This window comes from Haloferula sp. BvORR071 (assembly GCF_000739615.1).
Taxonomy (GTDB): domain Bacteria; phylum Verrucomicrobiota; class Verrucomicrobiia; order Verrucomicrobiales; family Akkermansiaceae; genus Haloferula.
Map to the genome: position 1 here is coordinate 1 of NZ_BATP01000029.1, position 57,671 is coordinate 57,671.

At 60.9% G+C, this 57,671-nt stretch carries 33 protein-coding genes and 1 pseudogene; 24 read left to right on the forward strand and 10 right to left on the reverse strand.

Annotation, left to right across the window (positions count from 1 at the left end; genetic code table 11):
• The 4 genes and pseudogenes from BV071_RS16005 to BV071_RS16020 all read right to left on the reverse strand — a co-directional run.
• Nucleotides 1-886, reverse strand: a pseudogene (locus tag BV071_RS16005) (hypothetical protein); the annotation flags it as partial.
• A gap of 229 nt (nucleotides 887-1,115) precedes the next feature.
• Nucleotides 1,116-5,501, reverse strand: coding sequence for a polysaccharide lyase family 8 super-sandwich domain-containing protein (locus BV071_RS16010; protein ID WP_265594503.1), 4,386 nt, complete (start codon nucleotides 5,499-5,501; stop codon nucleotides 1,116-1,118).
• Between the two features lie 10 nt (nucleotides 5,502-5,511).
• Nucleotides 5,512-7,803 carry an autotransporter-associated beta strand repeat-containing protein gene (locus tag BV071_RS16015; RefSeq protein WP_081886034.1) on the reverse strand — a complete coding sequence of 764 codons (2,292 nt, stop codon included), beginning with the start codon at nucleotides 7,801-7,803 and terminating at the stop codon, nucleotides 5,512-5,514.
• Nucleotides 7,804-7,880: 77 nt separating this feature from the next.
• Nucleotides 7,881-11,630 carry an autotransporter-associated beta strand repeat-containing protein gene (locus tag BV071_RS16020; RefSeq protein ID WP_035609202.1) on the reverse strand — a complete coding sequence of 1,250 codons (3,750 nt, stop codon included), beginning with the start codon at nucleotides 11,628-11,630 and terminating at the stop codon, nucleotides 7,881-7,883.
• A 338-nt stretch (nucleotides 11,631-11,968) separates the two neighbouring features.
• Here BV071_RS16020 and BV071_RS16025 point away from each other — a divergent pair, with 338 nt between their 5' ends.
• The 5 genes from BV071_RS16025 (at nucleotide 11,969) to BV071_RS16045 (ending at nucleotide 19,636) form a co-directional block, all read left to right on the forward strand.
• Nucleotides 11,969-14,980 (forward strand): sensor histidine kinase, encoded by a 3,012-nt coding sequence (locus BV071_RS16025; RefSeq protein WP_035609205.1) that lies wholly within the window; start codon nucleotides 11,969-11,971, stop codon nucleotides 14,978-14,980.
• A gap of 41 nt (nucleotides 14,981-15,021) precedes the next feature.
• Nucleotides 15,022-15,474, forward strand: a complete 453-nt coding sequence (locus tag BV071_RS16030) for a DUF3592 domain-containing protein (protein ID WP_035609207.1) — start codon at nucleotides 15,022-15,024, stop codon at nucleotides 15,472-15,474.
• 148 nt (nucleotides 15,475-15,622) lie between these two features.
• The gene (locus BV071_RS16035; RefSeq protein ID WP_052573443.1) at nucleotides 15,623-16,288 is read left to right on the forward strand and encodes a response regulator transcription factor; all 666 of its coding nucleotides are present in this window, start codon (nucleotides 15,623-15,625) and stop codon (nucleotides 16,286-16,288) included.
• Nucleotides 16,289-16,484: 196 nt separating this feature from the next.
• Complete coding sequence (locus BV071_RS16040; RefSeq protein ID WP_035609209.1) at nucleotides 16,485-17,399, forward strand: CheR family methyltransferase; 915 nt, start codon at nucleotides 16,485-16,487, stop codon at nucleotides 17,397-17,399.
• Nucleotides 17,396-19,636 carry an ATP-binding protein gene (locus BV071_RS16045; RefSeq protein WP_081886036.1) on the forward strand — a complete coding sequence of 747 codons (2,241 nt, stop codon included), beginning with the start codon at nucleotides 17,396-17,398 and terminating at the stop codon, nucleotides 19,634-19,636. Before BV071_RS16040 ends, BV071_RS16045 begins: the two co-directional genes overlap by 4 nt.
• A 21-nt stretch (nucleotides 19,637-19,657) precedes the next feature.
• Here the strand turns inward: BV071_RS16045 and BV071_RS35445 are convergent, their stop codons facing one another.
• Nucleotides 19,658-19,810, reverse strand: a complete 153-nt coding sequence (locus BV071_RS35445) for a hypothetical protein (protein WP_265594504.1) — start codon at nucleotides 19,808-19,810, stop codon at nucleotides 19,658-19,660.
• A 74-nt stretch (nucleotides 19,811-19,884) separates the two neighbouring features.
• On the opposite strand from BV071_RS35445, the gene BV071_RS16050 reads away from it, so the two are divergent.
• From BV071_RS16050 to BV071_RS16100, 11 genes are all read left to right on the forward strand, one after another.
• Nucleotides 19,885-20,367, forward strand: a complete 483-nt coding sequence (locus BV071_RS16050; RefSeq protein WP_035609213.1) for a DUF892 family protein — start codon at nucleotides 19,885-19,887, stop codon at nucleotides 20,365-20,367.
• Between the two features lie 188 nt (nucleotides 20,368-20,555).
• The gene (locus tag BV071_RS16055) at nucleotides 20,556-22,787 is read left to right on the forward strand and encodes a hypothetical protein (protein WP_052573426.1); all 2,232 of its coding nucleotides are present in this window, start codon (nucleotides 20,556-20,558) and stop codon (nucleotides 22,785-22,787) included.
• Nucleotides 22,784-22,972: a hypothetical protein gene (locus BV071_RS16060; protein ID WP_035609215.1), complete on the forward strand. Its 189-nt coding sequence runs from the start codon at nucleotides 22,784-22,786 to the stop codon at nucleotides 22,970-22,972. The genes BV071_RS16055 and BV071_RS16060 overlap by 4 nt, the downstream gene beginning before the upstream one ends.
• Nucleotides 22,969-24,255 (forward strand): glycosyltransferase, encoded by a 1,287-nt coding sequence (locus BV071_RS16065; RefSeq protein ID WP_035609217.1) that lies wholly within the window; start codon nucleotides 22,969-22,971, stop codon nucleotides 24,253-24,255. Before BV071_RS16060 ends, BV071_RS16065 begins: the two co-directional genes overlap by 4 nt.
• Nucleotides 24,248-26,686: an endonuclease/exonuclease/phosphatase family protein gene (locus BV071_RS16070; RefSeq protein ID WP_035609219.1), complete on the forward strand. Its 2,439-nt coding sequence runs from the start codon at nucleotides 24,248-24,250 to the stop codon at nucleotides 26,684-26,686. Before BV071_RS16065 ends, BV071_RS16070 begins: the two co-directional genes overlap by 8 nt.
• Nucleotides 26,683-27,342 carry a VTT domain-containing protein gene (locus BV071_RS16075; protein WP_035609222.1) on the forward strand — a complete coding sequence of 220 codons (660 nt, stop codon included), beginning with the start codon at nucleotides 26,683-26,685 and terminating at the stop codon, nucleotides 27,340-27,342. Before BV071_RS16070 ends, BV071_RS16075 begins: the two co-directional genes overlap by 4 nt.
• Nucleotides 27,343-27,616: 274 nt before the next feature.
• Entirely contained in the window at nucleotides 27,617-29,743 is a 2,127-nt protein-coding gene (locus tag BV071_RS33090; protein WP_052573429.1) for a S8 family serine peptidase, read from the forward strand.
• 454 nt (nucleotides 29,744-30,197) lie between these two features.
• Nucleotides 30,198-30,674 carry a hypothetical protein gene (locus BV071_RS16085; RefSeq protein ID WP_035609224.1) on the forward strand — a complete coding sequence of 159 codons (477 nt, stop codon included), beginning with the start codon at nucleotides 30,198-30,200 and terminating at the stop codon, nucleotides 30,672-30,674.
• Between the two features lie 267 nt (nucleotides 30,675-30,941).
• The gene (locus tag BV071_RS16090) at nucleotides 30,942-31,856 is read left to right on the forward strand and encodes a Ku protein (protein ID WP_035609228.1); all 915 of its coding nucleotides are present in this window, start codon (nucleotides 30,942-30,944) and stop codon (nucleotides 31,854-31,856) included.
• A complete protein-coding gene (gene ligD, locus BV071_RS16095; protein WP_035609231.1) occupies nucleotides 31,810-34,143 on the forward strand; it encodes a DNA ligase D in 2,334 nt (777 codons plus the stop codon). Before BV071_RS16090 ends, ligD begins: the two co-directional genes overlap by 47 nt.
• Nucleotides 34,140-35,240 (forward strand): DNA topoisomerase IB, encoded by a 1,101-nt coding sequence (locus tag BV071_RS16100; protein WP_052573430.1) that lies wholly within the window; start codon nucleotides 34,140-34,142, stop codon nucleotides 35,238-35,240. The genes ligD and BV071_RS16100 overlap by 4 nt, the downstream gene beginning before the upstream one ends.
• On the opposite strand, the gene BV071_RS16105 is transcribed toward BV071_RS16100, so the two are convergent.
• Nucleotides 35,237-35,872: a DUF2062 domain-containing protein gene (locus BV071_RS16105; RefSeq protein ID WP_035609234.1), complete on the reverse strand. Its 636-nt coding sequence runs from the start codon at nucleotides 35,870-35,872 to the stop codon at nucleotides 35,237-35,239. The genes BV071_RS16100 and BV071_RS16105 overlap by 4 nt on opposite strands.
• Before the next feature lie 65 nt (nucleotides 35,873-35,937).
• Here BV071_RS16105 and BV071_RS16110 point away from each other — a divergent pair, with 65 nt between their 5' ends.
• The 4 genes from BV071_RS16110 to BV071_RS16125 all read left to right on the forward strand — a co-directional run bounded on the left by BV071_RS16110 (nucleotide 35,938) and on the right by BV071_RS16125 (nucleotide 39,469).
• Nucleotides 35,938-36,939: an undecaprenyl-diphosphate phosphatase gene (locus tag BV071_RS16110; protein ID WP_052573431.1), complete on the forward strand. Its 1,002-nt coding sequence runs from the start codon at nucleotides 35,938-35,940 to the stop codon at nucleotides 36,937-36,939.
• Nucleotides 36,940-37,065: 126 nt separating this feature from the next.
• Nucleotides 37,066-37,683, forward strand: a complete 618-nt coding sequence (locus BV071_RS16115; protein WP_052573432.1) for a M23 family metallopeptidase — start codon at nucleotides 37,066-37,068, stop codon at nucleotides 37,681-37,683.
• 73 nt (nucleotides 37,684-37,756) lie between these two features.
• Nucleotides 37,757-38,479 carry a thermonuclease family protein gene (locus BV071_RS16120; protein ID WP_035609240.1) on the forward strand — a complete coding sequence of 241 codons (723 nt, stop codon included), beginning with the start codon at nucleotides 37,757-37,759 and terminating at the stop codon, nucleotides 38,477-38,479.
• A 246-nt stretch (nucleotides 38,480-38,725) separates the two neighbouring features.
• Nucleotides 38,726-39,469, forward strand: coding sequence for a PEP-CTERM sorting domain-containing protein (locus tag BV071_RS16125; RefSeq protein ID WP_035609242.1), 744 nt, complete (start codon nucleotides 38,726-38,728; stop codon nucleotides 39,467-39,469).
• A gap of 105 nt (nucleotides 39,470-39,574) precedes the next feature.
• On the opposite strand, the gene BV071_RS16130 is transcribed toward BV071_RS16125, so the two are convergent.
• Both BV071_RS16130 and BV071_RS16135 read right to left on the reverse strand, forming a co-directional pair.
• Nucleotides 39,575-41,842 carry a hypothetical protein gene (locus BV071_RS16130; RefSeq protein ID WP_052573433.1) on the reverse strand — a complete coding sequence of 756 codons (2,268 nt, stop codon included), beginning with the start codon at nucleotides 41,840-41,842 and terminating at the stop codon, nucleotides 39,575-39,577.
• Nucleotides 41,843-42,150: 308 nt separating this feature from the next.
• Nucleotides 42,151-43,179, reverse strand: a complete 1,029-nt coding sequence (locus tag BV071_RS16135; protein WP_035609245.1) for a L,D-transpeptidase — start codon at nucleotides 43,177-43,179, stop codon at nucleotides 42,151-42,153.
• A gap of 293 nt (nucleotides 43,180-43,472) precedes the next feature.
• Between BV071_RS16135 and BV071_RS16145 the strand changes: the two genes are divergently transcribed.
• The 4 genes from BV071_RS16145 (at nucleotide 43,473) to BV071_RS16165 (ending at nucleotide 49,127) form a co-directional block, all read left to right on the forward strand.
• Nucleotides 43,473-43,685, forward strand: coding sequence for a hypothetical protein (locus tag BV071_RS16145; RefSeq protein WP_265594505.1), 213 nt, complete (start codon nucleotides 43,473-43,475; stop codon nucleotides 43,683-43,685).
• Between the two features lie 64 nt (nucleotides 43,686-43,749).
• Nucleotides 43,750-44,157, forward strand: a complete 408-nt coding sequence (locus BV071_RS34325) for a helix-turn-helix transcriptional regulator (protein ID WP_265594516.1) — start codon at nucleotides 43,750-43,752, stop codon at nucleotides 44,155-44,157.
• On the forward strand, nucleotides 44,106-44,834 hold the full coding sequence (locus BV071_RS16155; protein WP_035609257.1) for a uracil-DNA glycosylase family protein: 729 nt from the start codon (nucleotides 44,106-44,108) through the stop codon (nucleotides 44,832-44,834). Before BV071_RS34325 ends, BV071_RS16155 begins: the two co-directional genes overlap by 52 nt.
• Before the next feature lie 165 nt (nucleotides 44,835-44,999).
• Nucleotides 45,000-49,127, forward strand: coding sequence for a HEAT repeat domain-containing protein (locus BV071_RS16165; RefSeq protein ID WP_052573434.1), 4,128 nt, complete (start codon nucleotides 45,000-45,002; stop codon nucleotides 49,125-49,127).
• Between the two features lie 197 nt (nucleotides 49,128-49,324).
• Here the strand turns inward: BV071_RS16165 and BV071_RS16170 are convergent, their stop codons facing one another.
• Both BV071_RS16170 and BV071_RS16180 read right to left on the reverse strand, forming a co-directional pair.
• Nucleotides 49,325-54,748: a DEAD/DEAH box helicase gene (locus BV071_RS16170; protein ID WP_081886038.1), complete on the reverse strand. Its 5,424-nt coding sequence runs from the start codon at nucleotides 54,746-54,748 to the stop codon at nucleotides 49,325-49,327.
• A 970-nt stretch (nucleotides 54,749-55,718) separates the two neighbouring features.
• A complete protein-coding gene (locus tag BV071_RS16180; RefSeq protein ID WP_265594506.1) occupies nucleotides 55,719-57,365 on the reverse strand; it encodes a hypothetical protein in 1,647 nt (548 codons plus the stop codon).
• Between the last annotated feature and the right edge of the window lie 306 nt (nucleotides 57,366-57,671).

The following is a 57,671-nucleotide window of genomic DNA, read 5'->3' on the forward strand; positions in this document are numbered from 1 at the left end:
CGCTGCGGGCCGCGAGATCGTGGAAGAGCGGGCGCGGGCTTTCGGGCTTGTCGGCAAGAAGGGCGGCCTGCTGCCAGTCGGTGACCTTGGGCATCTGCTCATTGTCCTTCTTGAGCTTGCCGAAGGGAGCGCCATCGGCTGTCGAGGCCCACTCGACGGCATTGCGCGAAGCGGATTGCAGCCCGGTGCGCGTGGCTGCCAAGTCCGTGGGCGCAGCGAGTTCGGGATGAGCCATCGCGGCCTTCACTCCCTGATCGCCCACCCACCAGGCATGGCGGCTGCGCAGGCCGCCGTTCAACTCCCCTTGCACCAAGGGTGCCTCCACCCGCTGCCCGGTCGCGCTGCCCAGGGAGCCCTTGCCGACCAGCTCGGTCATTGGCGTGCTGCCGCTGGGGCTTTTGGCAAAGTCGCGCGACTCGGTGTCGTTCTGCTCGCCGGAGACCAACCAGCGGCGGAATTGCGGCGCGGGGCGATTCGTGGTGCCGCTGTCCCATGCGGAGTAAACGCCGGTCCAGAAGCGCCGGCCCTCTGCCGCAGCAGTCTCTTCTCCCTTGCTGTTAGAAGCGAGTTGGTCAGCGGCTGCGGTGATCCGTTGGTCGGGGCCCGCTTGCTTTTGCAATTCACCGATCGCCAGCGACAGCGCCATCCGCGCATTCGCCCGCGCGATCGCCACCGCTTCACCATGACTGGTGCTTCGCAGGCTGATCGATGAAAGCGTTAGCAAGCCCACTGCCAGGATCAGCAGCATGACCATCAGCACCAAGCTGATCACCAGGGCAAAGCCGCGCGAGGAGCTGTCCCTCCCCGCGCGGCGGGTCTCTCGTCCGTTTGACCTCGATCGAGAGGCGGAAATAAGGAGGCGGATGAAGTGGAGGCGACTGTTCATATCCCGGCTTCAAGTGCTGAAAAGTGGCAAAGAACCACCTTCACGTGTCATCTTGCGGGAATTGGTGATTGCCCGGTAGTTGGCAATTCTGCCCATGCCCGGTGGGCAGCCGCTTCAACTGGTGGAATGGCTGCGCCACTTCAGCTTGGGGAGCATCCAATCCACCGCTCCACGGCGGTCCAAGGCGTGACTCACCCCGCCGGAACCGCGCTGCCGCCCCGCTACACCACTACTCCCGCACCGCTCTGAGCCGGAGGAACTTCTGCCCACCGCTGAGATCCATCTTCACCCGCACCACAGGCAAAGCACTCTCATCCATTTCAAGCCCGGCACCCGACCACTCTAACAAATCATCCGACCATTCGGGGATGACCAAGACTCCATTCCCCTCATCAAGTCGCTGGAATTGCATGAACACCTTGCCTCCTTCGATTCCCGTCGCAAGAGGCGGATTCATGAGCAGAGGATCGAGACCCAGGGCGCACTCGAGAAGGTTCGGCCAGCCATCCCGATCCGGATCGCCATCTTCGCTGCGATTGCCGAGGGTTGGATAGCCATCCAACCAGCGCTCGAAAGGATCACCGCTCACCAGCAGCTTGCCGCTGCCCGAAATTCGCGGCGACTCGTGCGCAGCTCCTGAACCCGGTGCACCCCAGACACCCGCAGCCTGCATCACTCCATCGAATGACAGGGCCCCGATGCTATCCACTGCAGCGTGGCTCAATGCCAGCACTGCCCCCGAAGCGATCTCCACCTCCGCTTGGTCGCCCAAACTCGCGGAACCAAGCTCCAGCACTCCGGCCGTCACCCGCGTGCTCCCACTCCGCGCAAGCGTGCCGGTCAAGACCACCTTGCCGCTTCCCGACTTCACGAGGCGACCCGTTCCCGAGATCGCATTCGGAACCGTGAGGTCCGCGCTTCGGTCGAGTTCCAAGGTGCCGTCCGCATTCACCAAAATCTCCTCGCTGCCAGGCGTACCGGTGATTCGCAGGGTGCCACCGTTGATCGTGGTCTTGGCGTTGTAAGTGTTCGCAGCAGCCAAGGTCCAACGGCCTGCGCCGTCCTTCACCACACCCATGCCACCCGTCCCCTCCAAGATCGGGCCGCTCACGATCCCCTCCCCCGTTCCGCCCAAGCCTAGCAGGCGGATGCTGCCAACTGTCTGGCGAATCGTCCCCGCCAACTCCAGCACACCGCCGTCACTGCGGACGTAAAGACCGTTGCCACCCATTCCGGATATCGTGAGGTCGGCCGTGAGCTTGGTGTCGCCGGAGAGATGCAGGATGGTAGGCACCGTCGCATCGCCCGCGAAGGTGGTGGAGTTGAAGCCACCGAAGGCATTGCCCAGAACCACCTGTCCGCTGAAGGCCAGCGCGAGTGTGCCGCTCGCAGTCCCGCTCTTCGGAATACTGATTGCCCCGCTACCGACCGCTTCCGGGCGTGTCAGCTTCAGGATGCCGCCGCCGGAAGCCACAGTGGTGCCGCCGCTGTAAGTATTGGCAGCAGTGAGAGTCAGGGTGCCCGAGCCGCTCTTGGTGAGCGAGCCAGTCTGGGCCGCGACGTTCGAGATCGCGGCATTCATTACCGCGTCGAAGCCATTCGTGTTCACCTTGCCGCCACCGGTTCCGAGTTGGAACAGGAAAGCGCTGCCGGCACTTGTCACCAGATCAGGCTGGTCCGCGCCTAGCTTCAGGGTCCCACCGCCATTGAGCACAACGCTGGCCGCGGCACTACTGGAGACCGTCCCGTTTGCGAAGCCGCGCGAGGTGGAGAAAGTCCCGCCCGCCACGGTCAGCACAGCGGGCCCGCTATTGTTCGGCGCGGGATTGATCCCGAAGCTACTAGCACCCTCGTAGGTGAAACTCGCGCCGCTGTTCACCGTCATCTCGCTGCGGTAGCCGCCGTGACCATTGATCGATGCAGGGCCCTGGTGGAGCCAGCCCCCGCCGGAATTCAGATTGAGCACGCCCGGCCTGCCCAGGTAGAGGCTGCCTTCGTTGCTCACCGCACCCGCCACATTCAAGACCTGCGTCGTAGTGCCGGAGGCGCTGTTGTTCGCGATGCGGAATTCCCGGCCCGCGCGTACTTTCACCGCGGAACCGCTGGCGAAATTCACCGTCGTGGCAAGCGTCGCCGCACTGCCAATGGTCCAACCACCATCCGCGCCGAGCTGTTTGTTAGAGACATTGGTGATTCCTCCGCTCACGACCGTTCCGCCATCATAGGAGTTCGCACCGGAGAGAGTCAGCGTGGCGCGGCCAGTCTTTTGAAGCGCATGCGCGCCGCTGATCGCCCCGCTGAAGCCAAGACTCATGCCATCCGCCGCCAAGCTCGTATCTCCCGGCAAGATCATCGGCCCGCCAAAGCTCGCGCTCAAGGAAGTGAAGCCGCCTGTGCCGGAGAAACTCACCGTCGGGTCTGCTCCACCGTCACTGGAAAGCCGCAGTCCCGCCGTCGAACCCGCCAGATCCCCGCCCGGCAGCCCGACCGAAACACTTGCATTGCTACCAAAGGCATCCATCCATCCGCCGCCAAGGCTGACGCCCGTAAACTGCACTCCGGCCGTCATCGTCTTCGCTTCCGGACTGGAGGCCGATACGCGGAGACCTTCAGCCTCCGGCCTCAACAACACCATGCAAGCCGAGTCCGCACTCACGCTGCCACTGCCACCCAAGTCCACCTCACCCGCCGCATGGAAGGCCGCTTGCGTCACATTCACGGATGCATCGCGCGCCGCCTGCGCCGTTGCATCATTCCGCAGCACCGTGATCGGATTGCTGAAGCCTGCCATCTCGCCAGCTGTCAGCCCCGGCACCACCGTGTAGGCATAGCTGCCATCGGAGAAGGCCGTGCCGTGGCGGATCGAGAGCGCGAAGACATTCTTGCTCATGCTCGTCGCGTCGTAACCCGTGTTGATTGATTGCCAGGTCCCCGTCTGTGCCGCTGCCTGGATCGAGGCCGAGGTCGGCGTCTGGTTGAAGAAATAGCCGGTGCCATCGTGATGGACCCACTGCAAGCCGCCCAAGGTCGTGCTACCACTCGCCAAGGTCTGCGCCGAACCACCGGTGGAATAGCTCACCGCGCCATTGAGCAGCGATTGATTGAGCGTCGTCTCCACCTGCGCGGTGGCCGCCGGCGCATCGATGTCCGATCCCAGCGCCACAAATCCCCGATCGAAGAAGAACCACGCCTTCTTCGCCGCAACATTGCGCCGGTTGTAGCGGAAGGCGGTGCCGGCATAGGTCCCATCGGAGATTCCGCCTGCATAGGTGCTCGTCCCCGCCACGCCCCAATCCGCCGTCGGCGTCAGCGAATAGGTCCCTTGCTCCACCGTCGTGCCCGGCAGCTTGCGCCAGTTCCACACCGGCATGATGTCGTCGTACTCGTTGCCCGTGCGCAGGATGAGGTTCACCCCGTCGCCGAGGTGATAGTTCTTCAGGCCCTCGCCATTGCCGCTCTCCGGTTGCAGCGTGCGGGTCGAGGAGATCTTCACGCCCGCGTAGCCCTGTGAACGGTGCCACGCGGTGTAATCCCCGCGCCAGAAGTGCTTGCCGCCGCTGAAGGCCAAGGCTGGATCCGCGGAGCCACTCGAATTCGCTGCATTGATCGCACTGCGCAGCGACTCCAACTCTACCACGCGATACCCCGGCAGCACTGCCAGAGAAGTCGTCGCCAAGCCACCCAGCCCCGCGCCATTCGCCGACTGGCTCTTGCGGCTCAAGCCGCGGCCCGATGCGGTGTAGTCGATCGCCTGGCCGCGATTCATCCAGCGCGTGCCATCGAGCAGGTAGTCGGTGAGAATCCGCCGCTGGGTCTCGCTGAAGGCAAAGCCGGTGTCCGCCGCCTTGGCCGCCCACTTCAGCGTATTCGAAATGAAGAGCGAGCCGTAGCCCTGATTGTAGAGCTGCGCGCCGTGCTGGTGGAAGGAGCCGTCCTTCTGGATTCCCTCTGCCGTGGTCACTAGGATCGTATCCGAAATCGCGAGGAAGGCATCCTGCGTGATCGAAACGCTGCCCGCTACGATCCCCCGCTGAATGCCGGCGATCGCGCGGTCCACGCGGTTCTGGCCGGTATTCGTGCCGGAGTTGGTACTACGTGCCACGTAGGCACGCTGCAGCACGCTGAGTCCCGAGGTCAGCCGCGCGCTCGAAAGCTGCTCCTTGATCAGCACCATCGCCTCGCCCAGATCCTGCGGCACCGCGATCTGATTGTACCACCAGTTCGAGCTCTGCGGATTCTTCGCGATCCAGCAATCGTAGGCCTTGAGGATGTCCGCCAGCAGCGTGACATTCTGATAGAGACTGCCGGAAGGATGCGAGTAGGCCCTACACATCAGACCGAGGCGGTCGAGATGGGTCATCGGCGCCCAGTTCGTTTGCGCAGTGTTGGTGTACGGCACGTCCGCCCAGCTCCCATCCGCCAACAGTGTCGATTGATAGGATTGCACCGTCGCCGTCGATGGCACCGAAGCGAGGAACTCGGCCTCAAGCCGCTGCTCGACCACGGCCAAATCCGCAGAGGTCTGTGCCCGCGCCGGGCTGGCCACCAGGAACGCCGAAACTCCGGCGCCCCAAAGGGAGCAGCCGAGCCAGGCAGGCAAAAGCGTCTTGCGCATTCCACTCATTCTACGATTTGCGGCGTCGTAACAGCGCGAGCATGCCGAGACCACCTAACAATGCCGACGCCGGCTCTGGCACCGCCACCAGCGAGAGCACACTGTTCTCACCCGTTCCATAGTTCACCTGATAGCCATCCGGCACATTCAACTCCGTGAAAGTTCCCGTCAGCGATCCGTAGCTGGCGAACACGTAAGGATTCACACCGTCCAATTCTCCGCCGACTTGGCTGAAATCCACGAGCGCTCCGGTGATGTCCAGCAAGCCGGACACGTTCAGCAGGTCGATCGAAGAGCTGCCATATTCCACCAGCAAGGTCCCACCCGATAGGTCCGCAGCACCCAAGCCGAGAATCCCGATCGAATTCCCCGCGCTGATGGTTCCGGCGCCGGTGAAGGACAGCGTCCCGGTGGTGATGCTGCCCGTGCCCTCAAGCCGTCCTCCAACTCCAATGCTCACGCCGGAAGTGGCGGATAGCGTGGTATTTACCCGCAAGGTCCCACCGTTCACGGTGGTGGTGCCCGTGTAGCTCGCTGTCCCGGACAGGGTCCAGGTTCCCGCACCGTTCTTCACCACACTGAAGGCATTGGTCCCGGTATTCGCCACCGAGCCGGTGATCTCACCGTTGCCCGCACCACCCAAGCCGAGTTGGCGGGTACTGTCTGCCACCGTGCTCGTAATGTTGCCGCTCAGAGTCAGCAGGCCGGCATCGGATTGGATATTGATGCCGTTGCCGCCGGTGCTGTTGAGCGTAAGATTGCCGCTCAGCGTATTGTTGCCGGAAACATTGCGGATGTGCGCCGATCCACCGCCCCCGAAGCCCGTGGCGGAGGAGAAGGTGAAGTTGTTCGCCACCGTGATGTCATTGGTCAGCCGCAGCATCCCGCCGCTGGTGCCGGTCTTGGTCAGCGACACCGAACCAGTGCCCAGCGCCGATCCATTCGAGATCTCGATCGCGCCCGCATTGTTGCCGATCGTCGTGGACCCGGAGTGCGAGCTCGCATTCGTCAGCGTCAGCGTGCCGGCGCCCGTCTTCGTTAGAGCAAGGGTGCCGCTGCCATTTTGAAACGAACCACCGAAACTGCTGGTCGCATTGTTGCCGCCCACCGTGATCGTGCTGGTGCCACTGGCCCCGCGCGTGATGGTCCCGGTGCCGCTCAAGCCATTCACAGTCTCTGTGCCGCGCATGTCCAAGCTGCCATTCACCACCAGATTCCCCGCGGTCGCCCCATCCGGGATCACATTGTTGATCGCCAGCCGCAGGCGACCGCCGGATTCCACCGTGGTATCGCCGGTGTAGGCATTGCTCGTGTTGTTCAGTACGATAACTCCGGTAGTCGAGCTCTGCCGTGCTGTCACGGTGGTGACGTTCGAGCCAATCGCTGAGTTGAGGTTCAGCGTCCCGTTCGCGTTCTGGTTCGAGAGGATCAGGCTGCCGGTGTTGTTGATTGCCGCCGTTCCCACGGTCAGGGTTCCGGTCGAGCTGGAGGCCAGCGTCAGGCTATTGGTCCCGGTGACACCGCCATTGAAGGTCGCCGTCGAGGCCCCTAGCGAATCGATCATCAGGGTGCCACTTGTCCCCGTGGCCAAAACCACGGCCCTGGCCAAGGTGGCAGTTCCTACCCGCAGATTGGCGGAGGCGCTGCCGGTCGTCGCACCCAGCGTCAAGGTTCCCGTCGTTCCCAGGCTCGCCGCGTTGCGCACGAAGACCTGCCCGCTCAGGAGGACACTGTCCCCCATCACGTTCGCCTGGCTGCCCAACTCATAAAAGTTGCCATCCATCGTCAGCTTTCCGGTCCCGAGATTGACCGAGACCCCCGCGGCCTGCCGCATGGTCAAGCCACCGCTGACGCTCAAATCCGTGTTCGTCCCCGTAATGGAGTTGTTCGAGGTGATGCCGGTGGCAGTGGCATTGATCCACGACTGCGACGCAGCCAGATTGATCGCCACCGCCTGCCCCGCTGTCGCCGAGCCGATCGTCACCGCACCCGTGCCACTCGCGACCGAGATCCCGCTTGCACCAAGATTGAGCGTGCGATTGGTCCCGCCGCCGGCGAGGGCCTTGGTTCCCGCGCCGCTCAGGCTTAAGCCCGCCGCAAATTGATCCGCATCCAGGGTAATGCTGGCCGCGCTGGCCGTGCCAATCGCCACCGCATCACCGGAGCCCGGCACCGCATTGCTATCCCAGTTGGCGGGGGTATTCCACGAGCCATTGCCAGCAGGTACCCAGCTTGCGGCATGGCTGTTAGAAGATACGCCGAGCAAGCCGCCGGCACATACAAGCAGGAAAGATCGATTCATAGGGCAGGAGAAAAAGAGAAGGGGGAGGAACGCAGGGAGCGCGGACCACGGCCCGCGCTCCCGTGAATCAAGCCAGCTCAGGGCGCATCGCTGGCATCCGCGCGCAGGAAGCCCTTCCGCGCGGCGCTGACTGCCGCCGTCAGACGGAAGGTCCGGTAAGTCCAGCCGCTGCTCAGCGCGGGCAGGCCCGCCGTCAGCGCCGTGGTCTCCTCCACGCCAGCGGTGAAGCCACTCAGATTCGCGCTGCCATCGATCCGATAGATCACGTCCCCGATCGCCGCCGAAGTCAGCGGACCAGTGCCGGTGAAGACCGCACCCGTGCGCACTGGCAGGGTCAGCGTCAGATGATCGGCATCGACTTTCGTTACAATCTTGCCGCTCGCCGCGCCGCTCGACGGATTTCCGTCGAAGGCGAACTCCTGCAGGTTGCTCAGGCCGTCGCCATCCGGATCGCCGGTCTTCGACTTGTCCGCACCCACCGCGAAGGTGAAGCTATCGATCCATGGCGTGAAGGGATCGCTGCCGACCACGGTGATGGTCCCGGTCCCGGTGAGCCGGCCGCCGGAATTGCCCGCGCCATAGGTGCCCGGCCCCTGCGTCACGCCGTCCAGGATCAGTGTGCCGACCGTGTCCGAGCCCGCGAAATCAAGCTGCAGCACTCCGTCCGTCGCCACATTCACCGATGCGGTATCGGCCAAGCCGCCGTTCTTCGTCAGCACCAGCACGCCCGCGTTCACGTTTGTGCCACCGCTGTACGTGTTCGTGCCGGAAAGCGTCCATGTCCCCGTGCCACTCTTGATCACGGTGAACTTGTTCACGCCGGTATCGATGATGTTACCGCTGACCAAGCCCGCCGCCGTGCCGCTCAGGCCGAGCTGGCGTGTGCTATCGGCGACGGTGCTGGTGATCGTGTTGGTGACCGTCAGCAGGCCGCCGTTCGATTCGAGGTTGATGCCATTGCCGCCGGTGGCGGTCAGCGTCAGCGTTCCGGTCAGTGTGTTGTTGCCGGAGACATTCCGCACCTGGGCACTGCTGCCAGCCGCACTGAAGCCGGTCGCGGAGGCGAAGGTGAAGACGTTCGCGACCGTGATGTCGTTGCTCAACTCCAGCGTGCCAGTGCTGGTGCCACCGCGGGTGATCGCCACCGTGCCAGTGCCCAGCGCCGCAGCATTGGTAATCGCCACCGTGCCGGTATTATTCGCGATGGTGGTGGTTCCGGTGTAGAGGTTGGCGTTGGTGATCGTCAGCTTGCCCACGCCGGTCTTGGCCAGGTTCTTGGCACCCGCCGTCTGGCTGATCAGACCGCTCAAGGTCAGGTCGCCGGCACCGCCCGCGTTCGAGTTCGCGTTGATGTTGATATCGCCGCTGAGACTCGCCGCGGCACCGGGGTTATTGTTCACCAGATTGCCCGCGGTGCTCACGCCCAACGTGATCGGCTCCGCACCGACTGCCAGGCCGTTCAGATCCAGCGTCGTGCCGCCGCCAACCGTCGTGCCACCTGCGGTGCTGCCAAGGCCTCCGGCATTGCCGAGCTGGATGCTGCCCCCTTGCAGCGAGACCGCACCGGAGAAGCTGTTCGCACCATAGAGACCCAGCACACCAGCGCCGGTCTTGGTGATCCCGCCCGTTCCGCCGACCACACCATCGATGAAGGTGTCTCCGCCGCCGGTCACCGTCAGGGTGCCGCCGCCGAGATCGACATCGTTGCTCGCCACCAGATCGCCGCCGGTCGATTGGTTGTTCCAGGTCTGGCTTCCGGAAAGCAGCAGATCCACTTCCTGGCCCGCAGTCGCTGAGCCAATGGTGACACCGGTCGAAACCGCATCCATCGAGATCCCGCCTGTGGTGACCGTAAGCACATGGTTGGCATTGCCGCCGGTGAAGGAGAAGGCCACCGGGCTGGTGAAGCTCATCCCCGTCGTAGCCTGGTCACCATTGAGCGCGATCACCTGATCCGCTGTCAGACCATTCGACCCGAAGAATGTGGGATTGTTGATCCCCGGTTCCGCGCCCGGATTGGAAGCCGCATTGGTCGGCGAGATCGACCACGATGCAGCCGAGGCCCAGGACGTGCCACTGCCATCCCAGTAACTGTCCACGAAGGTGTTCGTCACATCGAGCAAGCCATCACCCGTGATCTGGGCGGATTCGAAGTTCGCTCCCAGCGCAGCGATCGATCCGATCCGACCCCACTTGCCGCGTGCCTGCGGCTCGGTGCCGAAACGCAAGCTGTTCACCGTCTCCACATCGCCGTGGGTGAGGTTCAGCGTGGTACCCGCCTCCAGCACGATGTTCCCGGCGTCTGCGATCAAATCCGGAAAGTCGAGTTGCAGCGTGCCGCCCGAGAGCGTCGTCAGACCGGTGTAGGTATTCATGCCGCTGAGCACCAGGGTGCCTGTGCCGATCTTGGTCAGCGCCACCTTGCCCGAGCCATCGGTGATGTTGCCGGCGAAGGTGCCGCCGCCATCATTGCCACCCACCACCAGCGTGCTCGTCCCGGATGCGCCCGTGCGGGTGATGCTGCCCGTGCTGCTGCCGCTCAGGCCGTTGATCGTTTCGGTACTATCGCCGGTGGCCGTGCGCAGGATCAGGTTGCCATTCACCACCACGTTGCCCTTGCCGGCACCATGGGGAATGACTTCGGAAGCCCCCAGTTCCACCCGGGTATTCGCGCTCACCGTCGTCGTGCCGCTCCAGGCATTCGCAGCGTTGCCGAGAACGATCTTCTGAATGCCTTTCGTGCCCGTCGTCACATCGGTCATGGTGACGTTGGTCACCTTGTCGGTGATCGCCGAGTTCATCGTCACCGTGCCGGCCGCGGTCGCCACGCTACCGGTCCCTTGATTGCGCAGGGTCAGTGCGCCGGTGAAGTCGATTGCTCCGGTGCTCACCGTGACCGAGCCCGATCCCGAGCCGATGGTGCTCTGGATCATGAAATTGTTGGTGCCGGTGATCCCGCCGGTGAAGGTCGGAGTGGCCGTGGCTCCCAGGTTGTCGATGAACATCGTGCCGGTCGTCCCGCTGGCCAGCACCACCGGGCGTGCCCAGGTCGCGGTGGCCAAACGCAGGGCCACGGGAGTCGTATTGGCAGCACTGTCACCAAGCGTGATCGGGCCCGTCGTTCCGAAGTTGCCCGCGTTGCGCGCGAAGACGTTACCGCCTTTCAGTATGAAGCCACCCATGGTGTTCACGCCGGTGCCGATCTCGAAGCCGCCGCTCGTCAGCGTGATGATCCCGGTGCCGATATTGATCAAAGGAGTGCCGCCCGCGTGGCTCCGCATGTCGTAATTGCCCGACAGTGTGAGATTCATGCCGCTGCCGGTGATGCTACCGCGGATCAGGTGGGAGCCGCCGATCGCACTGGTCCAGGTCTGCGAGGCGCCCAGCACCACGTTCACATTGTTCGCGGCCGTGGTGGAGCCGATCGTCACCAAGCCCGAGCCTGTGGCCACGGTGAAACCGCCAGCTCCGAGGGTTAGACCCAGCGGCCCTCCACTCGCCGCGGTGATCGCGGTCGTGCCCGTGTTCGTTACGCTCAGCGAGGGAGCCGCTTTCGCCGTATCTAGGGTGATGGTCGTGGCCGCCGTGCCGCCCACCGCGATGGGGTCCGTGCCACTCGGCGTGCCAACCGGAGCCCAGTTCGCACTGGTCGCCCATGAGCCGCTCCCAGTGATGCCCCAAGTGTAGTCAACTCCCTGCGCCGCCGAGATCGCGGCCGCACTCAGAATGCCGGCACGGACCGCCGGAGACGCCAAAAGCTGGCGGAGCGAAGAAGAAGCCCAGCCGGGGGAGCTGGTGGAAAAATGGGCCTGAGAGGTCTTTTTCATGGAATATCGTGAGGATTGTTGCAGACCCTCCCAAGCTGCGTAGTGGGCAAAACTGCCAATGCCTGCCCACCCGGCTCCCCCCTCTCCCCATCTCAAATTTCAGATCCCCGTGGGCAACGGGGTGCCGTGCGGCGGGTAAGAACCCGAATGAAAATCCCGCCACACGGCACTCGCGACCTCCTGGAAAACCGCCAAAGGATGCCCGTCACCCGCCGGACGGAACAGTGGGCAAAACTGCCAGTTTTGTTAGATTCCGAAACCGGCATGCGTCCCAGACCTCGCTTCACCCCGCGATTCCCCTGCTTGCCGCCCGCCGCCAAATGAGCCATGCAAGGTCCATGGTCCGCCCTCGCCAGATGCGTGTCGCGCTCGCTTGCGCGTGCACCTTCGCGACCGCAGCCGCCCAGCAACTCCCCGACGAGTTTGCCCGCGACGGTTCGATCATCCCGAACCCGGGCAGCATCGGAACCCTGCCGATGCTGCACCGCAACTGGACTACCCGCGATGGCCTGCCGCAGGACCACGTCCGCTCCATCGTCCGCACCCACGACGGCTTTCTATGGGTCGCCACCGATGCCGGCCTCGCGCGCTTCGATGGCTTCGAGTTCAAAACCTATGGCCTCCGCGAAGGTCTCGGCGCCGTCGCAGTGCTTACTCTGTTAGAAGCGCGCGATGGCACGCTCTGGGTTGGCACCGTCGGCGGCGGACTCAGTGCAATCCGCGATGGCAAGGTGGTCAAAACCTACAACACCGCCGATGGACTGCCTTCTGAAACCATCGATACAATCGGCGAGGACGACCAAGGCTACATCTGGATCATTGAGGGCAAGGGCGCGCGGCTGAAGGACGGCCGCTTCGAACTCTTACCGCCCTTACCCTTTGCGGGCGATCAAACTCCCGGCACCCTCTTTACCGCCAACGATGGGACCCTCTGGGTCGGCTTCGGCGGCGACAAGGGCGCCTGGTCCTGGAGCCAAGGCAAGTGGAGCCAGAGTCCCCCGAAGGGCCCGCCCCAAGCCAGGAAGTTCTGCCAGGATCCCAAGGGCCGCATCTGGACAGTCGATGCCGGCAACAACCTGTGGTGCTGCGAGGACGAAAAGTGGTTGAGCTTCCCGCGGGCCAAAGGCCTCACCGGCGACATCAGTTCGCTCGCCGCCGGCACGGATGGGACCATTTGGGTAAGCTTCTATCGCTCCGGTTTTCGAGCCTTCCGCGATGGCGAATACTTCACGCCGATCACCCGCGGCACGCCCTTCGGCGATCTCGCCGAGGTGGTGCGCGTCACGCCCGATGGCCAGTTGTGGCTTGGCTCTTCGACGCGCGGACTCTTCGCCCTCACGCCCGCCCACTTGAAGGTGCAACTGGTCGAAAATGTCCAGGGCAGCCAGAGCGCCAACTTCATTGGTGCACTCGGCAACCTCGCGCCGGGGACATTGCTGGTGGGCACGCAAGGCCGCGGCTTTTACCTGATGGCGTACAGCGGCAGCGCCCCGGTTGAGTCCCAGACCGATCCCGACCACAATTCCTTCGTCAATTCCATCATCCACCGGCGCAATGGCGAAATCTGGGCGGGCGGGGGTGGGGCCTCGCTTGCCTACCGTGACGGCCGAATGGTCTCGCTTCCCGCCACCTTCAAGGCTCCGGCCGGCGTGTGGGATCTCTACGAAGCCGGCGATGGCACCGTCTGGGCCGGCACTAGCGGTGGAGCCCTCCATGCGATCAACAAGATTGCCCGCCGCGAGACTGAACTCGGCAACAAAGGGTACCCCATCAAAGGCATCACCAGCCAAGCCGACGGGACGATCTGGGTCGGCACTCGCGGCTACGGTCTTTTCTCGAAGTCCGGCGGCAAGTGGCCGCGGTACGGCAAGGCCGAGGGCCTGCAAAGCGAGGTGATCCGCTTTCTCTACACCGGACCGGACGATACCCTGTGGGTAGGCACCGCAGGCGGCGGTCTCTCGGTGAAGCGGGGCGAGCGCTTCAGCACGGTCACCACCGCGGAGGGGCTGCCGGACGACACCATCTCCCAGATCATGGAAGATGGCGAAGGACGACTCTGGCTCGGCACAAACCGCGGTCTGGCCATCCTCTCGAAGAAGGAAGTGTCTCAGCTGAAGCAAGGTGACACCAGCCCTGTCTATCCGCGCGTGATCGACCGCTTCGACGGATTGCTTTCCGAGGAGTTCACCATCGTCCCGCCAACTTCCATGGGCAATGGCCAGATGGCCTTCGCTACCACCCAGGGCGTGGCCATGCTAAAACCAGAAGACTTCCATGCCGACGAAAGCACGCCGCCCGTCCTGGTGGAGGATGTCCTGTTAGATGGTCGGCAAGTCCTGCTCAAGGAGGGTGCGACCGAGGTGCCGCCAGGGGTGATGAGGATCGAGTTTCGCTACACCGGCTTGTATTTCGCGGCACCGGATCGCCTGCGCTTCCGCACCCGCCTGTTAGGCTTGGAGGAGAACTGGGGCAGCGCCAGCCCCGATCGCGACGCCACCTATCGAAACCTCGCGCCCGGCGAGTACACCTTTGAAGTTTCCGCCTCCACCGGCAACGGCCTCTGGAGCCCCGTGCCAGCGGTCGTCCGCCTGATTGTTCAGCCCAACTTCTGGCAGACCGCGTGGTTCCGCGTCCTCGCCACGGTCCTGGTGTTAGGTGCGGTCATCGTCGCGGTCCGCCAGCGCGAACGCCGCAAGGCCTCACGCCGCATCCAACAGCTCGAACGCCAGCAGGCGGTCGAGAACGAGCGCGCCCGCATCGCCCGCGACCTGCACGACGACGTCGGTGCCAGCCTCACCCAAGTCGCACTGCTCAGCCAACTCGCCCGTAGCAGCCTCGCCAAGCGTCCCGAACGCGCGGGCAAACACGTGCAGGAGATCTTCAACACCGCCAAGGAGGTCACCCGCTCGCTCGATGAGATCGTCTGGGCGGTCAACCCGGCCAACGACACTTTCGAGAGTTTCGCCCTCTTCCTCGGTGCCTTCGTCCAGAATTACAGCCACACCGCCGGCCTGCGCAGCCGCTTCGATGTCCCGGAGAACCTCCCTGCCCTACAGCTCGAGTCATCGGTCCGCCACCACATCTACCTCGCCACCAAGGAGGTGATGCACAACATCGCCAAGCACGCCAAGGCCAGCGAAGTTCGCATGACCCTCACCCTCGAACCCGGCAAGTTTCACCTCGTCATCGAGGACGACGGCCAAGGCTACGACGCCGCCGCACCCGGCGTGCCCGATGCCGACGGCCTGATCAACCTCCAGAACCGCCTCAAGCAAATCGGCGGCACCTGCACCCGCCGCAGCTCCCCCGGCCACGGCACCTCGGTGGAGATGACCGTGCCCCTCGGCTGAGCAGTTCCCCAAGAGTCCGAATACAACCCACGATTGGATCCATGCTTTTTCTAGCAGCTCGCGGCGGCAAGGCCCCGGCTCCCGAGTGGGTGGTTATGCTTGTTCTCGGGCTCTCGGTGCTCCTTGCTGCCATAGCCGTTTATCTCGGGCTTCGTGTAAAGAAGCACTTGGCCAATGCCACCTACGCCGAAGGAGAGGTCGTCGGCTTTATCGAGCAATCCGAAGGAAGAGGAGGCCCATCCGTGGCGCCAGTCATCCGGTTTAGCGAAAGCGATGGCACATCCCATGAGGTGAATTCGTCAGCTTACAGCTATCCCGCTGCGTTTGAACTCGGCGACAAGATCCGGGTCGCTTACCCGCCGGGCAAGCCTCACGAAGCGGAGTACCTGGGGCTTTTCGCCCAGTGGGGTCACGTCATCATCCTGGGGAGCCTTGCAGGCGCGGTGGCTGTGATGTGCCTTGTCCGGCTCTGGTTCTTCCGCGGCGCTGCCTGAGAACCCGGAAGTCCGGCTAGGGACAGCGCCCAACTGGGCAGAATTGCCCACTATCTCAAACACGTCCCACCAACCGATCCTCTGGGCCAACCACCCACTGAACGATTCCGCTGTGCCCGCGACCTTCGATGATGCTAGCTTTCCTGAGATGCCGGAGAAGAACGCAGGGCAATCCCGCAGCAGCGACAGCCCGCTCACCGTGGGCGTGGTGGAGGACGATGCGCGCATTCGCTGGAGCCTCTCCGCGATCCTTGAGGAAGAGGACGATCTCGAGTGCGTCGGCACCTTCGCCAGCGCGGAGGAGGCCCTTACCCACTTGCCCAAGCTCAAGCCGCAGGTGGTCTTGATGGACGTGAACCTCCCCGGCATGAATGGCATCGAGTGCGTCCGCCGCCTCGCCACAAAATGCCCGGGCATCCAGGTGATCATGCTCACCGTCCGCGAGGACTCCGACATCATCTTCGACTCCCTCGCCGCCGGGGCCTGCGGCTACCTGCTCAAGCCCCCCAGCGCGGAAGAACTCGTCGCCGCAGTCCGCGATGTCTTCGCCGGTGGCGCGCCGATGACCACCTCGATCGCCCGCAAGGTGGTCCAGTCCTTCAACCGCACCGCGCCCTCGCCGAAGGAGTCGGAGAACCTCTCGCCGCGCGAGATCTCGGTCCTCGATCTGCTGGTAAAGGGCTTGGCCTACAAGGAAGTGGCTGCCGAACTCGGCATCAGCTACTCCACGGTCCACCGCCATATCGAAAGCATCTACCGCAAGCTCCACGTCCATTCCCGAAGCCACGCTGTGGCCAAGTATCTGGGCGCTTGAGCCATGCATCCTGCAATTTGTTCGTGCAAATTGCACAGAGAGGATTGCTCCAAAATCGGCAGAAATCCGGAATGCTGCGGGGATTCGCTCGCATGGAACGGTGGCTGCGATAGGAAACGCTCCCATCCACACGGTTGGGCCCTGTTCTCACGCCTCCGCGGCGCGAGCGGCGGGCTTATTACATGGTCGCCGACACATGAGCAATTCCACTCCCTGCGATCCCCGTTTCGCGGGCATCTCCTTCTCTGGCAAACCCTCGCCTCGGTATCCCGCGATCCGCGAATCCTTTCTCCCCGGCTTTCGTCCCCCGGTCCCGCTTCCCCCGGAGCGAGTTGAGGAAGACCGCACCTCCCCGGAGGCGGTTTTCCTCTGTACCACCATCCGCAGCGCCGGGCTCGATCCTTCCCGCTACCGCATGGCTCCAATGCTGCGCCGGCTCCCGGCCTGCCTCCGGGCACTGCGCGTCACCACGCCGCGGGAAGCCTCCGCCCTGCTGCGCGAGGATCCCCGCCACCTTCAGGCCGCCCTCGATGCCCTGCTGATCGGTGCCACTTCCTTCTTCCGGGATGAAGCGGTGTTCGAGCACCTCGACTCGGTCGTCATTCCCACCCTGCTCGCCCGCTCCCCGCATCCGCGGGTCTGGAGTGCCGCCTGCTCGGATGGCTCGGAGCTGTATTCGGTGGCCATGCTCTTCTCCCGCCACCACCGGCTGGCGGAGGATCAGTTCTTGGGCAGCGACTACCGGGCCCGGGCCGTCGCCACCGCCAGCCATGGCGTCTATGCAGCGGAGGCGATGGCAGGAGTCCCTGCGGATCTCGCCGAACGCTTCACCGTCCAAGACCGCGGCACGCTCAAGATGAAGGATGAGCTTCGAATCGCTACCCGCTGGCAATGCCGCGATCTCCTCACCGGCAGCTTCCCCGGCTCCTGCGACCTGATCCTTTGCCGGAATCTGGCGATCTACCTCGCCATACCGACAGCCGAGATCCTCTGGCAACGGCTGGTCTGTGCCTTGGCTCCCGGCGGCTTTCTGGTGGTCGGCCGGGCGGAGAAGCCGCAGCTTCCCGGCCTGAAGTGCGTCGCCCCTTGCATCTATCGGAAAACCTCATGAGCCCGGCCCCGGTTCAACTTCTACGCGCCCGTCGCCAACCGCCGCCCGCTGCGGTTTCATTGGCCCTCACGGTGGTGCTTATCGCCCTGATGGCTTGGCTGCGGCTGGTGGCCTACCCCTCGCAGACCCAGCCCTTCCCTCTTTCTCCCGGCGTGCCGCTCCTGCTCTGCCTGTGGACCCGCGACAAGCGCTCGCTCTACGGGATGTCGATCGCCTTCACCCTCATCTCCTTGGCGCGGATCTTCTTCGTGACCAAGGGCGACACCACCCAGAGCTACGAGTGGATGCTGATCGCCTCGCAGTTCACCAACATCTGGCTGGTGGCTGGCGTGATCCACGGGATTCTGGCCATTCGCGACCGGCTGGAGCGCAAGAACGACGAACTCGCCCAGCTCAGCGTCGAGCTGGAATCCAGCAACGAGGAACTCTCCTCCAGCAACGAACAGCTCGCCACCCGCGAGGGCGAGATCATGCGGCAAAATGAGGAGCTGCAGAGCCAGGCGGAAGAACTTGAGCAGCAGTCCGAGGAACTCCGCCAGCAAGCGGAGGAGCTAGGCCAGCAAAGCGCCGAGCTCAACGAGGCCAACCACGAGCTGATGCGCCGCGAGCGTGGTCTCCAGACCCTGCTCGACTCCGGCCGCTGGCTTCGCGGCGATCTCAGCGAGGCGCTGGTCATGAACGGCATCTGTCAGGCCGGCGTGCAGGTCCTCGGCGAGGAAGTCCACGCGGCCGCCGTGCTTCAGGAGGACAATGGCAAGCTCAGCCTCAACGGCAGTTCCGGGTTCGGCCTCCACGGCGCGGTCACGCCGGACTTTCCCTTTTCCCAGTCCTTCACCGCGCTGCTGCTGGAGAGCGGAAAGACCGCCTGCATCGAGGATGTGGACATCCGCCCGGACATCCGCCTCGCGCGTCCCGGTGCTGGCCGCCCCTTCCGCTCGGTCCTCGGCTCGCCGATCTGGCACGAGGGCAAGCCGGTCGCGACCCTTGAGATCTACAGCGCCTCCGCCCGCCAATGGTCGGATCACGATTTCCGCATCGCCGAGTGGCTCGCCGGCCAAGCCGCGCTGGCAATCCAAGCCATTCGCTTCCAACAAGAAATCGAGCAAAAGCGCCGCGCCGCGGAAGAAGCGTCGATCCAGAAGACCCGTTTCCTAGCGGCGATTTCCCACGACGTTCGCACCCCAGCCAACGCGATCTCGCTGCTGGCCGAGTTGATCGGCCGCTGCGCCAAGGATCCCGAGCGAGCCCACCAAGTCCCCGCCTTGGCCAACAGCCTCTGGCAGAACTCGCGGGCGATGATCGACCTCGTCAGCGACGTCCTCGACCTGACGCGCTTCGACTCCGGTCGCTTGGATTTGGACATCTCGGAGTTCTCGCTCCAAGAGGCGATCCGCTCGGAGGTCCGCCAAGTTCAACCTCTCGCGGAAGGCCGCAACCTCACCCTCCACGAGGTCCTTCCCGAGCAGGAGATCCGCCTTTGCTCCGATCGCACCAAGCTCGCCCGTGTGCTCTCGAACTTCCTCTCGAATGCGGTCAAGTTCACCGAAGCCGGGGAAATCCGCGTCGAACTCCATCCGGATGGGAAAGGCGGCTGCACCATCGAGGTGATCGACTCCGGAATCGGCATCCCCACCGAGCATGTCGGTTCGATCTTTGACGAGTTCTTCCAGCTCCGCAATCCGGAGCGCAACCGCGAGAAGGGCGCTGGCCTTGGCTTGGCGATCTGCCGCCGCCTCCTCGACGCCTTGGGCTTCCAAGTCTCGGTGAAGAGCTTGGTCGGCATTGGCACCACCTTCTCGATCCAGATCCCCGCAGCCTGCGTCATGGATGGCGCACCCGCCTCGCCGAGTGCGGTCAATGGCAAGGAGTATCCGCTCCAAGGGACCAGCATCCTGCTGGTGGAAGACCATCAGGTCGCCCGTGAAACCACCGCGCAACTGCTTGAAGCCGAGGGTGCCCGCGTCGCCACTGCGGAGACCGGCCGCGAAGGCGTCCGCATGCTCGCCGAGGACAACTACGAAATTCTCCTCCTGGACCTCAATCTGCCCGACTTCGAAGGCACCGAGATCCTCCGCAGCCTGCAGGTGTCCAAGCCGCCCGCCCTGCGCTGCATCCTCGTCGTCACCGGCGACGTCCGCCCCGAGCGGATCGAGGAAGTGAAAGCCCTCGGTGCCCACGACCTGCTCGCAAAACCGGTCAGCATCGAACGGATCCGCAAAGCTTTGGCCGCGTGCTGAAGTGGAGGGGCTCTCCAGATTTTACTTCTCCTTCTTGTCCTTCCGCCCCTTCGACTGATCGGTCCCTGGCGGCGGCGTGGAAACATCCTTCTCCGCTGGAAATCCATCGTTCGGAGCGTCCTTGATCCGGCGCAGCGGAGACTTGGGTTTCGTTGCTGATGGTTTGTCGGCCATCTTCCACCATGCACCTCCCGGGAGATATATCAAGTTGCGCGAAGATGGCATTCTTCCTGCGAAGATAAAATGCTATGGCGAACGATCTGCGCGGCCTGTATTTCCGCAAATTGCGGATGCTCTACTGCAGCGAACTCCAATTGATCAGTTTCTATTCGGAGGTAGCGGCGCATGCCGCTGACGGCGGCGTCGAGGCACTCACCGACGATTGCCGCGAACGGCGTAACCTGCTCGAGAACCTGGCCTCAGAGCATGGCATCTCGATCGCGGGTGACGATTGCCAGTCGATGCGTCGGCTGATTGCAGCCTCCCGAATGGACTTCGCGGTCGACCACGCGATCACCGGCGATCTCGCCAGCGGCGTCTGCGAATCGGTCCACCGGCTGCAAATCCTCAACTACAGCGTCGCTCGCAGTCTCGCCGCGAAAGCGGGACTCAAGGACGACACCAAGACTTTGGACCACTTGCTCGACACCATGCTTGAGCGCTTCCCCCAAGCCTGCGAATCCGTGGTCCCACTCGGCATGGTCCGCGAACAGGATCTCGTCGCCCGCTGATGGCGCGGTCGAAATGCACGGACTGAGGCATGAGCCGATGCAGTCTGCATCGGCTTTTGCGTGCCCGGTTTCCGGCTTCCCCGGATCTAACGCGGGTTTCGCCACCTTGGCGCGAGCTGGAACAAATCGTGCAAACTTCCCAGTGGACCACGGCGCTTGCCGCGACGACGGGTCCACTTGATTGAGCCATGTTCCGCCTCTTGCCATGGAAGTTCATCGTGAAGCACGCCGCCCGCCGCTACGGCGTGCTGGACCCGGCGACCTTCGTCGCGCGGATGCGCCGCTTCGCGCAGCCTTCTGAAGTCGGCGAGCCGCTGGAACTCCTCCGCGCCGGTATCGTCTTCCATGCCCGCGGGCTGGTGAATGCCAAGGCCATCCAGCATAACCTCGACTGGGTCTGGCCCTTCTGGGTGGAGAAGCAATTCAACCCGCGCGATCCCTCTTTCGTCCCTCGCGCCTTCTCCTTCAGCCACATCAACCTGACCCATCGCAACTGGACCGCGGTCGGCCAGCCCGGCGTGGTCGCCTACCCTCTAGTCGATCCCCGCGGCTTGGTCACTCCACTCCACGACGGTTGGTCGATCGACTTCTGGATCGTCACCGAAAGCCGCCGCCGCCTGCTGCCAAGCAAGCTCGAAGACGCCGCGGTCTCGCAGCGCCTGATCCTCGATCCCACTCTCACGATCGAAACCAAGCTGACCAAGGATGAGATCACCCTCGATCTCAGCACCAAAATGGTCATCCGCGATGGCAAGGCGCTGGTCTGCACCGATGTCCGCGCTACCGCCAGGGAAGACGGCTGGGTCGTCGTCGCGGTACGTCCCTACAATCCGGAGGGGGTCCAGTTCATCAACCGCATCGAGCTCGAAGCCTCCGGCCATGCCTTCCGCGTCAATGGCGAGTCGACCGTCGATTTCGGCGAGAAGCCCGACTCCCTGCGGATGGCCCACTACGCCGAGGGCGACGTCTACCTTGACCTGCCCGGCAGCAGCGAGGAACGCGAAGTCAGCTGCGACACCGGCATGGCCACCGCCGCCGCGCTCTTCCGCATCCACGCCGGCCAGACCCGTTACCTCGGCGTCTCCGCCACCCTTGATCGCGACACCAAGGAAGCGAAGCACTTCGATGTGAACCTCTCTTGGCCTGATGCGCTCAAAGGCACCGCTGCGCTGAAGGTCGCCGATCCGCACACGCAATTCCTCTACGACGCCGCAGTCCGCACCATCCTCCTGCTCTCCGCGGAGGACCTCGTCCCTGGACCCTACACCTACCGCCGCTTCTGGTTCCGCGACGCCTGCCTGATGCTCCATCCCATGCTCGCGATCGGCATGGTGGATCGCGCCCAGCGCGTGCTCGCCGGATTCCCCGGCAAGCAGCAGCACAACGGCTATTTCCTCTCACAGGAAGGCGAGTGGGACTCGAACGGCCAAGTCCTCTGGATCGCCGCCCGCTATGCCGCGATGACCGGCAAGCCACTCGGCCCAGAACTGGATGAATCCCTCCGCAAAGGTGTCCGCTGGCTCGCCAAAAAGCGCCTTGAGAAGGACGAAGCACCCGGCACCAAGGGCCTGCTGCCCGCCGGCTTCAGCGCCGAGCACCTCGGACCCAACGACTACTACTACTGGGACGACTTCTGGGCATGGGGCGGCCTCAAGGCCATCGCCGCCCACTGGCGCAAGCAGGGCAGCACCGCCGCCCGCGAGGCCGAGGATCTCGCCACGGAATACATGCAAGCCATCGAGGCCAGTCTCGCCGCCAATCCGCCGAAGCGCTCGCTCGGCGCGATGCCCGCCGCCCCCGGCCGCCGCATGGACGCCGGCGCGATCGGCTCGATGGTCGCGGACTATCCCCTCCAGCTCTATCCGCCCGGCGAGTCGCGCCTGATGAAGTCCACGGAGTTCCTGATGGATCGCTGCTTCCAGCAAGGCGGCTTCTTCCAGGAAATGATCCACTCCGGGGTCAATGCCTACCTCACCCTCGATCTCGCCCAAACCCTCCTCCGCGCCGGCGACCCGCGCTTCGCCGGGCTCATCCGCCGTGTGGCCGAACTCGCCTCACCCACCGGCCAGTGGCCCGAGGCGATCCATCCGCTCACCCTCGGCGGTTGCATGGGCGATGGCCAACACGGCTGGGCCGCCGCCGAGTGGGTCATGATGATCCGCAACTGCTTCGTGCGCGAAGAAGCGGACGAACTCGTGATCGGCTCCGGCATCCTCGAAGAGTGGCGCCAAGGCGGCGTCACCAGCTTCGGCCCGACCCTCACCGCATGGGGCCCGGTGAGCGTAAGCCTCGATGGCACGCAACTCCGCGTCACCGGCAAGTGGCGCTCCGAGCCACCCCGCCTGCGCATCGCCGTCCCCGGCTTCGAGCCGCTCGACGCCAGCGGCTCCCAAGATAGCTTCACCCTTAAGTCCCAATGATCCACAACCGCCAATCCCGCGCCGCGCTTCCCGAGCTGCGCCTCGCCACCCGCTTCGATGCGATCCTCGTTGAGCTGCCATGGGCACGTGGCCTCAGCTCCTCGCTGCCCATCACTCCACTACACCGGGTACCGCCGCGGCGGATGACCCTGCAACTCACCCCCATGCCCGCCTTGCCTTCATGAGAATCGCGATGTTCACGAATACCTACCTGCCGCACGTCGGCGGGGTGGCGCGCTCGGTCAAGACGCTCGAAGACGCCTGCCGTAAGCTCGGCCACGAGGTAAAGGTCATCGCCCCGCAATTCGATGGCGCGGAAGAATCCCCGGATGTCCTGCGGATGCCCGCGATCCAGAACTTCAACGGCAGCGACTTCTGCGTGCAACTGCCGATGCCCCTTGTGATCCGCGATTTCATCGAGGACTTCGCGCCGGACATCATCCACACCCACCATCCATTTCTGTTAGGCGACTCCGCATTGCGCGAGTCCTGGAAGATGCAGGTGCCGATTATCTTCACCCACCACACCCTCTACGAACGCTATACGCACTATGTGCCGCTGGACTCGCCCGCCCTCAAGCGCATCGCCATCCAGCTCGCCACCGAATACTGCAACCTCTGCGACCGCGTGATCGCCCCCAGCGAGAGCATCGCCAAGCTCCTGCGCGATCGCGAGGTCACTGTGCCGATCACCTGCATCCCCACCGGCATCGATGTCGCAGCCTTCTCCTCAGGTGATGGCACCGCCTTCCGCAAGGCCGCTGGCATTCCGGAGAAAGCCCGCGTGATCGGCCACGTCGGTCGGCTCGCCAAGGAGAAGAACCTCATCTTCGTCGCAGAAGCCGTCGCACCGCGCCTCAAGGCCGATCCCGAAGCGGTCTTCCTGCTCGTCGGCGATGGCGATGCCCGCGAGGAGATGACGGCTATTCTAACGGCAGCCGCCGGCAAGGAGCGAGTCTTTGCCGTCGGCAAGAAATCCGGCAAGGAACTCACCGATGCCTACGCCGCGATGGACTTCTTCGTCTTCGCCTCCCAGAGCGAGACCCAGGGCATCGTCCTCGCCGAGGCCATGGCCGCCGGCAACCCCGTCGTCGCGCTCGATGGCCCCGGCGTGCGCGAGATCCTCAAGGACGGCTTCAATGGCCTGCTACTCCCCGCCGATGCCAGCACCCGCGACTACACCGCGGCGCTCGAACGCCTGATGACGGACGAAGCCTTTTCTAACAGCTGCATCCAGAACGCCCGCGCCAGCGCTGCGGAATACGAGACCGCGCGCTGCACGGAGCGCATGATCCACGCTTACCAGGAAACCATTGCTCGTCACAATCGCCTCCTGGATGAGGACCCGATGCCGTGGGACCGGTTCATCGCCGGCGTCGGCGTGGAGTGGGAGTTGCTGTCCGCAAAAGTCTCGGCCGCGGCCGCCGCGGTCATCGTAACCCCAGCCACGGAGGCCAGCCTTGATTAGCAGCATCGCCGTTCGCCTGAGATGGCTGCGGCGCAAAATCAGCCGCACCCACTGGGCCGCGCTCTTGTTAGGCGTCAAGCGCCCCATCGGCGAGACCGAGGAACCGGGGCTGATCATGATCCAGATCGACGGCCTCTCGCGTCGTCAACTCGAGCGCGCGATCCAGAGCGGCCGCATGCCATTCCTCCAGCGCCTGATCCAAGGCGGCCATTTCACCCTGGAGAGCTTCTACTCCGGCATTCCTTCTACGACGCCTGCCGTACAAGGCGAAATCTTCTACGGGGTCCACGCCGCCGTCCCTGCCTTCCAGTTCCTCCACCGGAAGACCGGCAAGGTCATGCGCATGCTTGAGGCCGACTCCGCTGCGACCATCGAGCAAGAGCTACAGAAGAAATGCCGCGAGCCCCTGCTCAAGGACGGCCATGCTTACTCGAACATCTACCGCGCCGGTGCCAGCCGCACCCGCTACTGCTCGCAGGACCTCGCGCCGGATGAACTGCTCCGCCGCCTCCATCCCTTCAAGAGCCTGCTCCTGATCCTCGTCTTCCTGCCGAAGATCCTGCGCATGTTCGGTCTCGGCATCATCGAGCTCTTCATCGCCCTGGCAGACGCCATCAAGGGCCTCTACGAAAAGGAGAACTTCGGCGCGGAGATCAAATTCGTCCCCGCCCGCATCGTCGTCTGCATCCTGGTGCGCGAATTGATCCGCTTCCGCATCCTGTTAGACATCGAGCGCGGCACCCGGACCATCCATGGCAACTTCCTCGGCTACGACGAGCAGTCCCACCGCCGAGGCCCCGGCTCCGCCTTCGCCCACTGGACCCTCAAGGGCATCGACCGCAGCATCCGCGACATCTACCGCGCCGCCCATGGCTCGGCCCACCGCGACTACGAGCTGCTGATCTACTCCGACCACGGCCAGGAACACAGCGAGCCCTACGAGCATCGCTACGGCAAGGAACTCGATGTCGCCCTCGCCGAAGTCTTCGCGGACGGCCCGCTGGCAAGCACACCGCTGTGGATGAGGAAGATGCCGGAGCTGGTCGGCGGCGCTTGGGATCACTTCCGCGCCTTCATGGGCAAGCAGCCGCCCACCGTGATGAGCGGCGGCGAACCCGATCCCGCCACGCAGATCATCGTCACCGCGATGGGCCCCATCGGCCATATCTACTTCCCCCATCCACAAGACCGCTCCCACCTCGAGTCCTACGCGCGCGATATGATCACCCGCGCCGGCATCCCCATGGTCCTGCTCAAGCGCGACGATGGCAGCGTCACCGCCTGGAATCCACGCGGCGAATGGCAACTCCCCAAGGACCGCGCCGAAGTCCTCGGCCCCGATCATCCCTTCCTCGATGAAGCCACCGAGGACTTCGTGAAACTCTGCTTCCACGAAAACGCCGGCGATCTCGTCTTCTCCGGTTGGGATCCACAGGGGAAGCCCATGAGCTTCCCCTTGGAAAACGGCGCCCATGCCGGCCCCGGCTATGAGGAGACCCGCGGCTTCCTGCTGGTGCCGGATCGCATCCGCCGCTGGCACATCTCCCATCTCGCCCGCACCAACGACCGGGTCCGACCGGAGGACCTGCGCAAGATCGCCCTGCACTACCTCGGCCGCAACGGCATCCGCGAAGAGCGCGTGCCGGAGCACAAGCTGCGCTCCGGTGACCTCCCGCTGCGCGTAATGACCTACAATATCCACAGCTGCATGGGCACCGATGGCAAGCTGCGCCCGGAACGCATCGCCCGCGTGATCAACCATTTCGATCCCGACCTCGTCGCGGTGCAGGAAGTCGACGCCCATCGCCCGCGCAGCCGCGGCCACGACCAGGCCCAGCTCATCGCCGATCACCTGCGCATGAGCCACGTCTTCCACGCCATGCTGGAGGAGGAGAAGGAGCGCTACGGCATCGCCATCTTCTCCCGCTATCCCTTCGAGCATGTGAAATCCGGGCTCCTGACCGGTCCCGAGCACGGCTTCCTCCGCGAGGGCCGCGGCGCCATCTGGGTGAAGCTCGCCATTGAAGGCCGCCCGCCCTTCCACCTCATCAATACCCACTTCGGCCTCGGCCGCAGGGAGCGCCACCTGCAGGCAGACGCGTTGTTAGGCCCGGACTGGATCGGCGGCATCCCGCCGGAGGAGCCCGTCATCCTTTGCGGCGATTTCAATTCCGGTCCGCGCTCGAAGGTGCTTCAAAGGCTCACCGCCAAACTCCGCGACTCACAAGTCCACGCCCGGAACCACGAGCCGCTGCCCACCTTTCCCTCGCCCACTCCGCTCTTGCGCCTCGACCACATCCTCACCAGCGAGCACTTCACGGTCGAAGGCATCCAGCGCCCGCGCACCCCTACTGCCGCGGTCGCCTCGGACCACTTGCCGCTCTGCGTCGAGCTCACCCTGCACCCTCCCGCCGCCGCGCCCGCGCCATGAATGCCGTCGTCCTGATCCGCAGGCATCGCGGGAAGCTGGTCTCAGCGGTACTCCTCATGGCCCTCGCCGCGTGGTTCGTCTGGAATCACCGCGCCGATCTCAGCCGCGAGAATCTCGTCGCCCGCGGCAGGGAATTCCATGCGGCTTGGTTCATCGCCGCCTTCTTCATTCTCCCCGTGATCGGCTTTCCGGTGAATGTCCTGCTGCTGCTGGCAGGCGTCCGCTTCGGGCTGCCCGGCGGCATGGCCCTCGCGGCAGGCGGCACCTTCTTCCATCACTTCGCCGTTTATCGCATCTGCCACGGCTGGCTACGCGAAAAGGTCCAGCGCCGCTTGGAAAAAGCCGGCCGGAAGATTCCCTCGATCAAGGACGAGCACCGCATCCTCCTGACCTCCCTCTTCGCCGCAATCCACGGTCCGCCCTACGCCGCCAAGCTCTACCTCCTGGCACTCACCGACGTCCCCTTCCGGATCTACTTCTGGGTGAGCGCCCCCATCTACATCCTCTTCTGTCTCGTCCCGGTCGGGGCCGGAAGCGCGGTCACGGACTTCAGTCCCAAGTGGCTCTACGCCATGACCGCCCTCAGCATGGCGATCCTGCTCGTCGGCTTCTGGCTCAAGAAACGATTCGGCAACGAAATCGTCAAAAGCGACTGACTCCATCGAGCGGTGCGCCGCTGACCGTCACACTTCAGCGGCCACAAGCCGAATCGCGGGATCCCTGCTTTCTCTTTCCCGCCCCTTCAAAACAAAACGCGTTTACGTGAAACCACGTGCCGCGCCTCCGCGGATGGGTGCTATAGCGTCACCCGGCAAGAAAGCGCGCCCCTTCCCCGCGCTCGCGAGACAAATGGCAGCCTCCTTAACGCTGCCTTAATCGCCCGTGTTGCATGTTGGCAAATAGAGAAATCCGCCTTTGCCGGCCACCCACATGAAACCCGTATCCCACTCATTCGGCTTCGCGACATCCCGTGCCCTCGCGCTGCTCTTGCTCTCCAGTTCGGCCCTGCTTGCTGGCAAGGCCGCCGCGGAAGACGCCTACGTCGAGGGCGAAGTCCTCGTGACCTTCAAATCCGGCGTCGCCACCGAGACCGCCAAGACTGCCCTCGGCAAACGCGCGCTCGGCCTCACACAGAAGTTTGATCACCTCTCGGCCCGCCGCAACCGCGTCTCCGCCATGGTCCGCGAAAAGGCTCGCAAGACCAAGGACCTGATCGCGGATCTGAAGGACGATCCGGACGTCGAAACCGTCGAGCCGAACTACATCCGCCGCGTCTCCGCGGTGAGCACCGCGGATCCGGATTTTTCCAAACTCTGGGGCCTCCACAATACCGGCCAGACCGTCAATGGCTCTGCCAGCACCAGCGGCGTGGATACCAAGTTCTCCCAAGCTTGGGCTCTCGCTCGCCCGAACCCCTCCGAGGTCGTCGTCGCGGTGGTCGATACCGGCGTGGACATTACCCACCCGGACCTCGCGGCGAATATCTGGACCAATCCCGGTGAGATCCCGGGCAATTCGATCGACGATGACGGCGATGGCCGCGTCGACGACGTCCATGGTTACGACTTCGCCAGCAATACCGCCATCATGACGGACTCCGGCGAGCACGGCACCCACGTCGCCGGCACCATTGCCGCCATCGGCCAGAATGGGATCGGCGTGATCGGCGTGGGCTACAAGGCGAAGATCCTGCCGCTCAAGGTCTCCACCGATGGCGAAACGCTTTCCACCTCCGCGGTGCTTGCAGCCCTCGACTACATGGTCGCCCTCAAGGAACGCGGCGTGAACATCGTGGCGGCAAATGCCTCCTACGGTGGCGGTTCATCGTCCACCAGCGAGCGCCAGGCGATCGAGGCGCTGCGCGATGCCGGCATCGTCTTCTGCGCCGCTGCCGGCAATGAGACCGCGAACAACGACACCACTCCCAGTTACCCGGCGAACTACACTACCTCGAATATCATCTCCGTCGCCGCCACCACCCAGACGAATGGCCTCGCCAGCTTCTCGAACTACGGCGCCACCACCGTCGATATCGGCGCACCGGGAGCGAATATCTACTCCGCCATGCCGCTCTCAATGGTGAGCCAGACCAGCAGTCTGAAAATTGGCAATACCACCTACGCCGCCGCCTCCCTTGAGTTCTCCGGCAGCACCGTTTCCGTCGGCCTGACCAAGCCGCTCTACTCCTGCAGCCTCGGCCGCGTCGGTGACTTCCCGGCTGCGGTCTCCGGAAACATCGCCCTGATCCAGCGCGGCACCATCACCTTCGCCGAAAAGGTCACCAATGCCATGAACGCCGGCGCGGTTGCCGCGGTGATCTACGACAATACCAGTAGTTCCATCACCACCAATCCCTGGACCCTCGGCACCACCGGCTCCTGGATTCCCGCGATCCGCATTTCCATGGCGAATGGCCAGACCATCGCCGCCTCCACCTTGCCGGTGAGCTCGACCCTCACCGAGTGGGTCAATACTGCCGCAGCTTATCAGTATCTCGATGGCACCTCCATGGCCACTCCGCACGTCACCGGCGCGGTTGCCTTCGCCGCGATGAACTTCCCTGGGGAGACGATGGCTCAGCGCATCAGCCGCATCCTCAACAACACCACTCCGGTCGCCGCCCTCAGCGGTAAGACCACCACCGGCGGCATGCTCAATCTGCAGAAGATGATCGACACCGATGGCGACGGCCTGCCTGATTGGTGGGAGACCGAGCAATTCGGTAGCCTCGCCCAGGCGGGTGCCGGCGATCTCGACCAAGACGGCTTCACGAATGCCGATGAATACCTCGCCGGGACATCGCCAGTGAATGCCTCCAGCAAGCTCGGCTTTTCCCTGCTCTCCGCTGGCACCGGCAACTCCGCTGCGGACTTCGTCCTCGATTTTCCCACCGTCGCCGACCGCAGCTATCAAGTGGAATGGAGCAATGACCTCATTGCTTGGAGCGTCCTGGGCAACACCATCACGGGTACTGGCTCTCCCGTCGAAGTCCGCGACACCGGTGCCCGCACCTCCTCCACGCAGCGCTTCTACCGCCTGCGCCTGATCACACCCTGATCCGCGGCGCAGCCGCCTTGGTGTGCGTGCAACCCTGTTGCCGCTTTCGGCAGGCAACCTTGTTACCGTGAAGCCACGGGAAGATCACGCGTTCGGATCGGGAGCCCGCGCGTTCTCAACTTTTCATCTCTTTGCGTCCGTGGAGATTCTCCAAAGTGCGCATCGCATTCCGCACAGGGTGCAAAACGCGGCAAAGCTCGCTCTTACCACGCGTTTTCCCGGTTCATGTTTGAACTTCGCACGGTGCCGGAGGTCGCGGATCATCCCAAGCATCGACCTTCAAAAATCCCCGTACCACCAAGGATTTCGGCTCTGATCCGGTGAATCGCAAAGCGGCTCAACCCGCCCTCTCCACCCCTCGCCATACTCCCATGGCACATCCCTTGCGAAACGGGTCTCTCAGCACGCCGGACATTCTTCGCACCCGGCCTCAACGAACCAACCACGAGAGACCATGAACACCATCACCAAAGCTTTCAGCCTCGCCGCGTTGCTCACTTGGAGCGCCGGAGCTGAAGTTTCTGAAACCACCGAGACCACGGAGACCACCAGGCATGCGGACGGCAGCGTGACGGAGAGCACCACCACCGTCACGCGGACCTTCGACCCTGCCGTGCGCACCAAGGTCGTGAAGTACTTCGACCCCTACAAGACCGAGAAATACGGTCTTCCTCCTGAAGTCGTCACCTCCGTCAAGGTGAAGGAAATCCCTGAAACCTGGCGCACCAGCACCATTGCTCCCGGCGTCGTCATCCGCGATACTGAGCGCCCTTACCTCGTCGCAGCGCCGCCATCCTTGGTGAAGATCCTGCCCGCCGCTGAAGAGCGCCGCTACTATGTCGCCGGTGGCAATGTCATCGCCGTGGACAACGACTACAAGGTGATCGACTCGATCCAAGTCCCCTCCATCAAATACACCGTCGAGGAATAAGCATCTCAACGCTTCTGCTTTTGCAGGTCGCGGCGGGCATCGTCTCTCAAGGCGGTGTCCGCCGTTTGTCTTGTTGACACCCTTCGCGACAGCGCCGCGTTTCCAAACGCAGCCTCCCATCAACCCGCCGCCACCCTTGCGTACCGCTCCGCTCTACCGCGCATCTTGCAACCCCATCCTTTCACCCGGCGATAGCAAATCCTCTCAAAGGCTCTTTTTATCACGGCCTGTCACACCGGCACGCCGTTTGCGTAAGGAAAAGGACCTATGGCTGTTCGCTCCATCTGGAAAGGCTCCATCGCTTTCGGCCTGGTCAACATCCCGGTCTCGCTCACCAGCGCTGAGGCCCGCCCCGACGTCCAGCTTCACATGGTGGACAGCAAGAACCACGCGCGCATCCGCTACGAGCGGGTGAACGCCGACTCCGGCGAGGAAGTCCCATGGGACCGCATGGTCCGGGGCTACGAGCACGATGAAGGACAATTCATCCTCCTTTCCGACAAGGAACTTGAAGCCGTCGAGCCCAAGCTCACCAAGACCATCGAGATCAGCGAATTCGTGAAGCTCGCTGACATCGATCCCCTGCTCTTCGACAAACCCTACTACCTCGAACCCGACAAGCGCGGCCGCAAGGCCTACGCCCTCCTCCGCGAGGCCCTGCGCAATTCCGGCAAGGCCGGCATCTCGCGAGTTGTCATCCGGACCCGCGAGTACCTTTCCGCCATGTTCGTCCGCGATGACGTGCTGGTTCTGATGCTCCTCAGATTCCCTCAAGAGCTCAAAGCTTCCTCGAAGCTCGATCTACCTTCCTCATCCGACAAGGAATGGCAGCCCGTAAAACGCGAGATGCAACTCGCCGAGCGCCTGATCGAGGAGATGAGCGAGAAGTGGAACCCGAAAAACTACCACGACGAGTATCGCGAGGCGCTGATGGATTATATCGAGAAGAAGATCCGAACCGGCGAAACCGTGGAGGACGTCAAGGGCGGCGAGAAAGAGGAATCGAAGGGCAAGAGCAACGTCGTCGACCTCGCCGCCTACCTCGAACAGAGCATTGCCAAGAAACCGGCGGCGGCGACCAAGCACGCCGCGAAGAAAACCGCAGCCAAGAAGGCTGCCAAGAAAGCCACCAAGCATGCCGCCAAAAAATCCACCGGCAAGAAAGCGCGCCGCTCCGCTTGAGAAGTATCGCAGCAAGCGCGACTTCAAGGCCACGCCGGAGCCTTCGCCGAAGCGGGCCAAGAACGGCGGCTACTCCTTCGTAATCCAAGAGCACCACGCGCGCTCGCATCACTACGACTTCCGCCTGGAGATGGATGGCGTGCTCGTGAGCTGGGCCGTTCCGAAGGGGATCCCCGAGGATGAAGGTGCCAAGCGCCTTGCCGTGCATGTCGAGGACCACCCGCTCGACTATGGCAGCTTTGAAGGCGAGATCCCCGCCGGAAACTACGGCGCGGGCAAGGTCGCTATCTGGGATAGCGGTCAATGGGAGCCTTTCGACAAGACTTGGAAGCGCGACTTCGCCAAGGGCAAGTTCAAGTTCCACCTCCACGGCAAGCGCCTCGACGGCCCCTATCTGTTAGCCCGCATGAAGGAGGAGCCCAACTGGCTGCTCCGCAAGCTCGATCCCGCCACTCATCCCTCCGGCGCTGTGCCGGAGCCCGGGGAAGAAGCGGCCGCTTTCGTCGCCCCACAGCTCGCCCGCCCCGTACCCACCGTGCCGGAAGGCAAGGAGTGGCTGCACGAGATCAAGTACGATGGTTATCGTTTGATCGCCGTCCGCAACAAGGGCAAGGTCAAGCTCTACACCCGCAAGCAGCTCGACTGGACCGCGCGCTTCGCCGCCGTCGCAAGGAATCTCGAAAAGCTCAAGGGCGGCGACTTCGTCCTCGATGGCGAAGCCGTCGTCTTCGACTCCAAGGGCCGCACCGACTTCAGCGCCCTGCAGGAAGCTCTCAAGGGCAAGGGCGATGAGATCACCTTCGTCGTCTTCGATGTCTTGAACGAGGGCGGCAAGAACCTCCGCGATCTTCCCCTGCGCCTGCGCCTCGAACACCTCGCCAAAATAATCCCCGCCGGCAAAGGTCCCATCCGTCGCTCGGACACCTGGCCCGCCGATCACGGCCCCGATCTTTTCAAGCAGGCCTGCAAGCTCGGCCTCGAAGGCATCATCAGCAAGCACGCCGAAGCCCGCTACTTCCCTGAAAGCCGCCGCGATTGGGTGAAGTCCAAGTGCCGTCCGCGCCAGGAGTTCGTGATCTGCGGCTACACCCCGCCGCGCAACTCCTGCCCCGCCTTCGGCGCGCTGGTACTAGGTTCCTACGAGAATGGAAAACTTGTCACCCGCGGCAAGGTCGGCACCGGTTTCACCGAGACCAAACGGCGCGAACTCCTCAAGCAGATGGAGAAGCGCGCCACCGACCGCAGCCCTTTCGAAGGCGAGCGCGGCATCCACTGGATCAAGCCCGAGCTCGTCGCCGAAATCGAATTCGCCGAGCTCACCCGCGATGGCTCCATCCGCCAAGGCAGCTTCATCTCATTGCGCGAAGACAAGACCGCAAAAGAGGTGCACCTTGATGCCGTGGAACAAGCATCTGTTGGCAAGGAAGAGTCCATCGTCCACGGCATCGAGATCACCCATCCCGGGCGCGTGGTCTACCCCGCCGATGGCATCCCGAAGCTCGAGGTCGCGCGCTTCTACGAGCGCGTCGGCGACCTCATGCTCCCCTTCATCGCAAACCGCCCGCTCGCCCTGCTGCGCGCGCCCGATGGCATCGGCGGAGGCACCTTCTTCCAAAAGAGCTTCAAGGACCACGTCCCGCCGAAGGTGAAGATGAAGACCCTCGATGACGGCACCGAGGTTATCTACATCACTTCCCTCGACGGCCTGATCTCGCTGATCCAATTCGGCGTCCTCGAGATCCACCCCTGGGGCGCCTCCCTCACCAATGTCGACAAACCCGACACGCTCATCTGGGACCTCGACCCCGACAAGTCGGTGCCATGGGAAGAAGTCAAAGGCGCCGCCCTCCTGCTCCGCGACTTCCTCGCCAGTCACGACCTCGAAACCCAAGTGAAGACCTCCGGCGGCAAGGGCCTGCACGTCATGCTCTACCTCAAGCGCACGCACGATTGGGATACTCTCAAGCCCTTCACCAGAGCCGTCGCCGCCGCCGTCGCCGAGCACAACCCGACCCGCTTCACCATCACCGCCAGCAAGGCCAAGCGCGGCGGCAAGATCTACATCGACTGGCTCCGCAATGGCCGTGGCTCCACCTGCATCGCCCCCTGGGGCCTCCGCGCCCGCGACGGTGCCCCCGTCTCCACTCCCCTCGATTGGAAGGATCTCTCCACCCTGGATGCACGCGGCTTCACCATGCGTGAACCCTTCAAGCTTCCCGCCGACTGGAAGGGCATCACACCGCAAAGTATCTCCAAGGCACTTCTCAAAGAGCTGGGTGTCGCATGAAACCTCTCCAAGACAGCCCTCTCTCGCCGGCTATCCTCCGGGCCCACGACCTCGTCTTCACCCACGATGGCATGCCCGGCTATACCCGCCGCCGCAGTGGCAAGGGCTTCAGCTATCTCACCCCCAAGGGCACCACGCTCAACAGCCAGTCCGAGCGCAAACGCATCGCCTCGCTCGTCATTCCGCCCGCTTACGAATCCGTATGGATCTGCCAAGTCGCCAACGGCCACCTCCAGGCCACCGGGCTCGATCAACGCGGCCGCAAGCAATACCGCTACCACCCCGAGTGGCACTCGCTCACCGGCGACCGCAAGTTCGAGAGCCTGCCCGACTTCGCCAAAGCCCTGCCCCGCATCCGCCGCCGCGTCCGCACTGCGCTTGCTGGCGATGCCCTCGACCTTGATCGAATCTGCGCCGGCATCGTTGCCCTGCTAGACAGCACCGGCTTCCGCATCGGCAATCACCGCTACGCCAAGGAAAACCGCAGCTTCGGCTTGGCCTCCCTGCTCTCTAGGCACCTCAGCGAGGAAGACGGCGATTTCGTCCTCCGCTTTCGGGGCAAGTCCGGCAAGGAACACGAGGCCCAGATCCGCGACTCGCGCATCACCACGCTCATCGCCGAACTCCAGGACCTGCCGGGCCAACGCCTCTTCCGCCACGAGGACGAAGCCGGTGGCTGGCACGACATCGGCAGCACCGATGTGAACGCTTGGCTCAAGGAGGCCGGCGGCGGCGACTTCACCGCCAAACAGTTCCGCACCTGGCGCGCCACGCTGCTCAGCGCGCTGGAGCTGGGGAAGGAGGCGCCGGGGGAGTCCGAGGCCGCCTGCAAGCGCGCCGAGGTCGCCGCGATCCGCAGCACCGCGGAGGCTCTCAATCATACGCCCGCTACCTGCCGGAAATATTATGTTCACCCTGGGATCCTGCGTGCCTACCGCAGCGGAGACCTCTTCCAAGTCATGCAGGCCAAGCCACCCCGGCTGCGGCGGAAGGACGAGAGCGCGAAGCTGAAGTCCGACGAACGCCGGGTGCTGGCGCTGATCGAGAAATACCCGGCGAGGAGGGGGCGGAAAGGCGGTAAGAAGGGGGTCCCCTAGAGGGCCTTTTTAGCCTCTTTGCGGGCCTCGCGCTGGGCGCGGATTTTGCGCATGAAGGCAGAGACCTTTTGGGTGCGGTGGGGGCGTACCGGCAGGTGGTGCGGCATCAGCGCGGAGAAGAGGTGGACCAGCGGGTAGGTGATCGCTGCGAAGAGGATGCCGGAGAGCAGGATGCCCAGGAAGAAGTCCCCGGCACTGCCATTGAGGATGTGCTTGGGAATCTCCACCCCCTTCGACTCGGAGAGCCAATGGAGGAAGTTCTGGAACCAGTGGATCTCCGGGAGCTGCAGGCCGATCACCGAGGCCACCTTCGAGCCGAGCCAGTACTGGAACAGGAAGAGCGGGATATTCGTGAGCGGATTGCTGAGCCAGCAGGCTGCCATCGCGATCGGCACGTTCGAGTGGAAGCGCATCGCCACCACACCCGCGAAGATCATCTGCATCGGCAGGGGCATCACCGCGAAGAACATGCCGATGGTCAGGCCGGTCGCCACCGTGTCCCGGCAGGGCATCCACAGTCGCCGCTCGAAGAGGGCCTGGGTAATGTCCTGCCACCAATGACGGTTCCGCAGACGCTTGTGCCGCAACGCGCGGTAAGCGCGCCGGACGAGCCAAAGGTAGCGTCGCTTCATGCCGCGGAGTTCTGAAATACTTCTGAAGTTCCGCCGCAAAGCCCTCCGAAGCAACCGCAAATCCCTTGCCGGTCCTGATATTCATCGGCAAGGTCCGCGCATCCCTCATGAATTGGTGGCAGGCTCTTGTCCTCGGGGTGATCGAAGGGATCACCGAATATCTTCCCGTCAGCTCCACCGGCCACTTGATTGTTGCCCAGAAGATGATGGGCATCGGCGTGGATGCTGATCCGTTCCAAGCGGTGAAGCTGACGGAGGCAGCGAACTGCTTCGCCATCTGTATTCAGGGCGGAGCCATCCTGGCGGTGCTGGGTCTCTACTGGCCGCGGGTGCGGCAGATGATCATGGGCCTGCTGGGCAAGGACCCGGAGGGCCTGAAGCTGATCTTCCTGCTGCTGGCCGGCTTCCTCCCTGCGGCAGTCATCGGCCTGGCGCTGAATGACAAGATCGAGAAGTACCTGTTCCACTTCCAGTGGGTGGCGCTGGCCTGGTTCACCGGTGGCCTGGCGATCCTGGCGGTGGACCGCTGGATGAAGAAAGGCGGCGGCAGCAAGGGCGTGGGCATTGCGGAGATGACGCTGAAGATGGCCGTGATGATCGGCTTCATGCAGTGCCTGGCGATGTGGCCGGGGACTTCGCGCAGCCTGATGACGATTTTGGGCGGCCTGCTGATCGGCCTGCGCCTGAGCGCGGCGGTGGAGTTTTCCTTCCTGCTGGGCCTGCTGACCCTAGGGGCGGCGACCGCGAAGAAAGCGATCTGGGGCGTCCATTTGGACGAGAAGTGGGCCAAGATCCCGGGCTACGAGGCGCAGACCGCGCTGCATGACGTCGCCGAGAAGTACAGCCACAAGCTGGGCGGAGCGAAGCTGATGTGGGACACCTACGGGGCCACCCCGCTGCTGATCGGGGTGATCGCCGCGACCGTCTCCGCGGCGGTGGCGGTGAAGTGGATGGTGGGTTACCTGAACCGCCGGGGACTCGGGATTTTCGGCTGGTACCGGATTGCGATTGGCATCGCGGCGGCGGTGATGATCGCCACCAACTTCTTGAACCTCAACGGACATTGAGGTTTTGGCCGCTTTTGCGGTGACTACTTACGGTGACGGATTTGACTTGCCCGTAGCGGCAGACGGCCTTGCACTGGCGGGGTGAGCGGAGCGCCGCAAAAACCCGTCTTCCTGATACTGCTGCTCATGCTTTTGGCATTTGCGGCACCGGCGGGAGCTCAGGATCGCACGGCCCGGACGTCGATGACGGACGGATTCGATTTCCCGGTCGGCCCGCCGGATGGCTCCGGCTTTTACAAGGCCCGCGGGATGCGCCTGAGCTCGCCGATCCACTTCGGTGAAGACTGGAACGGCAAGGGCGGCGGCGACTCGGACATGGGCGCGCCGGTTTACAGCATCGGTGACGGTGTGGTGACCTGGGCCTACGACGTTCACCAAGGCTGGGGCAACGTGATCATCATCCGCTACGCCTACCGCGATCCCTCTTCCGGGCAGGTGCGTTTCTGCGATGCCCTCTACGGCCACCTGCGGGATATCCTGGTGAAGGTCGGGCAAGAGGTGAAGCGCGGCAAGCAGATCGGGACGATCGGCAACAACCACGGGATGTATGCCGCGCACCTGCACTTCGAGATCCGCCACAATCTGAACATCGGGATGCAGCGCGAGAGCGTGGCGCGGGATCTGACGAATTGGGCGGATCCAACGACTTTCATCCAGAAGTACCGCCGGCTGAACCGCGACTTCGGGAAGGTGGCGATGCCGATCGGGACCTATCAGGAGTATCAGGGGTTCAAGGGACTCTGAGGAAGTGCGGAAGGCGGAGTGCGGAGGTAACTCGGGGCTGGAGTCTGGATTGAGATCACGGTAGCAGCAGGTGATGGCGCGACGTGCTCCCGTGAAAAGCTGGCAGCAGTTGCTGCTGATGGTAGTGCTCGCAGTGGTGGCTGCGCTGGCGCGGCACTACAACAAGACCGATTCCTCAGCTCGGACGGATCGACCGGATCGCAAGCCCGCGAAGGAGGCCCCGGCCTCCAAGCCGGGCGGTTCCGGTCCCGCCACCAGTGCCAGCACGAGCAGGGACAAGACCGATACTTACGTGACCTTCCAGAATTGCCGCTACGAGGAGCATGTGCAGAACGATGGCGATAGCTTCCGGGTGCGGCTGCCGGACGGAAGCGTGGAGCAGTTCCGGCTCTACTTCGTCGATTGCCCGGAGAGCCAGTTCCGGAGCTACCGAGGCGGGGAGACGAACCGGGAGCGGATCCACGAGCAGGCGGAGTATTTTGGGATCACGGATGAGCAGGCGGTGGAGATCGGCAGCCGGGCGAAGGCGCGGATCCATGAGCTTCTGGGCAAGGGTCCCTTCACGCTCTACACGCGCTGGGACGATCCTTTCGGCGACCTGCGCTTCCATGCCTTCGTCCTGCCCGCCGGGGGGCCCTATCTGGAGGAGACCTTGGTCCGTGAAGGGCTGGCGCGGATCTACACCAAGGGAGCGGAGATGCCCGATGGGCTTTCCTTCAAGGCCCGCCAAGAGCAGCTCCGCAAGCTGGAGGCAGAAGCCAGGAAGGCGAAGCGCGGGGCTTGGGGGATGCGGTGAAGCCCAGCGCCAAAAGGCAGGAGGCACCACGAATCAAAACCCAATCCACACGAATCAAAGGCAAGGGAGCCGCAGGATTTGAATCTTCATTCGTGTCGATTGGGCTTTGATTCGTGGTGCCTTCCCCATTCGAAGCAAGTGCATGACCTTGGAAGGCACTGATGATCAGTTAATACGAATCAAAGAGAGTTAGACGGGAGGCCTGGGGATCTGCTAGGAAAGAAGGGTTCATCCCCCCACCCCCCGATGAGATCCCCCCTGATCTTGGCCGTCGCAGCGGCTGCCACTGCCACCCTATGGCTGTCCCCGTCTGCCCACGCGCAGAACCCGGTCTATACACTGCCCGGGGAAACCGGTGGCAGCTTCACCTATCTGACGGTCAGCCAGGGCAGCGAGTATGCGGACTCCGCGCATCTGGCCGGGACCTCGCGGCTCTTGGACGATGCGACGCTGACGCTCTACTCGAACGTGGCGCGGCAGGCGACAGTCACGCTGTCCTTCTACGCCGCGGTGCCGGCCGAGTTTGAGGTCGAGGGACAACCCGGCGTGACTCCCGGCGCCTTGGCCGCCTTCCAACCGGCCGATACCCCGCTGTGGAGCTCCGGCCCGGTGGTTTACATCCTCGAGGGCGATGGCGCGAACAACCTGAACCTGAACCAGCTGGTCTTCGCGAACATCAACACCGTGGTGCCGACCGACATCTTCTGGTCGGTGCAGTTCAGCAACGTGACCAACTACACCGACGGCGGAGCCTTCGGCCCCAAGCTGGAGAACGCCGCCAACCTCGGCCCGACCGGTGCCGCGACCGATCCCAGCCGGATCTACCTGCGGGATCCGGGTGGCGAGTGGTTCCCAGTGTCGCTGGGGACGCCAGCCCCGCCGACTAGCACGCTGTCCCTGCAGCTCGCGGCGGTGCCGGAGCCGGCTTCCGCCCTGCTTCTGGTAGTGGGGGCGATTGTGGGGCTGGGGAGAAGGAGAAGAGTGGGATAGTGTGGACCCCTGTGGCCGCTGATTTCCCACCGATCGGTCTGACCAAATTGCCACGCAATTAAAGTAGGCGCGATGGATTCGCTTTGCTCTCTAAAGTTCTCGATATCATCCCCTATTGAAGAGATCATGGATTCTTGCCTCTTCACCTAAACCTCCGCCCCCTCCACTCGATCCCCCCTCATATTCCCAGTCAGAATTCCTAGACTCTAACCACCTTCCGGCAATTTCATCGAAATCAAACCCATCGACATAAGATCGGAATTGATCAAATGCCGAGAGCGCAGCATCGTCAGGAAACCCACTGAAGTAATCCCTTCCAAAGTCCAGCATTTCCCGTTCCAAGCTCCAACGATCAACTTCAAAATCTACCTCTCCCTCGTCATAGTAGAAGCTTTGAACATAAGGAGATAAATCTAATTCTTCCGCCCATTCACGCGCAGACTGCTCAAGCATGGCGCTCATTGAGTCGTGGAGGACTTCGACAAGGTATGGATTTTCATCGTGAGCTTCCCGCGACTCAAGTAAAAGCCCCAACGTTCTGGCCTCATCATAGTCCAAATCGCCAGCGATTATGTTTTTAAGAATATCGAGGTCCTTCCCTGGCCATAAAGCTTGGTGAAGTCTCAGCCAATTGAATATCACTTCTTTGTGTACCACTTCAATCCAACCTTCTGAGATCAAAGAAACTATGTCCTGCATTTGACTCATTGTCGTCAATACATCCCACTGAAAATCAACGAGTTTAATTCGAAAGTCAATTGACTTAATACGAGTGAATTGGGAAGCATTGAGATGACGAACAATTTCAACAATATCTTCCGATTTCAAAATTCCATTGTTTTTAATCGAAAGGAGTTGCGTAAGCGATCGGGTAGTGGGCAGCGCGTCGAAAATGCGCGAAAGCAATGGCGTATCAGAACTCGATTCATTCAAAACATAATCTGCAATTGATGGGTTGAACAACTTTAGGTCAAATTCTTTTCGATTAGTGGCACTCCGAATGATAAACGATCCCGATGCCGCCGCCACTGCCTCGACGTAGTTATCTTCCGTGACCATTCTTCCTTCATAGGTGGAGCAGTAGTAGCGGAACGCAATTTTCAAACTTTCCTCAGAGATTGATCCACCGTTGAAAACGATTAGTTTAATTAACAGGCGAATATAATTGTTACTTTGGACTTTTAAGGCATTCTTCCAAATAAGTGCCGGGTGTTCAAATTTTTCTACTATGAACTTCCAGTAGTCAGGTGCCTGAGGGAGGTCCAACGTATTGATATCAGTTACGAAATGAACTAATCTAGGGCTGTAATTTCGATGTCGAATTATCTCAAGGTATCGATTCTCCTTGTAAATTTCATGTACATATTCTTCTTGGAGGCCTCCATGCCAAAGGTGATTGTAAAGAATTTCCGCCTTTTCAAAATTGCTCAGATTACCAACCTTCAAGAGATATTCGTTACGTCTGATGTTAGCATTTCCAAACGGATCACTGGAATTCACCCCAAGGTTGAGAATGTTGGTTCGACTAGTTAGGACAAACCGCTTTGTCTCGTCCACCGAGATTCTTCGCATAAACTTCACGATATGCGAATCCTCTCTCCCGCTAATTGCCTCAAAATAATTACCCCCCAAAAAGTCATCGAAAAGGAAAAATTGTCTCTCTCCTGGTTGATATGCAGCTTCCGCTTCGATAATGTTCACTACATCAACAATCTCGAATCCTTCGGAAGCATAAATTAGAGAAAGATTCTCTGCAATTGTTGTTTTACCGACTCCAGGTTCCCCTGAAATTATAAGGACCCGCGATTTTTCTAATTTCTTCTGAGCATCATGGAAATTTTGAGTATCAGCATAGAACTTCCGCTGATCTGCTACCTGCTTAAGAAAATCCTCGCTGCGGCCAATTAGCCCGTTATTCAAAAATCGCCTAAGCAAAGCTGTACTCGACATCCATAGCTTGTTATGAGCTTTCTCGATGTTTGGAAATCTTCGAAGAAGATCATTTAAATCTTCAGCTCCAAAAATATCGTTTTCTGAAACAATATACGGCTTCAGAGTTTGGAAAATCTTGGATTTGTCGCTCCGGGAGAGTTTACAAGAAGTAGCCAACAGATAACGTGTCGGTTTTAATTTTTCAACTTTTGCTTTTTCTTGGCGTTCCAAGACATTGATTAATTTGGCAACTCCACTTGTAAAATAGTGCTTCGTCTGAAGTACCACCTCCATTTTTTCTGAGACAAAATAGCGACCATCAACCCCTCCGTCTCTACCTGACTTGAAGCGTTCAAAGCGAACGCCCAGTAGATCAGACAGTAGATCCACCACAAGAGATTCAAGTTCCTTGTCGTTGATTTGGGTAAAATCGTACTCCATTCCCTTGGATATCAGCACACGGTAGAGGAGAGACAACTCGCAAATTCCTCTCTCTGGTGATTGGACCAAGCTTAGAAGAGCTAAGGCGCCTACTCTCCCCCCTAGAAGGAGTGATTTGATTTCAGATCGCTTTCTATCTAAGAGCTCTTGGGCCCCCTGCAAGGGAGCTATCCACTTCGCGAGCGAGCCTAGGATGTGCTAGCGCTTACCCAAAGCTGTCTCTCAGGCACTCCTTTTGCAGATTTTGAAGGGTATAGCCCTCCACTTGCGAGGCGGCTTTTAAAGCCACACTCCCGATTGTGAGCGGATCAGGGGACGACGGGGTAGCCCTCGAGGACGGGAGCCTCGGCGACGGGTTTGCGGACGACGGGGCGGTCGGTGACGATGACGGTGGTGCCGGGGGTGAGGATGTCGTCGACCTTGGCGGCGAATTCGGGGCTGAAGCGGAGGCGGCTGGAGACGGTATCGGGATCGGTGAACATGGCCTTGCCGGTCTCCATGCTGAGCCAGCGGCGGGCCTGGTGGCCGGGGGCGAGTTGGCTGGGCTTGCCGGTGGTGCCTTCGAGCATGGTGAAGACGTGTTCGCCGAGGGCGGTCCAGCCGGTGACCTCGAGGGCGGCGCGCCCGATGGGGTTGCCATCGCGGTAGACGTAGATGGCCTTGTCCGCGGCGCTGACGACGATGGTGATGGGGCCGCTCTTGCTGCGCTCCGGTTGCCAGTCGTACTGGCCGTTATCGAGCTTGGCCAGCATCTCGGGCTTGAAGTCCTTGGGCGCGAGGAGGAGGCCGGGATTCGCGGCGAGGTAGGGGGTGGGGACCTTGCCATTGCCGATGACGACGGTGCCGCCCTTCTGGGTGGTGGCGAAGAGGAGCTTCGAGAAGTCGTAGGGGAGGCGGATGCAGCCGTGGCTGGCGGGCTCGCCGGGCAAGTTCCCGGAGTGCATGGCGATGCCGCTCCAGGTGAGGCGCTGCATGTTCGGCATGGGGGCGTTGTTGTAGGTCTTCGAGCGGTGGGTGGCCTGCTTCTCAAGGATGGTGAAGACGCCGCCGGGGGTCTCGTGGCCCTTGGCACCGCTGCTGATGGTGGAGCGGCCGATAAGGATGCCATTCCGGTAAACGTGCATGGTCTGCTGCGGGATGCTGACCAGGATCATGAGCGGGCCCTGCGGAGAAAGGCCGGGATTCCACCAGTATTCGCCGGGATTGAGGTCGCCGGTGGGCTTGTCGACGGGGATGCCCTTGGTGTGGGCGGCGGGCTTTGGCATCTCCTTGGCCAAGGCGGCAGGGGTGGCGAGGGCGGCGGTGGCAAGGATGGCGAGAAAGCTGAGGAGTCGCATGGTGGAAGTGAGAGATGGTGCGTGGTCGTGACGGGAGCGCGGGCGCCCAAGAAGAATTAGGGAAGCAGGCGGGCTGCGTGACAGGCGGCTGGAGGGCCGGATTAGTTCAGATTGCCTTATCTTTTCCGGTGAGGTTTGCCAAGGTGGGAGTTGGGTGGGACTGGGAGAGGTCTCTTGACCACGGATGGGCACGGATTTTCACGGATGAAGGGCAGGTGGGTGTGGGGGGATGAGGCGGGCTGCGGGGATGGCTTGGGGTTGATCGGATGGCGGGGGGCGGCTTGAGTCGGGGCGTGTCCGATCTTTCCCCGCTGATTGTTTCTTCCCGCAAGCTGGCCGAGCGCTTGCGGCCGCTGGTCTTCACGAAGGCGAGCTACACCTATCTGCCGCTGGACTATGCGCGGGAGCCGCATGAGGAGTATCTGCGGCGCTTCGGCAGCAGTCCGAAGCGGGTGGTCTTCCTGGGGATGAATCCGGGTAGTTACGTTCCCTTTTTGCAAAATTGAGCTAATCGCTTCTAATCCAACAACTCCCGCGTTCTGGGGGAATCCCGGAACCCACGGCGAGCACATCCGAAGGCGCCGACTGGAGCTAGGTTGGACACAAAAAAGGACCGCAGCCGACATCGGTGTTTCCGAGGATACCTTGCGGGATTGGGAGCTCGGGACAATGGAACCCAAGCCCAAGAAGCTCCCTCGCATCGCGGCCTTTTTGGGATACGAGCCCGACATCGATCGCTTCGACGCTCCCCGACTTCTGGGCCGGCTCCTCGACCATTCGGGCATCACCATCCAGCATCTCGCGGACGAAACCGGCCTCTGCACCGACACGCTGGTCAACCTCAGAGAGGGCCGTTATCAACCCGCCCGGCGAACCTATCAGAAGCTCGCGCAGTTCGCTCTGAATCTCCATTCACCACCCCGACCATGCCCGCCGGAACTATCTCGAAGAAGCTCATCGAAGCGGCGGAAAAGCTGAGAGACGATGTGGACGCGCTCTCCTTCAGCGAGCCGGTGACACACGTCTACAATCCACTCGGCTATGCGTGGGACGCCCACCGCACCTACCTCGAAAAGTTCGGAGACTCTCGCAAGAAGATCATCTTCTTGGGTATGAATCCCGGGCCGTGGGGCATGGCTCAAATCGGCGTCCCCTTCGGCGAGATCCCGGCCGTGCGCGATTGGATGGGAATCTCAACGGCGGTCGGCAAACCTCCGCATGAACATCCGAAGCGGCCTGTCGAGGGCTTTGCCTGCACGAAATCCGAGGTCAGTGGTCGTCGACTGTGGGGGCTGTTTGCCGATCGCTTCGGTACGGCGGACGCCTTCTTTGCCGACCACCTCGTGGTGAACTATTGCCCTCTCGTCTTCATGGAAGAAAGCAGTCGCAACCGGACGCCGGACAAGTTGCCCGCGTCCGAACAGGCTGCCTTGGATGAGGTTTGCGGCAGCCACTTGGCGAAAGTCCTCGATCTAGTGCGTCCCGAGTGGGCCATCGGTGTGGGCAAGTATGCAGAAGGGTGCCTTCAGCGGGTGGCCTCTCCGGGAACAAAGATTGGCACCATCATCCATCCGTCACCGGCTTCGCCCATCGCCAACCGAGGATGGGCGAGCAAGGCCCAGGAGCAGTTGATCACCCTCGGGGCTTGGACCTAATACTGGCGGAGCGTCGATGGACAGCAATCGCCCGCCCGGTGGGCAAATTCGCCGCGTCGTTGACGATTCCGCGTCGATCTTGCCTCATACCCTGCTTGCTCCGAGCATGATGCAATTTAAAGTCCGGCCCTAACTCCTCGGCCTCTCGGATCAGGAGCCCCAGACATGAGCACGAATGATTCTCAAACCGGTGGTACTGTCGGCTATCGCGGCTACGACTACCAGATTCTGGTGACCGTTTGGCTGGCACTCAAGCTGATGGTTCAATCGAGAAATTGCGTTTCGATCGAAGTCGAACCCGCCTCAAGCGAAGACGTCGAAGCTCACTTAGACACCGATCCGGATGAGGCGACCTCTACAGTCGGAGCACAGCTAGGTTTGAAGCGGCTTGATGTTCAGGTCAAATGGAAGAGCGATCAATGGACCGCCAGCTCTTTCAAGGGCGTGCTGCGAATTGACTCAAATTCCACCCTGTCTAATGTGGAAAACTCCGGTAAGAGACCGAGTCCACTGGCTCGGCTCGAGGAGAATACCGAGTCTCAATTTCTCTTTGTGACGAACGCCCAAATGGGCGCCCAAGTAGCCCGATTCGACATCACTGAAATTGGCCAACTGTCAGCCGCGACCCTAGTTCCGGACGAGCCTGCGGCCTACTCTGTGAGCTTGGTTCAGAGGATCGGCGCGCTGAGCCAGATGACCCCAGAACGTCTGAAATTGGAGATCAAGGAGGTCCTAAGCCAGCATGGACACGTCCCGCCGTCGCGACTTGAGGCTTGTCTTGAGGACCTAGGTCGCGAAGTCAGGCGGAGGCTCTTGCGACAAATAGGCGCGGCATGGACACTCGAGTCACTCAAGGCGACACTAGTTAGGTTCGGGGGATTTCCTCCGCCTATTGAAGGCTTCATTCCTCCCGAAAACTTCGATTTAATCGATGCAAAACTGGCCGCCGGCGCGGTGCTTGTCCAAGGGTCCCCAGGAACCGGCAAGACGTTTATAGGCGAGCTTCTCCAGCACCGCCACCGCACCGACTCACATCCATTCGAAATCCACAATGCGGATGATGGATACCATGCGATTCGAACTGCTCTAGGCGCGCCGGGTCGGCACCTGTTCGTTTTCGATGACCCTTGGGGACACTACCAATTGGAGGAAAAGGCCAAGCTTTGGGCAGGAGAGCTACCGAAGTTGCTTCACGATGCCAGCCCGGAGAAGCGCTTCCTGATTGTGTCGCGAACGACAATGCTCAACAGCGCATACACCACCAAGATCCCCGATATCCTTACCAATATCGCTGTCGACCTTTCTGTGACCGATTATCGGGCGGAGGCTCGGAGGGAGATCCTTAAGGAATACACGCGAGCCGGCGCAAGTTGGCAGCGCGAATTGGTAGAACGTGAAGGAGATAAAATCGTCTCAGCACTGGGCGAACCGCTGGCCTTGAAAACCTTCGCCCACAGCCTTCTCCGCCTAAAGCAATCCGATACGAACGTCAGCCGCTTGATCGAACAAAGCAAGGTCGTAGCTATCGCGGAAGTCTTCGCTCAGGAGATCATCGGCCGAGAAAAATCAGGGATTGCCAGCGGCGTTCTACTTTGGACGCTTCTCATGACTAGGGGCAGGATCACACCTGAGTTGGTCGAGCAAGCGGGCGATGAGGTGATTCTTGGAGGTTACAAGGACGAGTGCGATCCAATCGAGCTCTTCAATTGGCTCCGGAAGTCCGGCCGCCTTTCGATGGTCGACAAACAGTATTCCCTCCACCCATCTCTCCTGCAAGGCCTTGAAAGTCTGCTTGAGCACGACTCTTCCATCCCGAAAAAAATTATAACCGCTCGGCTGACGGCTTTGGCTGAAAAAGGGGAAGCGGGTGAAATCGAAGCCATCGCCAAGCTAATCAGGCTGCGCCAACTGCGACCGCCAGCAGCCGCCCAAAACATCCTGAATTCCTCTTTCCTGGAGCGTGTTCTGTCAGACCACCCCGGCTGGCGCCATGCCTTTTCCGATCTAGTCAGGTTCTCTACCGCAACCGATCCGGTAACATTGATCCTCAAGTTGCTCGCACCTGTTGCTCCCACGGACTTTCCAGGTGTCGAGGAATGGACCGCTCCTTCCGTCGACGAGGCGACGATCAGTGCGATTGCTGCGTCTCCACAAGCACGGGATTGCGCCAAGCTCTTCGTCTCCGAATACCTGACCGAGTTGAGTCACTGCTACATCAAGGCAGACGAGCTGTGTGAATTTTTTGGTCGCTTCAAATGGGACTTTTCCGACGTTTTCCAAGCCTCGTTGGTCGACAGTTTGAAATACGGTCGAGAGATTGAGTTGGATCTCTTTATTCCTGCAGCCCTGCGCGGGCCGGAGCCACACTACGATGAACTAATCTCTGCGGCTCTCGACGGAATCCCCCGAGAATCCGAACCGAGTGAGAACGACATAGAGCTGACTCGTCAGGCAGATCAGGAGGAAATCGACGCCGCCTGGGCGGCCCGGATCCTCGAGCCCGATGAACGGGGCTGGCACGCGTCGAACGCACTGCATCTTCTGGTATCCCGGAGACGCGAGGCTGAAGGATACCAGTGGATCGTCGAGCACCCGGCGTGCGAGAGATTGCATTGGGCTTGGCATGCGGCGATTGAACCAAGTGCCCCCCTGGATGAGATCATCGCTTTGAGGGACCTTTGCAAGAGTGCCGATCCACGTCCCTTTTGGAGAGCCCTTTCTCTTTCTCCAAATCCATCTAGGGCGGCCTTGTTGTGTGAATACTTCAAGTCCGCGCCGGTGGAGCATCTCGGGGATCTGATCTGTGCATTGGAGAAGCTGGTTTCTGAGAAAGGTGTCGCTGGGTATTTCCGAGATTCTTTGAGCGAACTCTCCCTATTCCGCAAACTGGAGATTTTGGAAGCGGTGCTCGATGAGAAGCGATGGCAGGATCCGGACACTAGCCCGGGACTTGGTCTCTTCGCAGATGATCAGTTGCCTGGGGTCAAGTGTTGTATTCGATCGGCAAGATCCGGTAGCGAGGCTCGCCCCGAGGATTTGGCACCACTGGAGAGATCCTTCGTTGAACTTGTTGCTACCACAGGCCCCGACCACCTCGCTCTCGCTGCTCTCTCGCTTCTTCAATTGGAAGAGCCCGCTGCTGCCTGCGCGCTAGCGCGTCTTCAGGGCTCCTCCAACTGGCGAATTCGAAATAATGCCGGATCGCTCATTTACCGAGCAGGGCAACCTGGTTGGCGCCACGAAATCCTGAAGCTGCTAGACGACACGGACTACCGCTGTCGCAAGAATGCGATAAGCGCCTTAGCTAGCAAGGCATCGCCAGACGAGAAGAAGCGCATCCTGTCAAAATCTACTGACAAAAGCGGCCCAGTGCGGGAGGCCTGCGCGCAAGCAATCGGGAATCAGAAATGGGACGATGCGGCCGAGGTCCTGTTAGGATTGTGTAAGGATCCCCAGAATTACGATGACTCAGCCCACATGTCGGCCCATTCCTCCCACTTTAAAGTAGCAAGGACGGCGGCGACTAGTTTGGGGCAACTGGGCACCCTTGATGAAAGCACCCTCGCCAAGGCATTAACGCTCGCCGCTGACCTTTGCGGAAAGCCCGCTGAGGGTGAGGAGAAGGATATAGGCGTAGCTCATGATCTACTACTTTCGCTTTCCGAACAGTCTCCCGCAATTACCTCCTTCTACCTCGCCCAATTGAGTAATCCATGGTATGGGCATGCGTTCAGGAAGTCGGGCTTCACGATCCGAATGGCCGCCGCTTGGGGGCTCTTTGGGCAGCTTCTTAGTTTCCCGGAGCAACGGGCGGAGATTGCGCCTGAGAAGTTGAGGGAGGGGTCGATGTCCCCCGACCATCGATTAGCCGGACCTTGCCTCGCGAGCCTTTGCCTTCTCGGCTGCCTCGCTAGCGAGGCCTTGATCTTCGCCGCCCAGCAACCCGAGTTCGACGAAAACCGCGCGCTGTTAGTGAAGTGCTTCTCGGCCGAGATCTCCGAAGAGGTTGTTAAGCAAGTGAATCTCAAACTTCCGCCCGATGGGCAGGGCACCCTTTTGTTGGAATGGCTGTTGAAAAACGATTCACCGTCGAAGAGAAGCTTCGACGAGTTCCTGTCGGCCCACGCCGATGTCGTTGCCTGGATTAGCGGCCTTGCCAAGAAAGCCGAATCAGCAGAACTGCGCTCGGTTTTAGCTTCAAGGTGGCCCGAGCTTCTGGAGGGGTGCCTCGACATCGCCGACCTCCCAACACTTCATTATCCCGAGCATATACCAACGTTGCGCCTCCGCTAATCGGCAGAGCTGGGTGCAAGCTTTGAAGACGACGTGGTCCCCCAGCAATTGATGATTTACTTGCAGTGCCCGACAGTGACTGCTTTCTCAACAATACCGACAAGGCCTTTCCACTTCCAGACAGGACGCTTTCTCATTCACGGGTCCACGTAAGGAAGCGCGTTGCGCCTTTGATGATCAAAGCAACCTTCCGAGTGTCAGTTAATTTTCCGATTCAATTGCTGTTTAACCTCTAGGAAACACGCAGGGAGATTCCGCGAGAGAAAGAATTCGTTTAGTGGCAGCATCGGGATCGTCGATTCAAAAGCGGGCGTGGAATAGGAAACGTGGTTCTTTGAAATCAAACCGTGGTAGGCATAGATGCCCAGCTCGTTTGCCCCCTCACTTACGACAAGCGGGATTGTCGAACCGCCCACTTTCTTACCCAAACACACTTCGAAGCCGTCAAAATCCAGCATTTGTGCAAGGCCTTCAAGAATGACAAGTTGGCTCTCAGGGTTCGGATTTTGAATTGGCGTTCCATCCAAAAGAAACCTGAGGAGATCGTTTGCCAAATGTCGGTCGATCAGTGAGTGCACAAATTGATTGTGGTAGTGGCGAAGGCACCGGTAGCACGATCGATCACATCCTCTCCCCCTTTGATCATCGCATGATAGAATCTGAAACACCCAATCACCGATCACCGATTTGATGTTGTCGCCCAATTGTTGGGAGTATCCAGCGCCTCCAGCTAGTGTGTCGAAAATATAAAGCTCTGCTGCCAGTGGGGTCAGGGTGGCAGTTCCTTGGCTAATCAGTCTGTAGCCTGAACTAAATTCAGTGTGGTCCACATCGAAGAATTTCGCTGCCGCCAATGGAAGAACCTCGGCAATCGTTTGAAGAGCGCTCTGGAGAGCAAGGAAGTCAGCGCTCCGGCCGTGAGGGCTTTGGCAGAGCGGAGCGGAAATCTCTGTGCGCAGAATGGCCAAATCGGTGCTGAACCTGTGACCGAGAAACACCTCTTCTCTATGACCGCGGCAGACTCTCCGTTGAGCAGTCCTCCGCTGCTTGTCTAGCACGAGGTAAGGCGTCCTGTGTGAACCAGAGGGGCTCCGTCCTACAACCGACGAAAGACCGCAATCCGTGCAAACGGAGAATCCGCGCTGTTCTTCCGGATCTCCTTTATTGACCACGACAAGCTCGGCCTGCTCTTTCCAAAAGACCCGGATCCTCTCCGAGAGTTGCGCGACTGAATCACGCTTGTCGTCAACCTGATGAATAGGGACGGGAAACTGCGCGGGTGTTGCTCTAGTAATGTCTGGATCGTCATCAAGCTTCGACATGGGTGAGGCGCCCTCGGGCAAATATACCTCGGGGCTTATCATCTGCATCACCCTAAGGTTCCCGACGTGGCACAGGGGACATGGGACACCGATCCGAGAGGTGGCGTCGCTCGTTCCCGCGTCCTCTACATAGCAGCAGCTTCCGTGACTACAAAACACATAGGGACGACGATGAGGATTGTCGAAGAGCGCTCTAGCCCTTGTTGGATTCTCTGGTGTCGCATTTGCGACAACAGCAGCAGAGAGAAAGTCTCGCTTGTCGATCGTGATGATGCGACCTGGTGCGTATTCTGTCAGAGCGCGTGTGGCGCTCTGTGTTGGCCGATAGGTGATCGCCACTCCCCGATTGTCGCCGCCGAGGTCTTCGACCTGAAAGGCAGAGAGATAAGTAGGGAACGCGTAAGTCGGCAGAATCGATTCATCCATGAGGAACTTCAGGAGGTCAGTTTTCTTGTCCTCTGGAAGGCCCTGTTCCCGCTCGATTACCGACTCTGCCCTTTTGGAAAGACTACGAAGTGCATGGACGAAGTTCCCACATGTGGCTAAAGACCATTCAGGAATGTCGTCAATACCGTGCAAGGAGGTGATCCATTGAGGGACGGACGAAGAGACTTCTGGATGGGAAGAGAGCCAACCCGTGAATGCGTCGAATCCGTGTTCACTTCCTTCCGCGTAGAATTCTTCGAGGCCTCCAAGACTGCTGAGGATACTAGGGTTTGCCGACTGCTGTGATCGTCCCCCGAAGAACTCCTGAAGGAGGAAGGCGTGGACATGGCGCCGCGCAATTTTGGGATTCTCCGCTTTCACAATCAATTGTCGGGGACTGCCGGACGCAATTAGGGCAACATTGGAGAAATAGTAGTTGTCGTGTGGACTGCCCTGGCAGTAAGCGACCACCGTCGAAATTGCAGAGCCCCTCCGCCCTGCGCGGCCCGCCCGCTGTTGATAGTTCTCTCTTTGTGGTGGGACATTCCTTAAGCCCACGGCCTCAAGCGAACCGATGTCGACCCCCGCCTCCATGGTTGTCGTGCAGGAGAGCACATCAATCGGCGTCTCAGTCTGACAAAGGATGTCTTGGAAGCGCATTTCGTAGTTTTCCACGATCGTTTTCCCGCTTCCCGAGTCGGAGTGATTCAATTGCGCCGTATGTTCTTCAGCGCTCAGCAAGCGGGGTCTTCTTTTGCCCTTCAGAACTGAATCAATGGGATTGCGCCAGAATCCCTTCCTCGTCTGCACGTAAGGATCAGTGGCTGGATCAACTTCGTCCAAGTTCGGTGAGCCGCATGATACGCAGCGGTTTTGCAGACTGAGTAGCGATTCTGCCTTGCACTTCCTGCAGCGATACCAATTGCGCGCTAAATCGAGAACCAGTGAAAGCGTGGCTGGCTGGAGGAAGTGACGCCCGCTATCGACCTCAGGAACGGTGTAGACATCGATAAAGGCCTTTCCCAAAGCGTCTAAATCGAAGCCTAGTTCTGCAATAGTCCCGCGAATCTCTGATGCGAAGCTCCCATCATGGCCCCAAGAATGCGCACCTGAGCGGAACCCCTGAATAGTCTCTCGGTCGGGACGGCTGAGTTGGTCGCGGTCGATGGCGACTTCCTTGGCTAGCTCTTGTATCCAAATTTGGGCAAGGGCTACCAAGTCTGTTTCGGCTATGCTTGGAAAGGCCTGGGTAAGGCGTCGAATGGTCCGCTTTAACGGCCAAATGCTCCCCGCACAAATAAATCTCAATGAGTATAGTCCACCCGCTGTTTGGCGATAGAGGTTCTGCAGGAATGCTCCGGGGCATGCTGTTGGGCCGTCCGCATACCAACCATCAAGGTCGCCGGCGTAAGTATTGCGGAAAAGATCGATGTCTTTGACCAACTGCGCGTGGTCATCTCCGGAGAATGGAGCGACATGCGATTGGGCGCATGCAGCGACGAACAGGGGGTAGGCCTTCGTCAGTGGTACGCTGTCATGCGCCGTTGGGAAGAGAGTGTATGCGTAGGCAAGCAGTTCCCTGAATGCGTCCGCTTCGACTTCCTCCGGAAGGGATTTTGCCAGTCGGGCTGCCTTCTGCCTCCCGTCTGAGAAGATCAAACACTTTCTGCCCTGATTGGGAAAAGTTTTAACGGCCTTAGACCTGTCGGGCGATTGCGAAAATAGCTGCCGCTTGACCAGTTGGCCGAACGGTTGCTCCCCCTTCGTCGTAAGATCCATGATCTTGCTTGGTTCATTAAGCGATCGTTGGGTCGTCTTCGTGCAGGCAGGGCAGATCCCGAATATTTTTCCTCCAAGCTGTGAGTTTCTTCGATGCGAGTCATCGGGTGCATAGACTTTCATCCAGCCCTGCTTTCCGGGGTCTCTCCATACTAGCTTTCCAGAGCAAGTTTGTAGCCAGCAAACCTGCCATCCCGCAAATTCCGGTTCGCCGGGAAGCACCGCAAGATGCATTGGAACGAGGCGGAGCGCGCCGCCCGATGCGTCGTGTAGAACGTGAGAGGTTGGTTCGTGCCAGGCAAAATCCGGGCGAGGATTGTCTTCGTCCACGTAGCAACGAATGAAGGCTGCGCCGCAGTCGCGATGAGTTAGGATTTCAAAAACCCGGCCTCCGCATGCACAAACCACTTTTGGTTCAGAGTACATTCTCCCGAGAAGGGAAGCCTCTGAGGTGGCTCTTCGGCAGCTACAGTCGGGATTGCAGCAAGAGTAGATGCCACTCAGCCCTCGAAAGAACAGATGGACTCTCGCGGGTAGGAAGACTTTCTTCGTTTTCGCCTCTCTAGCAAAATTGCAAAGCCTTAGAAGGGAATCAAATGCGCTTTCCCTCCGATCAGGCGAGGTATCGGGAAATACGCGTTTGGCAGCTTCAGCCAGAGGCAGGGCATTGCGTGTAGCCACCTCCAAAAGCAGCGCTGCGGGGCCAAACTTTGAAAGAGACCGGAAAAGTCCATCCGCGACGTCTTCGAAGTTCTCCACACCGCAACCTAGCTCTCTCATCAAATCAGACAGTTGGGCTCGATATTGACCCTCGTGAGCTTCAATCTCGCGCGGGTCGAAGCCATGAAATGGGCTAAGCGCGTCTGCTTCGACATCCGTAGCTGGCCTTGGATTGAGAACCTCTTCGCGGGTGCCCTTGATGTAGCTGAACACGTCCTGCTGAACCCGCGGAAGCGACGTTAGGTCGCAGGCAAAATTCCGCGCTGCGCTCTCGTCTTGCAGTTCTCCTCCCACGCTCGCAGTTGTAAGGATGAATCGGACCCGTTCGCGCGAGATCCCGAGGCGCTGGATCAGGCGTCTCAACAGGAACGAAACTTCCGCTCCGGTTGCACCTCGATACATGTGTGCCTCATCCAGAACAATGGTGAAGAAATTGCGAGGATCCGAAGCTAGCCACTGTTTGGTCTGCTCGAAAATCGGCCGTTCAATTGGTCGGACGAGCATGTATTCCAGCATCGAGTAGTTCGTGATCAAAATGTCAGGACAAGCATCATGGATTTCATGGCGCATCAGCAACTCCACGTCCTCAGTGGAAGTATTGAGCCTTCTTCCCCATTCCTCTCCTTTTTTACCGAAGAATCTCTCGATATCCTTGGAGGGCCACTTACCTCTCGCCTTCAATTGCTGGAGGTAATCGGGCTCGTTGAGGATTGGCTTGAACCTCTCGTCAAACAATCTCTTCGCGCGATCGTAGTTCCTTTCGGTTCGCATGACCCCGGGAAACGGGGTCCTGCTTGTATACATGGCAAATCTAACGGATCGGCTCCGCAACTTGCGCAGCTCGTCTGCTACTTCGGGATTTCCCAGAAGCAGACGAAGCCGAGCGAGTTGGTCTGAGACCAACGCGTTCATTGGATACAAGATTAGGGCCCTGCACCCAAATCGGGATGTGATCGCCGGACCAAGATTGGATTCCTCCGCCAAGGCAGCTAGGATCGAAAGCAGGAAAATTTCGGTCTTGCCCGAGCCGGTGCCAGTCGCTGCCAGAATGTTCTTACCCGAAAGTATGAATTCCTGAAGAGCCTGCGCTTGATGGAGGTAAGGACGGGGAAAGATCGCCCCCATTTCGGCTATTCCGGTGAGAAGCTTTGTTGTCGCAGTCGGAAGCCCCAAGAGAGAATATGGGTCAGCTAATCGATATGACGGCGTCGCTTCAAGGAAGGGAGTTTGTGCGATTGTATCCCCGTCGTCCAAGAGAGCTCGCCGCTCCCTAAGCATCGTTTCGTCCCTGATATGATACTGGGCCTCCAAATACGACTTAAGATCTTCCGCCAAAGCGCGGGTCACCGATTGAATCGTCGATTGCTCGTTCATAAGGTCGGATGCTTGCGTTGTCCCACACCATCCTCACTAGAGGAATGAACGTGATGGGAATATGAAGAATGCGCCTTGCTCCATGATGCACGATCTTGGAGGAGGCCGAGAGTATTACCTCTGCGAGAAAGCTAGGGAGAGAAGGCATCTCAAGGACCAACCTGTCGATTGACCGATCTTCCGGAACGGCGTGAAGAACTCCTGCGGCCAGATCCATCACGATGATCCAGCACTTCGCGTCCTCAGGCGAGAGGTCATGCCACATTTCGTCTGGGAAGCCAATGTTGCGGACAAGGAAGTAAGAGATCGAAGATCCACAATTACGGACGACGGAAAACTCGCCCTTCTGCCACCGGGACTCCCACCTCTGGTGCCTAAAGGGACACCGCCGCCGATTCGGATTGTAATGGAGCATGTCGCCGGGCGGCCTCCTGAACGGTGGACGTAATTGCGAGAGAAGGTCTCGGATTTTCTCATCCAACGTCATCTCGAACCATCTGTGGGACATCGACACTTCCCGTTGGGCGGGACACTCTACGATTGCTGAATTCAAGAGCGCGACACGTCCGATTGTTCCTGTTTCGCAGAGGCTAATACTCTCGTCCGCCAATTCAGAAAACTGCATGGGGAGTCCGCCCGCAATTCGACAGAACCCTCGAGAAAATTGGACAACCCTAGTTTCGCGCGGCACGTAAGAGGAACGACGAACGTGGGCAAAGTCACGAAACTTGATGAGGAACCGTAAAATGTCCCTCAGCCCCTCTTTGCCGGGGGATATACCTGGAAAAGTTCCCAACCGATGGTGCGATTCGGAGACGATTTGATTCGAGTGCACAGGCCGACGGGTCTTGTCGGTCGTCCCACTCAAGGCATACAGTTGACTACACGTCGCTCTGAGAGTCTCCGCAACCCAGGGCCAAGGAGTTCCCTCCGCAGGATCCAAGCTCTCGATGAAGTTGCTATGCACGGCTCACGAGAAGGTTCTCATACTTGGATAGCGCCGCGAAAGCTCTGGGCTAGACTCGATGATCGAAAGCGCTTCTGTGCTCTCCAGCCGAGGCAGTAGCCAGTATGCTAGAAAGAGATCGCGGGTTAACGCTTCATCGCCTGCTAGCTGCTGAAGGGCATTGCAGAATCGCCGCGCCAATCGCAGCAGCAATGGGTCACGAAGGGTTGGCAGATCATTCAAGGGGACCGGAAGCAGTCCTTCAAACTCGGGCATGCTCATGGCATCGCCGCCTATTCGTTTTCCCGCGATCGATTCGCTGACACTGGTTCGCCCAGCTCTGGACCCTGAATACGAAAGTAGCTCGTCTCGAATGCATGGCCCGATCGGGAGAATTTGACCCGAAACTAAGCCGTCTGCGGATACGAGCACGATCACCGTGTCGATCATAGGATCACAGCCACCCGCAAGCTGGCGAAGAAGTGTCGTGCGAAGTCCGGACGTAACCAAGCTGATGTCGGATCTATCAGCACCGTGCAGTAGGATTGCGGTTCGACCTGTCAACGATTCCGGAGGTTCGGGTAGTGGATCCAGCAGTCCCGCAGGCACATCGCACTCCCAGTAGGCCGGGTGCCCGGCCACTGCGAGAACTGTCCCAGCGATGAGCGAGCCAAGGCCGGACTTGATTGACACTACCTGTCCCACCGAGAAGGCTGCGGTCGCGATCATGACAACCTCATTCGCGGATCGTTCGGCGATTCCAATAAGCCTCAAGGCTTCACTTCCATCGCGGTCTACCTGAGTCTGTGTTTCAGGAGCTATCTTGCGCCACACTGGAGCCAACGCCTTTGCTGGAGACGTGGAAAGCAACGCGGATAAAATCGCAATCTTCTCCGGAGTTGCGGCCAGTCGAACGACTTCGTCCTCGAACGCTGTCTCTGCCTCTCGTTTTAGGTCCCCAACTTGCAATCCGAGTCTATTGGCCTCTCCAGAGAGCTGACCTGTCTTGGCGACTAGCTCATCATGCGCCTTCCTCGCATCCGACAATTTTCGAGTAATCGCATCAAGATCGGCTGTTGCCTTTCCAACCTTTTCGGAGTGGGAACTGGTCCACCGATCCTGAAGCGCGTGGACAAGTGGGGATTCGTCCGACAATCGAAGCCAGAGTTCGTCACTCGAATCAAGGACGCTGCAGAGAACGGGAAGAAGCTCCTCAATGGAACTCGTCAACCAAGCTATCTCCTCCAAATTCGACACTTCCGCTAGTTCCGCAGAGAGTTCGGCAACATGAGGTCGCGAAAGGAAGCTGCACTTGCCTCGTTTCGCGATGACTTTCAGAACCCGTTTGGCGGCGTCTGCTAGTGTTGGAGGGAAGCTCTTTCCTGCCCCGAGGGGGCTTGAACCTAGGAACCGCAGCGAAGGATCGCCGGTTTCAATGACGGCGCTGCCATCACAACGCCATCGCATGGTAGCATTCGTGGGAACGAGAAGGCTGTTTTTGATAGTAAATGGTCCAACAAGCCAACCGTCACTTGTCGAAGCAAACACAAGTCCGGTTCCTAGGAACACGTTTGCAATTGGATGAGCGAGGCTCTGAGCCAGTTCCGCGTATAGTTCCACAGGCCTCGCCAACTGGCTCCTTAGAGGAATCACTTGGTAGAGTGATTCCAAAGCACGAGCAACCTCCCACGCAGTCCGTCGGCTCGGGCCCGAGCGCCTGCACTCGAATAGGCCGTAGTGGTCGGGCTCGGGGTGAACGTCTCCTGCGGCCGAGGCATGCAAGTAGACGCTTCCTGATTCGGGAAAGTCAGCTACCGGAGGCCGAACAACCGTGGTGTCGGCCGAGACCAACCACGCCTTGACTTCTGGAAACGCAATTTCCTTTCGCGTCTGATAGATGTATCCAATTATGGTTCGTCGTTCGTCACTCACTCGCGTAGTAGGGCGGAATATTTGGAGGCGGCACCGTGGAGCCAG

Coding starts and splice junctions, on each gene's coding strand:
- BV071_RS16030 (WP_035609207.1), top strand. CDS start 15,022: ATGCTTTTTCTAGCAGCTCGCGGCGGCAAGGCCCCGGCTCCCGAGTGG.
- BV071_RS16085 (WP_035609224.1), top strand. CDS start 30,198: ATGAACACCATCACCAAAGCTTTCAGCCTCGCCGCGTTGCTCACTTGG.
- ligD (WP_035609231.1), top strand. CDS start 31,810: ATGCCGCCAAAAAATCCACCGGCAAGAAAGCGCGCCGCTCCGCTTGAG.
- BV071_RS16060 (WP_035609215.1), top strand. CDS start 22,784: ATGATCCACAACCGCCAATCCCGCGCCGCGCTTCCCGAGCTGCGCCTC.
- BV071_RS16020 (WP_035609202.1), bottom strand. CDS start 11,630: ATGAAAAAGACCTCTCAGGCCCATTTTTCCACCAGCTCCCCCGGCTGG.
- BV071_RS16045 (WP_081886036.1), top strand. CDS start 17,396: ATGAGCCCGGCCCCGGTTCAACTTCTACGCGCCCGTCGCCAACCGCCG.
- BV071_RS16025 (WP_035609205.1), top strand. CDS start 11,969: ATGGTCCGCCCTCGCCAGATGCGTGTCGCGCTCGCTTGCGCGTGCACC.
- BV071_RS16130 (WP_052573433.1), bottom strand. CDS start 41,842: ATGGAGTACGATTTTACCCAAATCAACGACAAGGAACTTGAATCTCTT.
- BV071_RS33090 (WP_052573429.1), top strand. CDS start 27,617: ATGAAACCCGTATCCCACTCATTCGGCTTCGCGACATCCCGTGCCCTC.
- BV071_RS16090 (WP_035609228.1), top strand. CDS start 30,942: ATGGCTGTTCGCTCCATCTGGAAAGGCTCCATCGCTTTCGGCCTGGTC.
- BV071_RS16010 (WP_265594503.1), bottom strand. CDS start 5,501: ATGCGCAAGACGCTTTTGCCTGCCTGGCTCGGCTGCTCCCTTTGGGGC.
- BV071_RS16120 (WP_035609240.1), top strand. CDS start 37,757: ATGGCGCGACGTGCTCCCGTGAAAAGCTGGCAGCAGTTGCTGCTGATG.
- BV071_RS16065 (WP_035609217.1), top strand. CDS start 22,969: ATGAGAATCGCGATGTTCACGAATACCTACCTGCCGCACGTCGGCGGG.
- BV071_RS16055 (WP_052573426.1), top strand. CDS start 20,556: ATGTTCCGCCTCTTGCCATGGAAGTTCATCGTGAAGCACGCCGCCCGC.
- BV071_RS16165 (WP_052573434.1), top strand. CDS start 45,000: ATGAGCACGAATGATTCTCAAACCGGTGGTACTGTCGGCTATCGCGGC.
- BV071_RS16125 (WP_035609242.1), top strand. CDS start 38,726: ATGAGATCCCCCCTGATCTTGGCCGTCGCAGCGGCTGCCACTGCCACC.
- BV071_RS16170 (WP_081886038.1), bottom strand. CDS start 54,748: ATGAACGAGCAATCGACGATTCAATCGGTGACCCGCGCTTTGGCGGAA.
- BV071_RS16135 (WP_035609245.1), bottom strand. CDS start 43,179: ATGCGACTCCTCAGCTTTCTCGCCATCCTTGCCACCGCCGCCCTCGCC.
- BV071_RS16100 (WP_052573430.1), top strand. CDS start 34,140: ATGAAACCTCTCCAAGACAGCCCTCTCTCGCCGGCTATCCTCCGGGCC.
- BV071_RS16035 (WP_052573443.1), top strand. CDS start 15,623: ATGCCGGAGAAGAACGCAGGGCAATCCCGCAGCAGCGACAGCCCGCTC.
- BV071_RS35445 (WP_265594504.1), bottom strand. CDS start 19,810: ATGGCCGACAAACCATCAGCAACGAAACCCAAGTCTCCGCTGCGCCGG.
- BV071_RS16075 (WP_035609222.1), top strand. CDS start 26,683: ATGAATGCCGTCGTCCTGATCCGCAGGCATCGCGGGAAGCTGGTCTCA.
- BV071_RS16050 (WP_035609213.1), top strand. CDS start 19,885: ATGGCGAACGATCTGCGCGGCCTGTATTTCCGCAAATTGCGGATGCTC.
- BV071_RS16155 (WP_035609257.1), top strand. CDS start 44,106: ATGCCCGCCGGAACTATCTCGAAGAAGCTCATCGAAGCGGCGGAAAAG.
- BV071_RS16015 (WP_081886034.1), bottom strand. CDS start 7,803: ATGAATCGATCTTTCCTGCTTGTATGTGCCGGCGGCTTGCTCGGCGTA.
- BV071_RS16040 (WP_035609209.1), top strand. CDS start 16,485: ATGAGCAATTCCACTCCCTGCGATCCCCGTTTCGCGGGCATCTCCTTC.
- BV071_RS16115 (WP_052573432.1), top strand. CDS start 37,066: ATGCTTTTGGCATTTGCGGCACCGGCGGGAGCTCAGGATCGCACGGCC.
- BV071_RS16105 (WP_035609234.1), bottom strand. CDS start 35,872: ATGAAGCGACGCTACCTTTGGCTCGTCCGGCGCGCTTACCGCGCGTTG.